This window comes from Vibrio penaeicida (assembly GCF_030689305.1).
Taxonomy (GTDB): domain Bacteria; phylum Pseudomonadota; class Gammaproteobacteria; order Enterobacterales; family Vibrionaceae; genus Vibrio; species Vibrio penaeicida_B.
In genome coordinates this window covers 115,343-173,013 of the sequence record NZ_JAUYVM010000006.1, presented here as the reverse complement: position 1 = coordinate 173,013, position 57,671 = coordinate 115,343, and the positions used below count along the sequence as shown (strand labels likewise).

Genomic DNA, 57,671 nt, shown 5'->3' with positions numbered 1-57,671 from the left:
CCATTTTTACTACCTCCCAACTAAGTTATTAGTTAGAAATCAAGCAGTTTCTGTATATCTCTTACTAATAGGGAAACGTGCTGCAATTATGGTTCCTGGAAATGATACATTCTTCATCTTCCTAACATATTTATGATCAGGCTTATCACTAAGGTCGTTACTTGAATTAAATGCAATTACATCCTTTCCGGTATCATCAACCTTAATGCGGTGAGTGCCATCAAAATAAATATGCGTATCACCAGAAATAATTGCCATTCTAGCCTTTTTACTAGAGTTAGGTAAACGTTCTTCTGAAACACTCTGGAAAAACTCTATGAGATCTACTGTGCCTTGACCTCTGTCTGTGTCCTCATTCTGGTTCTTGGAGCTGACGTACCCTTGCAAAGCAATCAATGTTAATAATGTACTTCGATCCCAGGTCTTACTAAAAAAATTACTCTTTTCGTGAGCATCAATATAGGGCTTTACTTGTTTCATAGTAAAAGAATCATGTGATAGCTCCATAAAAGTCTCTGCTATACTTTTTCCAAAATTATAGATAACAATCTCACAGAAGTGATAATTGTCATCATCATCATCACTTTCTTTGTTTTCGTCTACATGATCCAAGTAACCGCATACGTACCATTTATTTTCGCCACTGTGGTCTTCAGCGTTGCCTATAATCTCACCAAGGTAGTTAACGAGTTGACCTATCGACTCTTCAGTCAGTTGCTTATCTGAGTAACTAAGGCAGTTATTTAAATGATCAACAAATTTTGTCGTACATTGATTTTTTCTATCTTGATCTTGATATTTTACCGTAGAGCTTTTTTGACCTACAAAGTCAAAGAGCTCTAACTTATCCTCAACAAAGTTTTCATGTTCAATGTCTAGTTGTTTTATGACCCCCATTGATCGAATTAGTCTTTGCTTTCTTTCGGATTTAGGTAGACTCCCACGAACTAGGACTTTTCTGTTCCTTGTCATTGCTGTGCTTTTGACTGCCTTTACTGCTATTCCTAAAAGGACTTCAGCACCTAAATCATGGCAAGTAATCGAAGAATGATCTAGATGAATCTTTCTCAGCGAAGAGCTTCGTCCTAGTTGAGCGATATCTGAAATAAATTCTAGTGTTGTTTCTGGGTGCTCAATTAGTGAAAACAGCTTAGGGCAGTGTCGAACGCATGTTTTACTCGTAACTATAGATGAGTGCCTTTCTGACATATAGGAAAGGTTTCTCATATTTGTAGAACTGTAAGGCACGTTTTTGCTTCTTTTCTTTCTTTTTTTCTTCGAGTTTTCCTTATCAAGCTTTTTTGATCTTGTTGCTCTCAAGAATTCATTAGTACTATAGTTATTTTTCACTTAGGCAAGCCTTACGCAAAATGATGCGTAAGGTTACAAAAATAATTTTATCTAGGCAAGGAATATAAAAGAATTCAAATAGTTGATTGATTTTTGAATAATAAGAGTCAATCTCCTAAGAAAGGTGATCAAAGCTTTCTCATCTTCGATTATTTTCTTTCGCATTTCGCTCAAGTGGTGCACGAAATTTACTAAAGAAATATTTATTAATTTGTTCTGCTTTTGAGCTGAAGTTGTGATCTCAGTACTTGAAACTGAAATAGTAAAGAAATATTTCGGGAAATTGTTACAGCCATAAAATTGATTGTCTTTATTACGGCCTCGTTTGGCTGTTCTAATCACTAATACTTTATCGCTGTTAGGGCATTTTGACGGGGGGCGTTTTTCGCATTGTAATGTGTTTTGGGGCTGAGAGCTTGGGAGGCTGAAAACAGCTGTATTTGCCGCTTTCCACCATACTTATGAGTTCTGCACCGTTAATAAGTTAAAAGCGCTTACCTTTAGTAAACCGTTTGGCTTCATTAGTAAAGTTATCAGAAGTGACAATGCTCATGCGATCAGCGTACTTTTCTATCATTACACCATACATTTCTCGAAGTAATTGAACACTTACTTTACGAGCCTGCCAGTGTGTACATTGTACAAGGCTTTGCCCCCACTCTTTCTTTAACCAAATGACTACACAACTATCAGACACGCTTGACAGGCTTTGTTTAACCTCGTCGCCATGATGCTTGTAGTATTTTCCGATATAGCTCTCAAACTCTACCCTATATTTCCTTAAGTAGATTCGTCCCATCTCGCTGATTTTATAGTTGGTACGGTTGTATATAAGTACTGTGTGGTTTCTTTTCTTAAAGTAGATAATAGGGCTAGGAATCAAAAATACAGTGGCAGTATATGTAGCCATGATTTTTTAGATTGTGGACGACGGCATGAAACATTAAATTATCGTTATCTAATATTACCCACGGAGTAATATAGTCAATGCCAATACAGGACATGACGGCAAACATCACTTTTAAACATCAGTGGTTATTCGTCAAGTGTTACAGCAAACCGTCGTGTCGTTTAGCCATCTGTCAGTCATTGTTTTGGTATATGATGCTGATTTAATTAAATATGTATCGAGTTGATATGTGATGGTTATTATAGGTTTAAGCTTTGGAAGTCATTAGGGACAGAAGGTGCTACAGATTTTCTACACAGAAGCCAGAAAAGCAAAAAGCCTGAGAAGTGAAATCACTCTCAGGCTTTTCTTTATATGGTGGCCCCTCGCAGACTTGAACTGCGGACCAATCGATTATGAGTCGACTGCTCTAACCACTGAGCTAAGGGGCCAGTAGGTGGATGATTATAGGGGAAGCCTAAGGGTGTGTCTAGATAGTGAGGGGGTAATTTATGTCTAGTTTTTGCGCACTTAGAACACTAGAAACAAAAAAGGTGAGCAAGTGCTCACCTTTTATACATATTTGAGTTTTTATTACTCGTCCAAGAAGCTGCGAAGTGTTTCCGAGCGGCTTGGGTGTCGAAGCTTGCGAAGTGCTTTTGCTTCAATCTGACGAATACGCTCACGTGTTACGTCAAACTGCTTACCCACTTCTTCAAGTGTATGGTCGGTATTCATATCAATACCAAAACGCATACGAAGTACTTTTGCTTCACGAGGTGTTAACCCAGCTAGTACATCTTTTGTTGCAACACGCAAACTTGTTGATGTAGCAGAATCGAGCGGTAGCTCAAGGGTTGTATCCTCGATAAAGTCACCAAGATGCGAATCTTCATCATCACCGATAGGCGTTTCCATCGAGATTGGTTCTTTCGCGATCTTAAGTACTTTACGGATCTTGTCTTCAGGCATTTGCATACGCTCTGCCAATTCTTCAGGAAGAGGTTCACGACCCATTTCCTGTAGCATTTGACGAGAGATACGATTCAACTTGTTGATCGTTTCAATCATGTGAACAGGGATACGGATTGTACGTGCCTGGTCAGCGATTGAACGTGTAATTGCCTGACGAATCCACCATGTAGCGTAAGTAGAGAACTTATAACCACGGCGATATTCGAATTTATCTACCGCTTTCATCAGACCGATATTACCTTCTTGAATCAAATCCAAGAACTGTAAACCACGGTTGGTGTATTTCTTCGCGATAGAAATAACAAGACGCAAGTTTGCTTCAACCATCTCTTTTTTCGCACGGCGAGCTTTCGCTTCACCAATAGACATGCGACGGCTGATGTCTTTAATACTTTGAACCGGAAGAGACGTTTCCTCTTCTATGGTTTTTAGCTTCAAGATACTGCGGCGAATTTCTTCTTCGTTGCGTTTAATCTTCGCTGCGTAGGGTTTGTCTGAAGACAATACTTCATCCAACCACGCCTCTGAAGATTCATTACCTGTGAACAGAGCTACAAAAGATTTCTTTGGCATGTCACCGTATTCAACACACGAACGCATAATTAAGCGCTCTTGCGTGCGTACGCGATCCATAGAGGTGCGAAGCTCATTTACAAGGTAATCAAACTGTTTTGGAATCAAACGGAACTGACGGAAAATATCGAGTAGCTCTGTCGCAGTTTCACCCGCTAGAGCAACATCGCGACCTTGTTCGTTGATTTCAAGTTGAAGGTTTTGGTAAGCGTTGCGTAGCTCAGAGAATTTATCTGCGGCTAGCTCCGGGTCAATACCTGTATCTTCTTCTTCATCATCGTCGTCGTCAGAGTCAGCTTCGTCTTTGTCTTCGTCTTCCAGATCTTTTTCTGCAAGCTCTGAACCGATGTGCGTTGCAGTTGGAGCTGCAGTTTCTTCGTCGTTAGGATCAACAAAACCAGAAATGATGTCGGTCAGGCGCAGTTCTTCGGCTTGAACTTTGTCAAACTGCTCAAGCACATAAGAAATCGTGCCTGGGTACTCTGCAACTGAACACTGAACTTGGTTAATACCATCTTCAATGCGTTTTGCAATATCGATCTCGCCTTCACGAGTCAATAGTTCTACAGTACCCATTTCACGCATATACATACGGACTGGATCTGTGGTACGACCAATTTCACTTTCTACGCTAGAAAGTGCTGCAGCTGCAGCTTCAGCCGCATCTTCATCGGTGATGTTCGTGTCATCGTTCAGTGCTAGATCATCAGCATCAGGAGCAGTTTCAACTACTTTGATACCCATATCGTTGATCATCTGAATGATGTCTTCTACCTGTTCAGAATCGACAATCTCTTGAGGTAGGTGGTCATTTACTTCGGCGTAGGTCAGATAGCCTTTTTCCTTGCCTTTAATAACAAGTATTTTTAGCTGTGACTGCGGATTTTGATCCATAGACGATATCCAACTTCAGGTCTGGTGATGAGTTTAGTTTTGCGAAATGCAAACCGCCAATTTTATCAAAAAAAATAGCTGATGACTATGATAACTTAGCACATAATTTCACCGCTACATGGTGGTTATCTATGCCTTTAAGTCCAGCATTAGAGCGACGAGCTCTCTTTTTTCGTCGGGTGTTAGGCCGACACTTCTATCTTTCGCTTGTAGCGATTCAATTTGTTTTTCAACACACTGGGCAATAATGTTATCCAGTGAGTCGAGGAAAATGTCTTCCTGATTATCGTCTTCGAGTGGTACTTCCCAACCTGCGAGACGTGATAACAGTGATCCGTTTTTCTCGTTACGCCAATGCTCAAGTAGCTGGCCAGTGTTGATATTGGGATGAGAACGGCATTTATCAAGTACTTCCTCAAATAAACTTAACCCCGGCAAGTTAATATGCCGCACGCTGGTCAAATCTGGTACTAACTCCACGTAATGTGGGTTCTGTAGAAGTAAGGCAATGACTTCACGCATTGGAGTGCGTTTGATTTCTTTATGGGGGGCGGGGGGCTTTCCATCCTGTTTCGGTAAGGATGGTTTTTTGTAAATTCCCGTCTTTTGTCCCAACAGCTTTAATAGCTGATCTTGCATAGAGGTATCAGGTACTTTGTGTATTAAAGGCAGTGCCAATGCCTCTAATGCGGCTTTACCTTCGTTGTTGCCTACATCTACTTGCGAAAGTAAATTGCTAAAAAGGTAATTAGAGAGAGGCTCGGCATTTTTCATCTGCTCTTCAAAAGCTTCTTTACCGTGTGCTCTAATGTAGCTGTCTGGGTCTTCCCCATCAGGAAGAAAAAGAAACTTTAGAATATTGCCGCTTTTTAAAAAGCTAAGCGCATTTTCTAATGCTCTCCAAGCCGCTTCTCGACCTGCTCTGTCTCCATCGTAACAACAAACGACCGTATTGGTTTGTCGGAACAGGAGTTGCAGATGATCGCCAGTGGTGGATGTACCTAGCGATGCGACGGAATAGTCCACCCCATATTGTGCCAAGGCAACCACATCCATGTAGCCTTCAACTACAAGTATTTGAGGCGGTTCTCGATAGCCTTGGAGTACCTCATACAATCCATAGAGCTCTTTACCTTTATGGAATATGGGGGTTTCTGGTGAGTTGAGATACTTTGGTGTGCCATCACCAATGACTCGACCACCAAAACCAATGACACGCCCACGTCTGTCTCTAATCGGAAACATGACGCGCCCACGAAAACGGTCGTAGCGATTGCCCTTATCGTTTTCGATCAACATACCGCCGGAAACAAGCATGTCTTGATTCGTTTGAGATTGTCCGAAGTTTTTACGGACTAAATCCCACTCATCGGCGACATAACCGATTCCGAATTTCTGAACAACTTCTTTTGAAAGACCGCGGTCTTTTAAGTACTCAATGGCATGCTTGCTGCTTGATAGTTTTAATTGAGAACGATAAAACTGAGCAATGCTGCCCATCATGTCGTAAAGATTGCGCTTTTGCTCTGTATTGGCTTTTGGAGCTGAGCTGAAGCCACCTCCGCTTCGTTGTTCTCTTGGAACTTCTAATCCAAGGTAGGAAGCGAGTTCTTCAATGGTTTCAACAAACTCTAAGCGTTCGTACTCCATAAGGAAGTCGATGGCATTGCCATGCGCACCACAACCAAAACAGTGATAGAACTGTTTTTCTTGGCTTACGCTAAAAGATGGAGTCTTCTCGTTATGGAAGGGGCAGCAAGCACTGTAGTTTTTGCCTTTCTTTTTCAGCTTCACTCGAGCATCGACGATATCTACGATATCAAGTCGCGCGAGGAGGTCATCAATAAAAGAACGAGGGATCTGTCCTGCCATAAAAACCAGAGTATTGAATCAAAGAAAAGAAGAGGCTTGCAGATACAAACAAGCCGTGCACTCCAGAGGATAGCACGGCTTGTTGCAATTTGATTTGGATTTAAGCCAATTTAGAGCGAACGAGTCCGCTGACTTTACCCATATCTGCGCGCCCTTGAATTTGCGGTTTTAGAACACCCATCACTTTACCCATATCTTGCATGCCCGCTGGTTTTGATTCAGTAATAGCAGCATCAATCAGTGCAGCTACTTCTTCTTCGGTTAGCGGTTGAGGCATAAAGTCCTCTAGTACAGTGATTTCAGTTTTCTCCGCGTCTGCAAGATCTTGACGACCAGCAGATTCAAATTGAGCGACTGAATCGCGACGTTGTTTAACCATTTTGGTCAGCACAGCAAGAATATCGTCGTCTGACAGAGTAATCCGTTCATCGACTTCACGTTGCTTAATGGCTGACAAAGCTAAACGAATTGTGCCAAGGCGCGGTTTGTCCTTGGCTTTCATCGCTAATTTTTGCTCATCTTTGAGTTTATCAATTAGAGCCATAACTTAATCCTTTTGGAGCAAGTTATTAGTACAGGCGAACGCGACGTGCGTTTTCGCGAGCTAGCTTCTTAGCGTGACGCTTTTGAGCTGCTGCTTTAGCGCGTTTGCGAACTGTAGTTGGTTTCTCATAGTGCTCACGACGACGCACTTCAGAAAGAATACCTGCTTTTTCGCAAGAGCGCTTAAAACGACGTAGAGCTACGTCGAACGGTTCGTTTTCACGTACTTTAACTACTGGCATATGCCTTTCACCTCAGGGGTTATTCGTTAATGCTGGTACCTTACCAACCCATCAGTAGTCTGAAGGGTCTTTAACCAGCTTGATCAAAAATGGTGCGGAATTTTAATCTGATCAGTTACCCTTTGTAAAGTATTATCGCCGCCAGAACTGGTTAATTTTTTTTCGTAGCGGTAAACTTGCCGCAATTCTAGCTAATACTGAGAACGTAATGCGCATTTTAGGTATAGAGACGTCCTGCGACGAAACAGGCATCGCCATTTACGATGACCATAAAGGGCTTTTAAGTCATAAGCTATATAGCCAAGTTAAACTTCACGCCGATTACGGTGGGGTGGTACCAGAGCTTGCTTCCCGAGATCATGTAAAGAAAACCATTCCATTGATTAAAGAAGCATTAAAGGAAGCAGGGTTAACATCAAAAGACATTGATGGCGTCGCATACACCGCTGGACCTGGTTTGGTCGGGGCTCTATTAGTAGGCGCAACGATTGGTCGCAGTGTAGCCTATGCATGGGGAGTACCAGCCGTTCCAGTGCATCATATGGAAGGTCACTTGCTAGCCCCAATGCTGGAAGATAACCCACCTCCATTTCCTTTTGTTGCTTTGCTGGTTTCTGGCGGTCACACCATGATGGTGGAAGTGAAGAGCATTGGTGAGTACCAAATTCTGGGTGAATCGATTGATGACGCTGCAGGTGAAGCGTTTGATAAAACCGCCAAATTAATGGGGCTAGATTACCCAGGTGGTCCATTGCTTTCTCGTTTGGCGGAAAACGGAACTCCGGGGCGATTTAAATTCCCACGTCCGATGACTGATCGCCCAGGGTTGGATATGAGTTTCTCCGGTCTTAAAACATTCGCGGCCAATACGATAGCGGCGAACGATAACGATGACCAAACTCGCGCCGACATCGCGTATGCGTTTCAAGAAGCGGTATGCGCAACCTTAGTGATTAAGTGCAAGCGAGCACTAGAACAAACGGGCATGAAGCGCATTGTTATTGCGGGTGGAGTGAGTGCAAACAAACAACTGCGGACCGATCTCGAAACGTTAGCCAATAAAATTGGTGGGGAAGTGTATTACCCACGCACCGAATTCTGTACCGATAATGGTGCCATGATTGCTTATGCTGGTATGCAGCGTCTTAAGAATGATGAGGTGGCGGACTTAACGGTTTCAGCCAAGCCTCGTTGGCCAATTGATCAGCTAGATCCGATTCATTCATAATTACTAGGGTCTATAGACCCTAAGTGATTCACATACAGCGACCAGCTAATAACTGGTCGTTTCTGTAAGTTCCAAGTTGCATTTAATCGGTGTTACTTGGGTATGCATTTTCTAAAGGATTCCTATGCCTACTTTCACCCGTCATGGTCAAACCATGCATTATCAAGATGTGGGTCAAGGCCCGGTTTTACTGTTTGGACACAGTTACCTGTGGGACAGCAACATGTGGGCACCTCAAATCGAGGTGTTGAGTCAGCAATATCGTTGTATCGTACCGGACTTATGGGCGCACGGTAAGTCCGAAGCTTTGCCGCAGCAAACCTCCACGCTCCAAGATTACGCGTCAGATGTTTTGTCACTAATGGATAGCTTGGAGATTGAAGAGTTCAGTCTTATTGGGCTGTCTGTAGGCGGAATGTGGGGAACTGAAGTTGTCACATTAGCCCCATCTCGAGTGAAGGCTTTGGTGATTATGGACTCATTTGTTGGTCTGGAGCCGGAAATTACACACGCCAAATATTTCGGAATGCTGGATGGTATCGCGCTCGCCAAATCGATACCTGAACCTATCTTGGAAGCAATCGTACCTCTATTTTTCGCCAAAGATGCGGGAGTTGAGAACCCAGAGTTGGTCGTTAATTTCCGTCAGTCACTTTCTCGATTACAAGGTGAGGCGGCAGTTGATGTGACTCAAGTAGGGCAGGTTGTATTTGGACGTCGTGATCAGTTTGAAGATATTGAAAAGTTTGCTTTACCCACACTGATTATGGTGGGCGATCAAGATAAGCCAAGACCTGTCTTCGAGTCGTATTTGATGCAAGATGCTATTACGGGTAGTGAATTAACGGTTATCCCTAATGCCGGCCATATCAGTAATCTAGAGCAGCCAAGCTTCGTTAATGAAAAACTGATTAGCTTCTTAAATAGAGTCTATGGTTAAGCTTTAGATGAGGAGGTGCGGTCGCCAACTTTGGGTTCCGTACCTTCATATAAACGCTTAATGTTTTGATGATGACGTAAAATAATTAGGCAGCACAACATAGAGACAGGAAGTGTGTATTCCGGCCTAAACCACCATGTATAAAGCGGCGCAATGAGCGTAGTCAGAATAGATGCAACAGAAGAGTAGCGAGTAAAAAAGACAACTGTTACCCACGTTGCCATTAACATTCCCATTAAACCTAGCCCCATGGGTGCCATTGAACCCAGCGCCGTCGCCACGCCTTTTCCGCCTCTGAAATGAAAAAACAGCGGATACATATGACCTAAGCAAGCGGCAATTGCGACTATACCTAAAATGACATCTTCTACCCCAAGGTACCAACTTAGCCAAACAGGAACGGTGCCTTTGAGCATATCGATCAGCAATACTGATACCGCAGCAAATTTAGAACCACTTCTGAGTACATTGGTCGCACCAGGGTTATGAGAACCTGTTGTTCGAGGATCTGGGATTCGGAACAAGCGGCAAATTAAAACGGCACTAGAGATCGAACCTAACAAATAGGCGGAGATGATCATGATGAGTGCAGTGGGTGTCATGCTTGTCCTTAATTCACCAAAAGTAATGCTGATTAGGTTAGGAAAATCGAGTATATTCTACGGGTTTTTACCTCAAATGGGTATCCGACCTGTAAACGATAAAGGAAGAATAATGGCTTTAGACAAAGTATTCATCGAACAATTGGAAGTGATTACCACTATTGGGGTTTACGACTGGGAACAAGAAATAAAACAAAAATTGGTTCTGGATATTGAAATGGCGCACGATAATCAGCCTGCAGGAAAGAGTGACGATGTCTCTGATGCCCTTGATTACGCTCAAGTGAGCGGAGCGGTATTAGAGCATATCGAAAAAGGTCGATTTTTGTTGGTAGAACGTGTGGCTGAAGAAGTAGCAGAGTTAATTATGTCGCAATTCTCAGTGCCTTGGGTGAAAATTCGCCTAGCTAAGCCAGGTGCGGTTCCTCAAGCAAAAAGCGTTGGCGTTGTGATCGAACGAGGTCAGGCATGATCGTCACCTATATAGGTGTAGGGTCAAATATTGAACCGGTGAAGCATGTTCAAGCTGCTGTGTCAGAGTTACGTAAACTTGGCGAACAATTACGGGTTTCAACTGTCTATGAATGTGCTTCGGTTGGATTTGAAAGTCGTCCTTTCTATAACCTAGTCGTCGAGATGAAAACGCCGTTAAATCTTGACGATTTAGCGGCTAAGTTACGAGAAGCCGAAATTCGTTGGGGGCGAAACCCTGATGCACAAAAAATGCAAGATCGTACATTAGATCTGGACATTATTTTGTATGGCGACATTGTTTCGAGTACGCCATCTTTACCACGCGAAGACATTTATAAATACGCGTTTGTTATTCAGCCTATGTATGAGCTTTGCCCTCATTTAGTGATCCCAAATGATGGCAGAACCGTTACGCAGGTTTGGCAAACAATGGATAATTTAGATTCACTGACGCCAGTGAATCCTTTTGATAGCGATTTTAATCAATGAGTTATTTTGAAGCTTTTATGTTGGCCCTCATCCAAGGTCTAACAGAATTCCTTCCTATTTCCAGTTCTGCCCATTTAATTTTGCCTTCCGCCATTCTAGGTTGGGAAGATCAAGGCTTAGCATTTGACGTTGCCGTGCACGTGGGGACGTTACTTGCTGTTGTGATTTATTTTCGTAAAGAAGTCGTTACCCTTTTTGCTGCATTGTTTGCGTCCATTTTTAAAGGCGACAGAAGTAAAGAAGCTAAACTGGCGTGGATGATTGTTATTGCCACGATTCCGGCCTGCGTGTTTGGTTTGTTTATGAAAGACATCATTGAAATCTACTTACGTAGTGCTTGGGTCATCGCAACAACAACCATCGTGTTTGCCTTGCTGCTATGGTGGGTGGATAAAAATTCTCCACTTAAAGACGATGAATACGCTGCCGATTGGAAGAAATCTGTCTTCATTGGTGTATCACAAGCATTAGCAATGATTCCGGGGACATCGCGCTCAGGAGCAACGATCACCGCAGCACTGTATCTTGGTTTTACTCGTGAAGCAGCGGCGCGTTTTTCATTCTTAATGTCTATTCCAATCATCACATTGGCAGGCGGCTATCTTGGTATGAAATTGGTCACCAGTGGTGAGCCTGTTCATATGGGATTCCTGTTAACGGGTATTGTGACCTCGTTCATCAGCGCTTACATCTGTATTCATTTCTTTTTGAAACTGATTTCCAAAATGGGTATGACGCCATTTGTTATCTACCGTCTGATTCTTGGATTTGGACTGATAGCATTTTTGTTGTTGAACTAAAATATTTAGAAGTAAGCCAATAAAAAGCGGTCTAATTATCGACCGCTTTTTATTGGGAATTAGATAAGTGATTGGGTATTTATCAATCGTTATTTTTAGCTTCTACGTTTAATATTTTTGCGATAGACGCCTGATAAGATACTTCCAACGATTCTCTGCTGTGGCAGCGAACGCCTAAATCATTGAGCACCCCATCACCAATACCGTAAATCCAACCGTGAATTTGAACTTCCTGACCGCGCTCCCACGCTGAGTGCATGATGGTGGAATTGCCTAGGTTGTAGACTTGCTCGGCCACGTTAATTTCACACAGCTTGTTTGACCACTCTTCACGAGGAAGACTGCCTAACCAATTTCTGTGTTTTAGGTACAAATCTCGGATATGCAGCAACCAGTTATTGATAAGCCCTAACTGAGGGTTTTCTATTGCCGCATTAACGCCACCACAACCATAGTGCCCACATACAATAATATGTTTTACCTTGAGTACATCTACAGCGTATTGCACAACGGATAAACAGTTTAGGTCGGTGTGAATTACTTGGTTGGCGACATTGCGATGAACAAACAATTCACCAGAGGCTAAACCGGTCAGTTGTTCAGCGGGTACACGGCTATCAGAGCAGCCTATCCAAAGGTATTCGGGGTGCTGGGCTTCAGCTAGATTGGTAAAAAACTCAGGCTTTTCAGATTTGATGGTTTGGGCCCAAGAAGAGTTATTATTAAATAACTGTTTGATATCCGGCATGCGACATTTCCTTTTTATTTGCGCCACTATACACAAGCTTGACGTCTCATACCTCTTTCAAATCAATGTTCTTGATGATTTTGTGACTGGTCAGATTAGCATTTTGTTAATAACAGAAACGTTTTATTACTCTTTTTTCATATCTCGTATGCATTGATGCCAAACGTTTGCATTTGTTTTATAAATTATTCATAGCCAATTTCGTCATGACATTGTGAAATGGTCGTGTGATTTGCGTCACTCAATGGTAAAATTCGCCCGCATTTCTATTCATGCAGGAGCAATATTTTGACTGGAAATCGATTCGCGGATTGGAATCTGAAGGGTGATCTATTTGGTGGCGTCACCACGGCTATTATCTCATTGCCACTGGCGCTTGCATTTGGTGTTGCATCTGGAGCCGGTGCTGAAGCTGGGCTTTGGGGGGCGATACTGGTTGGCCTGTTTGCTGCTTTATTTGGTGGCTCATCTAGCCTGATCTCGGAACCTACGGGTCCTATGACCGTTATTATGACGGCAGTATTGACCACCATGACCGCGAAATACCCAGAAAGTGGGATGGCGATGACGTTTACCGTTGTCATGATGGCGGGCGCATTTCAAATCATGCTCGGAACGCTCAAACTGGGCAAATACGTCACCCTCATGCCTTACAGTGTTATATCCGGCTTTATGTCGGGAATTGGTGTGATACTTATCATTTTGCAGCTTTCGCCATTGTTAGGTCATCCAGCGCCATCGGGTGGAGTCACTGGTACGTTGAGTGCTCTGCCTGATATGGTTTCAGGGATGAAGTTCAGTGAGCTGTTCCTTGGGATACTGACCCTTGGTATCTTATTCTTCTTCCCTAAAAAGTATCGCCGATATGTTCCTGCTCAGCTCGTTGCTTTGGTGGCGGTAACGCTTCTTTCTGTAATCATTTTCGATTTCGATAGTATTCGTCGAATTGGTGAAATCCCTGCCGGTTTGCCTTCTTTTGTCATTCCGACCATCAATGCCGAAGTCTTTACCACCATGGTGATCGATGCATTAGTTCTGGGTACGCTTGGGTGTATTGATACTTTGTTGACCGCCGTTATTGGTGATTCATTGACTCGTAAAGAGCATGACTCCGACAAAGAGTTACGTGGTCAGGGACTAGCAAACATGATTTCTGGTCTGTTTGGTGCTTTGCCAGGTGCTGGTGCAACCATGGGGACCGTAACTAACATTCAAGTTGGCGCTCGTTCACCGCTCTCTGGCGTGATACGTGCGCTTGTTTTAGCGCTGGTGGTACTGGTTGCGAGCGGATTGACTGAACCGATTCCAATGGCGGTATTGGCAGGCATCGCAGTGTATGTCGGTTTTAATATCTTAGATTGGAGTTTCATTCAGCGGGCGCATAAAGTCAGTGTTCAAGGTATGGCTATTATGTACGGTGTTATGCTTCTCACCGTATTTGTTGACTTGATTGTTGCAGTAGGGCTCGGCGTATTCATTTCTAATATCATAATTATTGAAAGGCTGAGCCGTGAACAAGCGCGCCAAGTAAAGGCCATCAGTGATGCCGATGAAGATGATGTGCCACTTACCGACAGCGAGAGAAAGTTGCTTGATAGTGCAAACAGCAAGGTTTTGTTCTTCTATCTGTCTGGTCCTATGATTTTCAGTGTATCGAAGGCGATATCACGCCAGCACAGCAGTATTTCCGATTATGAAGTGATGATTTTGGATTTAACCGACGTTCCAATGATCGATGTTACGGTTGGCTTAGCGTTGGAAAATGCCATTAAAGATGCCAAAGATGCTGACTGTGAAGTGTATTTGTTATGTCCAAATGAACGTACTCGTCAGCAGCTTGAAAAGTTCCACGTTCTTGAGTTGGTGGACGATGGAAATACCTTCTCGTTCCGCTATGAGGCATTAAAATCAGCCGTGAAATACGTTCGAAAAGCGGATTTTGAATAACAGAGTTTGAAGCAATAAAGAAAAGCGCAGCCAACGAGCTGCGCTTTTTATTTGAGCAATAGACTTGAAAAGTTGACACATCGTCAGCATTTCCTTTTGGTTATCTTCGAAAAGAGCGCGGCAAGCATGTACGCATTAGAAATAGAACAACTTAGAAAAACCTATGCGGGTGGGTTTGAAGCTTTAAAAGGCATCAGTTTGAATGTCGAAAAAGGCGATTTTTACGCACTGCTCGGTCCTAATGGGGCGGGGAAGTCGACAACCATTGGAATTATCACCTCTCTCGTTAACAAAAGCTCAGGGAACGTGAAAGTCTTTGGTCACGATATTGATTCACACCTAGAGCTGGCCAAACAAAATTTAGGTCTAGTACCGCAAGAATTTAACTTCAACCAGTTTGAAACGGTTGAGCAAATCGTATTGCAACAAGCAGGTTACTATGGTGTCAGCAAAGGGTTGGCCAAAGAACGTGCGCAGAAGTACCTGACGAAACTCGATTTGTGGGAAAAGCGCGAAGAGCGAGCTCGAAACCTTTCTGGAGGGATGAAGCGCCGTTTAATGATTGCAAGGGCATTGATGCATGAGCCGCAACTATTGATATTGGATGAGCCAACAGCGGGGGTCGATATTGAGCTGCGACGCTCGATGTGGGATTTCCTGAAAGAAATCAACGAGCAAGGTATTACCATTATTTTGACAACGCATTATTTAGAAGAAGCTGAAATGCTGTGTCGCAATATTGGCATTATCAATCGCGGTGAGTTGATTGAAAACGCCACGATGAAAGATCTACTCAATAAGCTTCATGTTGAAACCTTTATTTTGGATTTAGAGCATGGTGCTAAAGTGCCTGAGCTTACTGGTGTTAATTCTCAGAGCTTGGTGAATGACTCCTTGGAGATTGAATTAGAAAAAACGGAAGGGTTGAATCATGTATTCACTCAACTGACAGAAAGTGGTGTTCATGTGCTCTCAATGCGCAATAAAGCCAACCGACTGGAAGAGCTGTTTGTGACCATTGTAAGAGAGCAGGGGTAAAGACATGTATCAACTGTATTGGACAGCGTTCCAAAGCCTACTTGCGAAAGAAGTGAATCGTTTCATGCGGATCTGGGTACAAACCCTGGTTCCGCCAGCAATCACTATGACGCTCTACTTCATTATATTTGGTAGCCTGATTGGCTCAAGAATTGGTGAAATGGGCGGATTCTCCTATATGGAATACATTGTCCCCGGTCTTATCATGATGTCGGTGATCACTAACTCCTATTCTAATGTCGCCTCCTCCTTTTTTAGTGCGAAATTCCAGAAAAATATCGAAGAGCTGTTGGTCGCACCGGTACCCAATTATGTGATTATTGCAGGCTTTGTGATGGGAGGCGTGGTACGTGGCTTATTGGTTGGCGCAATTGTTACCTTGGTTTCACTGTTTTTTGTCGATCTTCAAGTGGAGCATTGGGGTATTATTATTGCCACCGTTTTTCTCACGTCGGTTGTATTTTCGTTAGGTGGGCTCATCAACGCGGTATTTGCGGGTACATTTGATGATATCTCCATTATTCCTACATTTGTTCTAACACCACTAACCTATTTAGGTGGTGTGTTTTATTCCATCAGCTTGCTTCCAGAGTTTTGGCAGGGCGTGTCGAAAATTAACCCAATTGTTTACATGGTGAATGCCTTTCGTTATGGCTTTTTAGGTGTGTCGGATGTTGGCATTGCGACTTCTTTTGGAGTCTTAGGCGTGTTCATTATTGGCTTGTACGCCGTTGCGCATTATTTGGTTGCTAAAGGGATAGGGCTGCGAAGCTAGTCTATACCCAAGTCACCTCAAGATGCGGGATTCAGAGCCTCATATTCTGTTTCAGTTCAAGGAAAAGAACGCAGCGGAATGATGAATCCTTTCCAAGATCTTTGACGAAGAAATGGGACAGAATATGGGCTCCCAAGGGCGAGTTTAACTGACTTTCATACTGCGTTACCGATTTTTGATTTAGAACCACTAAATCATCAAATCGGTGCCTTGTCTTAAAGACAGTTAAATCTGGCTGAATCAAGTATCTTGAGGTCACTTGGGTATATCAATGACGTTTGCTCAAGTGAGCGTGTTTTAGAGCATGATAGCTTCTAGAAGTATTAAATATAAAACGGGTCGCCTGAGCGACCCGTTTTTGTCATTTATGTAATTGAACCAGAAGACTTTTGCTTACGCCTTAAGATATAAAGTGATTACTCACCTTTATCTCTTATTACTCGCTTTTGTCTTCACTGTTCTCTTTTACATCGTTTGTCAGTTCAAATACTTGATTGTCAATCAAGCGAGCTTTTCCTAAGTATGCGGAAATTAGGATGACAGCTTGAGACGATTCACTCGTAATGGGTTGAAGCGATTGAGCATCCCGAATAAATATTTCATCAGGCTGCAAGTCGGCAGCGCGCAACTGATCATTGGCATCTTCAATGATGGAAGCGTAATCATCTCGCCCGCCACGAATTTGGCTGCTGATCCAGCGCATGGTACGAGCAACGACAGGCGCTCTCTGGCGTTCGTCAATGGTAAGTAAAGAGTTGCGAGAACTCATTGCCAAACCATCCATTTCACGGACGGTAGGTATACCAATAATCTCAATATCCATGGCGAGATCGATGACCATTTGACGGATAATGCCCAGTTGTTGAAAGTCTTTTTCGCCAAAGCATGCGATATCTGGCTGAACAATGTTGAACAACTTAGCAACGATGGTTGATACGCCTTTGAAATGTCCTGGACGCGATGCGCCTTCAAGCATATGAGACAGCCCTGGAACTTCCACATATGTTTGTTTATCGAGACCTTCCGGATACATGATTTCCGGTATTGGCGTAAACACAAACTCGACCGATTCACCGTTCAGCTTGCTCAAATCTTCTTCAAGCGTGCGCGGATAGTTATTTAAGTCGTCCGTCCGTTCAAATTGCATCGGGTTAACAAAAATACTCGCCACCACAATGTCGGCGTGCTCACGAGCCTTTCGCACGAGCGTAAGATGCCCTTCGTGCAAGTTGCCCATGGTTGGAACAAGTGCAATACGACGACCATCGCGCTTACACTGTTTGATTTGCTCTCTAAGGGATGCAATATCAGTGAAAGTTTGCATTATGTTTCCTTACTCAAAGGTGTGCTCGACACCTGGGAAAATCTGATTTTGTACATCATCCTTGTACTTCGTAATGGCTTTACGAATATCACCAGTTTCAGCTAGGAAGTTCTTGGAGAATTTTGGCATGTAGTTGGCTGCAATACCAAATATATCATGCATCACTAATATTTGACCGTCAGTATCCGGACCCGCACCAATACCAATCACTGGAATCGTCAGGCTTTCGGTAATACGCTTCGCAAGAGAGGCTGGAACGCATTCCAGTACGAGAAGTTGTGCGCCAGCGTTTTGGAGAGCAATAGCATCTTGTACCATTTGCTCTGCACGCTCGGCATCACGACCTTGAATTTTAAAGCCACCAAAAATATTGACAGATTGCGGAGTCAAACCGAGGTGGGCACACACAGGTACAGAGCGTTCTGTCAACATGCTGATGGTATCAGCAAGCCAAGTTCCGCCCTCAACTTTGACCATGTTTGCTCCCGCTTGCATGAGCTTAGCGGCGTTTTCACAAGCTTGCTCTGGGGTTGCATAAGTCATGAACGGCATGTCAGCCAGCAAAAGACTGCTTGGGCTTCCAGCACGTACACATCGAGTATGGTAAGCAATGTCATCAATGGTAACGGGCAATGTCGAGCTTTCACCTTGGAGTACCATTCCCAATGAATCACCAACCAAAAGCAGTGGCATTTCTTGCTCTTCAAACAATTGGGCGAAGCTGGCATCGTACGCAGTCGATGTCGCGAATTTTTGACCTTCTTGCTTCCAGGTCATGAGCATATTAATAGTGACGTTTTTCATTTTATATCCTTATTAGGGGCAACTTATGACGACCAGATGTTGAGACCATTACGGTCAGTTTGCTCCAACAATGTCTGCAGCTGCGTCCCGTCAGGGAGAGTTAAACGTGGTGCGATTTCAGCGAGTGGGTAGAGAACAAATTCTCTTACCTTCATTCCATAATGTGGAACGGTGAGACGCTCTGAATCGATCACCTCATTGCCGTATAAGATGATATCCAAATCGAGGGTTCTTGGTCCCCATCGCTCATCTTTACGGACACGCCCTTGCTCAAGCTCGATTGTTTGAGTGCAATCGAGAAGTTCAAGTGGCGTCAAACTGGTTTTTAATTCAACCACGGCATTGATGTAGTCGGGTTGATTCTGTGGCCCCATTGGCGTACTGCTATACAGGGAAGAAGTGCAAACAAATTCTGAATTTGGAATGTCTTTAAGCGCTTCGATTCCCTGTTTTGCCTGAGTGACGGGATCAGATAAATTGCTGCCAACAGCTATGTATACGGTAATCATTCCTGTGGCTTTCTTTTTTTGTTTCTGTACGTCTTACGTCGGCGCTGCCCAGTACTTGAACCGCCTAATTCGTTCACCATAGCTTGGCGCATATTGCGACCTGCATTTTGGTAAGTTTGCCACCATTTCGCCAACTCTTTGGTGTCACCTTGCTCGACTTCACCACGCATTTCAAGGAAATCAAAACCCGCACGGAACTTGTTCAACTCAAGTAGGCGAGTTGCTCGTTTACCATTACGTCTTGGCAATCGTAGCTGGAGTTGCCATATCTCTCGAATGGTGGCTGTGTGGCGTCTTGGTATCGCAAGGCTTCTAACTTGTTCATCTAAAATCATATTACTGGCTTCCATGATGGCGTCGTAGTAAGCGAAATTTCGCTTTTCCATCAATCGTTCAGCAAGTTGATTCAGTGGGTACCAAAGTAACGCTGCAAACATGAAGGCAGGGTTGATTCGTTTGCCATCTTGGATGCGCTTGTCTGTAGATTCCAATACTAGCTCAATCATTTTTTCGGTTGGGCTTTCTTGTTCTTCAGTAAACTCGCGAGCAATTTCAGGGAACAATGGTTGGAAAAGATCGTACTCACGTAACAAGTGGTAGGTTTCCAATCCATAGCCTGACTGCAGCAGTTTTAGTGACTCTTCAAACAATCGCGCTGCTGGGATGTCTTGCAGTAAGTGCGCCAGCTCTTTGATTGGAGCTGCTGTGCCTTCACAGATATCCATGTCCAACTTCGCGGCAAAACGAACAGCACGAAGCATTCGAACCGGATCTTCTCGGTAGCGTGTTTCTGGATCGCCGATGAGGCGGATTAGCCCATCATCAAGATCATCAATGCCGCCGGCATAATCATGGATACTGTAATCGGCAATGTTGTAATACATTGCATTGACAGTGAAATCACGTCGTTCAGCGTCTTCATCTATGGTGCCATACACATTATCACGAAGCAGCATGCCTTCTTTAGACTGCGCAGCAACGTTTTTAGTCGGTTCTTGATGATGACCACGGAAAGTGGCAACTTCTATGATATCGCGCCCAAACATAATGTGCGCAAGGCGGAATCTACGACCAATTAAACGGCAGTTTCTGAACAGGCTTTTTATCTGTTCTGGAGTGGCGTTAGTCGCGATATCAAAATCTTTTGGCTGTTCGCCTAATAAAAGGTCACGTACACCACCACCTACCAGAAACGCGTCGTATCCAGCATTATGCAGGCGGTAGAGCACCTTCAGTGCATTGTCGCTTATCTGTTTGCGAGAAATGTTGTGATCTTCTCGTGTAATAATATTCAGAGTAATTTCTCCGTTTGAGCGACTATTTTGTTGGCCCTTGCTGGTAAGGATTTTACGGCAAAAGCGAGTAACTTGACTAAAAATAGCCCACCTCTATTACGTTTGTGCTCAAAAATTGCGGCTAATAATAGCTTAGCTGTCCTTGTTTGAGAATGGGGACGTGATTTTGATCTTGTCTGGTAACTGTTTCAAGTGCCAGTTTTCGATGCCCCATTGCAGTATTTCTTCTTGAGTAGCTTGCTCTAATTCTTTTGTAAGATCAAAGCCTAAGAAGCTCATTGCTAGCAATGTTTCAGGTTTGGGATCGTCTTGGCGAATACCCTCAGCACGATTCTGCTTTGAGAGCTTATTTCCTCGATCATCAACGGCTAACGGCAGGTGTAAGTATTGAACCGGTGTTTTTTTAAGCATTTGATATAAGCTGATTTGGCGACCTGTAGGTTCGATTAAGTCGGCGCCGCGAACCACTTCCGTTACGCCCTGATGAATATCATCTAAAACAACCGCAAGGTTATAAGCAAATAAACCATCTCGTCGCTTAATAATAAAGTCCTCTTGTGCCAAAGAGGCTGGAATGGGTGTTGAACCGTGTCGCAAATCGTTGAACTCGGTCACAGGGTGCGTCATGGTAAGTCGCACGGCACAGGGTTGATCGTTGATTAATTTTTTTGTTCTGCAAGTACCAGGATAAAAACCACCTGCTTCTTTTATCTGCTTTCGGCTACACTCGCAGTAATATGCTACCCCATCTTTTAACCACTGATCTATTTGTGCTTGGTAGGCGTTGTGGCGCTGGCTTTGATAAATAACTTCGTCATCCCAAAATAGGTGATATTTTTCTAGAGTTGATAGAATCAAACCAGCCGCGCCAACCATTTCTCTAGGCGGATCGAGATCTTCCATTCGAACCAACCACTTTCCATGTTTAGACTTAGCTTGGAAGTAGCTGCCCAAAGCGGCAATAAGTGAGCCAAAATGAAGAGGGCCAGATGGGGATGGGGCAAAGCGCCCTATGTAATTGGATTTACTCATGGTATTCATCAAAAAAGGGAGCGAATCGGCTCCCTTTTATCCTTGCTTTAGCGCAGCTGATATTAGCCTTGCATTTGTCTTTCTTTCATTTCAGCAAGCGTTTTACAATCGATACATAAATCAGCAGTTGGGCGAGCTTCTAAGCGACGGATGCCAATTTCAACACCACAAGATTCACAATAACCAAAGTCACCATCTTCTATTTTATCAAGCGTCTTCTCGATTTTTTTAATCAAGCGGCGCTCACGATCTCGGTTACGTAGCTCTAAACTAAATTCTTCTTCTTGCGAAGCACGATCAACAGGATCTGGAAAGTTTGATGCTTCGTCTTGCATGTGATGCACAGTGCGATCAACTTCTTCCCTGAGCTGATTGCGCCAAGCGTCTAAAATCTTTGTAAAGTGAGCTAACTGGTCAGGTGACATGTACTCTTCACCTGGCTTTTCTTGGTAAGGCTCAACCCCTGCAATTGCTAGGATGCCTAGCGTTTTTCTTTTGTTACTTTCTGGCATACAGCATCTCCTACTTACACCTTTTTGACTGACCAGCAGACAAATTAAGGCGGGTATCTATAGCAGAAAGAAAAGCTGGTGGCAACGACTCGTAATTGTGGGCCCTTGCCATTGTGAAGTTCGCATCATTTTTCATGGTTGTTGATAAATTCAACATTTTGAATCAGTTGCATTTCACGTTCAGAGAGCTTGGCTTTGTAGCACAATATCTCCACGCCACTTTCTTTCGCTTGATTTAACAGTTGTGAATATTTCGCATCTATATGGTGTGCTGAAGACACTTTTTCAATACCAGTATGTAAAACAGTAAAAAAAAGTACGGCTCTGCTTCCATTTTTTGAGACTTCCATCAACTCGCGAAGGTGCTTTTGTCCTCGCGTTGTGACTGCATCAGGAAAATAGCCTTGTCCATTTTCCTCTAATAAAGTCACACTTTTCACTTCAATATAGCACTTCGGGCGATCTTCGCTTTCTAGAAGGACATCAATGCGGCTGTTTTCACTACCGTATTTCACCTCTGTTCTTAAAGAGTCGTACCCAATTAACTCTGGAATGCGACCCTGTTTGATCGCTTCAACCACTAAAGCATTGGGTTTGGCTGTATTGATGCATATCATGTCGCCCTGAGCATTTTGTGAAAGCTCCCAGCTGTATGGGTATTTTCTTTTCGGGTTATCGGATACGGAATACCAAATCGTATTGCCGGGATCGGCGCAACCGGTCATTGCTCCTGTATTGGCGCAATGGATGGTGGTAACGGAGCCGTCTTCCAGTTCTATATCCGCCAGAAAGCGTTTGTATCTTTTGATCAACGTTGCACGTTGTAACGGTGAAGTAAATTCCATAAGTCGTCGTTTGGGGTTTGATACTGTTATTATGTACAATGCTTTGGTGAGAACTCACTGTATTTAAAAACGAATGATTTTAACGTGTGTCATTTAAAAATACGTTATTAAAGAGCACGTGAGTATCATGTCTCACCTTGCATCAAGAATACGGTTTGTAAACCAAACCCATTACAGCACAAGGATCTCTCATTGTCACAATCCCCTAAGTTACCGCTCCCGATAGAAGCCGTTCTTCCTGAATTGTTGGTTGCGTTAAGAACACAACACCAAGTGGTGCTTAAAGCTGAGCCAGGGGCTGGGAAATCAACCCACTTGCCTTTACAACTGCTTAAGCAAGATGTGGTGGAAGGCAAAATTATCATGCTGGAACCTCGGCGATTGGCTGCGCGAAACATTGCCACTTATCTTGCTAAGCAATTAGGAGAGAAGGTGGGGGAGACGGTTGGATACCGTGTTCGTGGAGAAAAGAGAGCAAGCAAAAATACGCGTTTAGAAGTGGTTACTGAAGGAATTTTGACACGGATGCTTCAGTCTGATCCTGAGCTGAATGGTGTAGCTATGGTCATTTTTGATGAGTTCCATGAGCGCAGTATCCACGCGGACACCAGTTTGGCATTTTGCTTGGAGATCCAAGAAGTATTTAGAGAAGACCTAACATTGCTTGTTATGTCTGCGACACTTGATGAAATGGCGTTAAAGGGATTGTTGCCTTCGGCTTCTTATATTGAATCTGACGGACGAGGCTACCCTATTGAATACCGGTATGCACCGCTGATGCCCAATGACAGGCTGACAACGGCTGTGGCAAAACAAGTTCGCTCTCTTCTTAGTAGTGAAGAAGGGTCTATCTTGGTTTTTTTGCCAGGGGCAGGTGCTATCAACCAAGTTATGGAGTCGCTGAGCGAACTTGATTCTGACGTTGATGTGTTCCCGTTGTTCGGTCAATTAACGTTTGCTGAGCAGCAACTGGCTATTTCTCCTTCTGAGCAGGGAAAAAGAAAGGTTGTCTTAGCGACGAATATTGCGGAAACCAGTTTGACCATTGAGGGAGTTCGCATTGTTATTGACAGTGGGTTGGAGCGTTTTGCTAGTTTTCAGTTAAAAACAGGCATCACTCGATTAGAACAACAAAGGATTGCACAGTCCTCTGCTCATCAACGTGCTGGCCGTGCTGGTAGGCTAGAACCCGGTATTTGTGTGCGTATGTACAGCGAGCAGCAATTCAAGCAACAACCTAAAGTACCAGAGCCAGAAATCCTTCGGAGCGACTTGTCTTCTGTGTTGCTCGAAATGCTTCAATGGGGGAGTGACGCATTTTCTTACTCGCATTGGCTTAATGTGCCAACAAAAGCTGCCATTGATACAGCAAAAGATCTGCTCAATCAGCTCGACTTAATGAGTGATTCTGGCACGTTGTCTGAGCTAGGAAAACAGGCGCAGGCGTTGGGAACCGCCCCAAGGACTGCTGCCATGTTATTAAAAGCCCAATCGAAAGGGGCAGCCTATTTGCAGTGTGCGGTAACGTTAACGGCTTTGATAGAAGAGCCAGAGCGGCAAGGTGATAACTTGATGCATGCCTTGCAGCGTTTTAAAGACGGTCATCATCAAAAACAAAAGAAAGTACGAACCAGAATGTCGAGTTTAGCTGCTAGGTTTAGCTCGGTTTTAAAAGGGAGTGCTGATGAATCACTTGCTGGTGAATGTCTTTGCTGGGCTTACCCCGACAGAATCGCTAGGCAAAGAAAAACAGAAAGTGAGAATTACCTATTGGCGAATGGGCATGGCGCACAAGTCGATTCATTATCTTCGTTAGTGAAAAGTGAGTACTTGGTTGTTGTGGATCTGATGAAAAGCCACCGTAGTGATAGCCAAGTGTATCTTGCTTGCCCGTTGGATGTTGTACCTAGAAATAAAGTGAATCAAGCCACTTATGTGTACTGGGATGACAAAAAAGGAGAGCTTTTAGCAGAGGAAAGGCTGCAAATAGGTGCTATTGTGCTAGAAAGCAAACCAACCCAAGACATCAGTGAGCAACAAAAATCCAACGCATTGTTGGATTACATCCGTGAAAGCGGCATTCATACTCTCCCTTGGTCGGACAAATCTGAGCGTTTACTTCAACGTATTCGATGCGGTCAGGCATGGATTGAGGAAGAAACATGGCCAGACGTCTCAGATTCGGGCTTGCTTGATAATCTGACAGAGTGGTTGTTGCCATTTATGAACGGTGTTTCTAACATGAAGACCCTAAAAAAGGTCGATATACATCAAGCACTCACTTCCTATTTAGGGTGGCCATTGAACCAGAAAATCAATGAGTGGTTGCCGGAGCGTTATACGTTGCCTACAGGGCAAAGTCGGCAAATTGATTATCAAGAAGGAAAGCCACCAATGCTTTCAGTCAGAGTACAGGAGGTCTTTGGTGAACAAGCTTCTCCAACAGTGGCGAGTGGGCGGGTTTCGGTGGTGTTAGAACTGCTTTCTCCAGCTCGAAGACCGATTCAAATAACGCAAGATTTAGCCGCGTTTTGGCAGGGCTCGTATCACGAAGTAAAAAAAGAAATGAAAGGGCGTTACCCTAAACATCCTTGGCCCGATGATCCGGCTAACCATGTGGCGACAACGAAAACCAAACGACAGTTGAATTCATGACAGATAAAAAGAAAACGTCAGGGCGAACGACAAGAAAAACGACGGCTAAAAAGAGCACTCAAAAGAAACGCCCTCGTCAAAATAAAACAAAAAAGAAAACGTCAAAAGGTTGGTTAGGCACTCTTTGGGGGTTAGCGTGGAAAACAACCATTACCGTATTTGCGGTGTTGGTTTTTGTTGGTATCTACCTTGATAGCGTGGTTCGCCAGAAATTTGAAGGCCAGCTATTTGACCTACCAACAGTCGTTTATGGACGAGTATTGACGCTTAGCCCCGGAAGCCCTGTGACATTACCACAGCTTCGTAAAGAACTGGATGTACTTAATTATCGCAAAGTCCGCGCTCCTCGACACCCTGGGGAGTACTCATCTTCATCGACAAAAATTGAACTTATTCGGCGTGATTTCGAATTTGAAGATGGTCCGGAAGCTTCGCGCCATGTGATGCTGTATTTCAACGCTCAAGGTTTGGAAAGGATAAAGTCGCTCGAATCTGAGCGAGATATGGGCTATCTACGTATTGACCCTAAAATGCTTGGAATGTTGGAAAAAAATACGGAAGAAAACCGTCTTTTCTTAAAGCGAGAGCAATTCCCTGAAGTGCTTGTCGATGCCTTGTTGGTTACAGAAGACAGAGATTTTTATCAACATGAAGGGGTTTCTCCATTTGCGATTCTTAGAGCATTGGTGGCAAATGTAAAAGCGGGGCGTACTGTTCAAGGGGGGAGCACCTTGACCCAGCAGCTAGCGAAAAACTTGTTTTTATCTCGTGAACGAACACTCTGGAGAAAAGTCCGAGAAGCGTATATCGCCCTGATATTGGATTATCGTTACAGCAAAGATGAAATATTAGAAGCCTATTTGAATGAAGTGTACTTAGGTCAAAGCCGTGGTGAAGCCATTCATGGATTTGGTTTGGCGTCTAGGTTGTATTTTGGTCAACCTTTGCAAGAGCTTCGTATCGACCAAATTGCCCTATTGGTGGGGATGGTAAAAGGCCCTTCTTATTACAATCCAGTCCGGAAACCTGAGCGAGCAAAAGCGCGTCGAGATTTGGTATTACGCTTGATGATGCAGCACGACATTCTAACTTCCCATCAGTTTGAAATGGCGGCCAGCCGCGATTTAGATACGCAAGATAAACCGCAAATAGCCAGCCGCCAGCCAGCGTACTTTCAGCAGGTTAGCCGAGAGTTAAAGCAGAAAGTGGGTGAGGCTTTCCAAAGGCAAACTGGGTTGAAAGTCTTTACCTCTCTGGATCCCGTTTCGCAATTTGAGCTGGAAAAAGCGGTGAAATCCAAAATTCCTCAATTGGAATTGAGGTCCGGGAAAGGGTTGGAAGCGGCTGGCATTGCGGTGGATAGACGCAGCGGAGAAATTCGCGCCATGGTAGGTGGAAAACGAACCGGATATGACGGCTTTAATCGGGCATTGAATGCCTCAAGACCGATCGGTTCTTTGGCTAAGCCTGCTGTGTATCTCACGGCATTACAGAATCCGTCGGAATACACGTTAGCATCTACGTTAGATGATACGCCATTCTCCCTCAAAGGCAGCAAGGGGAGCGTGTGGTCGCCCAAGAATTACGATCGAAAATTCCGCGGTGATGTGTCTTTGTATCAAGCCTTTGCGAAATCATTAAATGTGCCCACAGTAAGACTCGGTCTGAAATTGGGTATTCCTCAAGTGATGGACACATTTGAAAAGCTTGGTGTCGATCGGCAGGAAATTCGCCCCGTACCGTCGATGTTTCTTGGGTCGTTTTCTTTGACACCTTATCAAGTCGCGCAGATGTACCAAACACTGACCAACTCAGGTAAGAAAGCGCCATTGAGCGCGCTTCGAAGTGTAAAGGATTTAGATGGAAACGTCCTGTATCGTTCCATTCCCAAAGTCTCTCAGCGAATCTCGCAACAAGCGGCTTGGTTAACAACCTATGCAATGAAGAAAGCGGTTGCCGAGGGAACCGGACGTTATTTGCAAGGTCAATTTAGCCGTATGACACTCGCGGGAAAGACTGGAACCAGTAATGATACTCGTGACAGTTGGTTTGTTGGGGTGGATGGGCGCGAAGTGGTAACACTTTGGCTTGGTCGTGATGATAACAAGCCTACCAAGTTAACAGGTGCAAGTGGCGCATTGCGGGTGTACCACCAATATTTGCAAAACCGAATTCCAGAGCAATTAATTCTTCCGTGGCCGGCGCAAATTACAACTTTAGGGTTTGCGCTTAAACCAGGTGGCGGATTAAAAGTCGATTGCGATAAAGCATTTACGCTTCCTGTTTGGGATAAAAAAGGTAATGCACGTGAGGCGTGCAAAAGTGAGCCCGCCAAATGGTTGAGCAGTTTATTTGACTAAAGCCGTTGATGTAGACCCCAACACCATGAAACTGCGTTGGGGGCATAAGGATATAGATAAAGGAGTGCTTTTGTTTTTCTCTAAGTTTAATGGAATAACAACTTTCACTGTGATGGTGGCAACTGTAAGTGTTGCGGCTTTACTGAGCCCTTTTGTTGAGGCTCAGGAACAACTCCGTGAGGCAGAACGCCAAGAGAAAGAACGACCTGTTGTCGCCGTTGTACTCGCTGGCGGTGGAGCAAAAGGTGCGGCTCATATTGGTGTATTAAAAGCGCTGGAAGAGATGCATATTCCCGTTGATATCATTACAGGCACTAGCATGGGAGCTTTTGTTGGCGGGTTGTACTCTACAGGCATGTCGGCGGATGAAATCGAATCGTTTATTCATACGATTGATTGGAATAGTGGCTATCGCGATCGAGTTGAGCGAGAGCATTTACCCGTCCGTGAAAAAGAATATTTTGACCGATACCAGATCAGAACCGATTTAGGGCTGCGCTGGATTGAAGTTACTGCGCCGCGCGGAGTTGTGCAGGGGCAAAACATGTATAAGATCCTGCGAGAGACTGCAGGAAACATTCCGCCTATGGAATCATTCGATGATTTAGCTGTGAAGTATCGTGCAGTAGCAACAGACATTGTTGAGCTAGAGCCTATCGTATTGGAGAGCGGCTATTTAACCGATGCCATGATGGCCAGTATGTCTGTGCCCGGAGCGCTACCGCCATTTCCTTTGGGGGACAAATTGCTCGTGGATGGAGGGGTAACCAACAATATGCCCGTCCAGCTTGCTCGTTCTATGGGGGCTGACTTGGTTATTGCTGTGGATATCAGTACGAATTATCAGTCCAAACAAGAGCTAAAAACGTTCCTCAATGTGGGAGACCAGCTCTCCAATTACATGGTACAACGTAGCACTCAGCGACAAGCAACCCATTTACAAGCTAAAGATGTATTGCTCACGCCCAAGGTTGGCAATATGTCGACAACAGAATTTTCCCGCATGCCAGATGCGTATGAATTGGGCTATCTAGCGACCATTGAATCTAAAGGTGCACTAGAGTCCTTTGTGGTTACGCCTGCACTTTACCAAAAGTATATTTACCGAAAACAAGAAGCTCGAAAAGCCATCGATTACGGCGATGAGCTATTAATCGACGATATTGTTATCCACAATAACAGCCACTATAACGAAAACGTGCTAAAGCAGTTTCTTGGTTTAGAAGCAGGTCGCCGATATGACTTGGAAGAACTGGAAGAACATGTTCAACAGTTATACTCACTCAATCGCTTTGAACAGGTTCTATATCGCTATCAGCAAGAAGATGGAAAAACCACTCTGCATATTGAAGTCAATGAGAAAGATTGGGGACCCAATTACGTTAACTTTCGTTTCTTCCTTGAAGATGATTTTCAAACAGCAAGTCAGTACTCCATTGGTGTAAGTACCAACTTCACCGCTCTGAATGATAAAGGTGCCGAAATTCGAACCAATCTCGAAATGGGCTCTGAAAAACTGATTGAAGCAGAATTATTTAGCCCGATATTCAATGAGCAGAACGTGTTTACCAGCGCAAAAATGACGTATAGGAATGAAAATAAGAAAGCGCCATTTGGGTCTGACGGATTGGAAGACATTTCTCTAGGCGGAGTAAAAGATTACATTCCGATTAACTATGTTCAGTTTTCATCAGAGCTTGCGTTAGGGGTAAACCCCGTATTTGATCAGGAATTTAAGGCAGGTATTCGGTATACTGTTGGCGAAATTTCGATATCGACTTTGCCGACGTTAGGGCAAGGGCTGTTTAATCGTAAAGGCGTATTTGCGCGGTATCGGTATGACACGTTTGATGATATGAATTTTCCGTCTCGAGGTAGCCTAGCGCATTTTGAGCTGCTGGCATCGGAAGACAATATTCAGGAAGATCAGAATAACGAGTACACCAGTGATCGTGTTAATGAAGTTGCTATAAAGCTAGGGCATGCAGGAAGCTATGAACGTCATACTTTGGTAGGGATGGCTGAATATGAAGTCACACGAAGCCGCAATGCTTCTGTTCCTATCATGCCCAAGTCACTTGGTGGCTTTCTAAATTTATCAGGTATCCCAGGTAAAAGTCTTATCGGTCAAAACAAGATATTCGGCAGCTTGGTCTATCGATACCGTTGGTTTGACAATAACTTTGGCTTGTTTCAGTCACCAGTTTATATAGGTGCATCTGCGGAATATGGTGGAGTATGGTCTGATCCGAACATTAAAATCAGCGAAGCTCCGATGTACGTCGCAGGCTCGATTTTTGCGGGTGTAAAATCGCCAATAGGGCCTATAATTCTAGCGTATGGACAAACAGAGCAAAATTTCAATTCAGTATATCTGATCGTGGGAACTGCATTTTAATTCAAAATAATTCAACCATATTCATAGAACTTTAGTCTCAAGTTGCTATGTTGGTCAAAATGATAAGATTTTAATTTTAAGTTAAATTTGCTATTCTCCACCCCACAGTTTGGCCCTATGCCGCTGTTGATTATTAAGAATCAGAATAAGACTATTCATAATAAAAGCGGCAAGGCAGCCAAGTTTTTCCAAGGATGTTTGTACTTCTTGATCACAAGGGAGGTCAAACCGCAATGAGAGGAATGAGTCGTGCTTGAAGCCTACCGTAAACACGTCGAAGAGCGTGCCGCAGAAGGAGTTGTACCTAGACCCCTTGATGCTGAACAAGTCGCGGGACTTGTAGAATTATTAAAAAATCCGCCAGCAGGCGAAGAAGCTTTCCTTATTAACCTTCTAGAAAATCGTATTCCGCCAGGTGTAGACGAAGCTGCATACGTTAAAGCAGGCTTCCTAACCGCAATCACTAAAAGTGAAGTAACGTCCCCGTTAGTCAGTCGTGAAAAAGCGGCAGAACTTCTGGGTACAATGCAGGGTGGATACAACATTGAATCACTGGTTTCTTTACTAGAAGATGCCGATTTAGCCCCAATCGCTGTAAAAGCACTTTCTCATACATTATTAATGTTTGATGCATTCTATGACGTTGAAGAGAAAGCGAAAGCAGGCAATACTTCTGCTCAGCAAGTTCTTCAAGCATGGGCTGATGCTGACTGGTTTACGTCGAAAGAAAAAGTCGCGGAAAAAATTACCGTTAAAGTGTTTAAAGTCTCGGGTGAAACGAACACCGATGACTTGTCTCCGGCCCCTGATGCATGGTCTCGTCCCGATATTCCTGTGCACGCTAAAGCGATGCTGAAGATGGAGCGAGACGGTATCAAACCTGATGATCAGGGTAACGTTGGTCCGCTCAAGCAAATCGAAGAGCTGCAAAAAGATGGTATTCAGTTAGCTTATGTCGGTGACGTTGTTGGTACTGGTTCATCTCGTAAATCGGCGACTAACTCTGTTCTTTGGTTCATGGGTGAAGACATTCCTTTTGTTCCAAACAAGCGCACCGGAGGTGTTTGTTTAGGTGGCAAAATTGCTCCAATCTTCTACAACACAATGGAAGATTCAGGTGCATTACCAATTGAACTCGACGTACAAGAAATGAACATGGGCGATATCATCGATATCTTCCCATACGAAGGTGTTGTACACAAAAACGGCGCTGAAATCTCAAGCTTTGAATTGAGTAAAGTTCTACTGGATGAAGTGCGTGCTGGTGGTCGTATTCCATTAATCATTGGTCGTGGCTTAACAAGCCGTGCTCGTGCATCTCTTGGTCTTGCAGACACCGATTTGTTCGCGAAGCCAATTGATCCTTCTGCTTCTGATAAAGGCTATACGTTAGCTCAGAAGATGGTGGGTAAGGCATGTGGCGTAGAAGGTGTACGTGCAGGTCAATACTGTGAGCCTAAGATGACAACGGTTGGCTCTCAAGATACAACCGGTCCTATGACTCGTGATGAATTGAAAGACTTGGCGTGTCTTGGCTTCTCGGCTGACTTGGTTATGCAGTCATTCTGTCACACTTCGGCATACCCGAAACCTGTTGATGTGAATACGCACCATACATTGCCAGACTTCATCATGAACCGAGCTGGTGTATCACTGCGTCCTGGTGATGGTGTTATCCACTCATGGTTAAACCGTATGCTTCTACCTGATACTGTTGGTACAGGTGGTGATTCACATACGCGTTTCCCTCTTGGTATTTCATTCCCTGCGGGTTCTGGTTTGGTTGCATTTGCAGCCGCTACAGGGGTAATGCCTCTGGATATGCCAGAGTCTATTTTGGTACGCTTTAAAGGCGACATGCAACCAGGTATTACGCTTCGTGACCTAGTACATGCGATTCCTTACTACGCAATTCAACAAGGTCTTTTGACAGTTGAAAAAGCGGGTAAGATCAACGAATTCTCAGGTCGTGTGCTTGAAATTGAAGGTGTTGAACATCTAACCGTAGAGCAAGCGTTTGAGTTATCAGATGCCTCAGCAGAGCGCTCTGCGGCTGGTTGTGCAGTTAAACTGTCTCAAGAATCCATCGAAGAGTACTTAAACTCTAACATCACCATGCTTAAATGGATGATTTCTGAAGGATACGGCGATGTACGTACGATCGAACGCCGTGTTACTGCAATGGAAGAGTGGCTAGCGAAACCTGAGTTGATGGAAGCTGATGATGATGCGGAATACGCACATGTTATCGAAATCGACTTAGCGGATATCAGTGAGCCAATCCTTTGTGCACCAAATGACCCAGATGACGCTCGTTTGTTGTCCGAAGTTCAGGGTACCAATATTGATGAAGTATTCATTGGTTCGTGCATGACGAACATCGGACACTTCCGTGCTGCGGGTAAATTGCTTGATAAGCATAATGGTCAGTTGGATACACGTTTGTGGATTGCACCACCAACGAAAATGGACCGTGATCAGCTAACGGAAGAAGGGTACTACGGTATTTATGGTCGTGCTGGGGTTCGTATTGAAACACCAGGCTGTTCTTTGTGTATGGGTAACCAAGCACGTGTAGCAGATAAAGCGACTGTTATGTCTACATCTACTCGTAACTTCCCGAACCGTTTAGGTACAGGTGCTGATGTATACCTAGCGTCTGCAGAGCTTGCTGCGGTAGGTGCGATACTTGGACATATTCCTTCAAAAGAGGAATACCTAGAGTACGCTAAGCAAATCGATGCGACTGCTGCGGACACTTACCGTTACCTAAACTTCCACAAGATGGGACAGTACACGGAAAAAGCAGACACAGTTATCTTCCAAGAGCCTGCATAAGCTTACTGAAGTAAAACCTTAAATTAAGAACGCCCCGAAAGGGGTGTTTTTTTGTTTCTTCTTACTTATCTCACTATCGATTCACCTATCTTTGGCATTTTTTCTAAAATTACTACTAGGCGAGCTTCGATTCGTCGTTGGCATAGTGGTACACTCCGCTCCCTCAAGATTTTGCGAGTAAAGCGCCATGGAATATCAATTCACAAAGAACAGTCTGACTGGAGACTATTTAGTTAAATGCAGTATGGGACATGAGATCGTAGGACGTTGGCTTCAAGAAGAGGTGAACGCTCAAATCAGTGTGATTGACGGTATTTTGCAAAGGCTTGAGTGGATGATTGATGGTCAGCATCATGAAGACAAAATCGAAGGGCGAGAGATCAGCGTCTTGATCACCCGTGAAGAAGTGACTATTCAAGAAAACGGTTTTGCTTATCAACCTGAATGCGATGAGCCAGATATGCACCTTTACGAAAGTGAGAGTAGTGCGAGTTGTGGCTTTGAAGATTTTGTTGATTTGGTCAAGGCGTGGAAGGATTTCGTGAAGTCTTACTAACACTCCAAATTTCAGCTTTTCATTACCCTGTCCCCAAAATGGGGAAATGATTGAGCTCTGCTTCAAATTCGGGAAGAGGATGCACTAATGTTGTGCATCCTCTTTTTTGTTTGATCATTGAAAGTATTTTAATTCTTTATAATCAGCCTGTTAGATTTTTGGCATGCTCCTTGATTGTTATCTAGGTGTTAACGGATTACACCAAATCAGAGAGGACGTGATGAAAATAATCAATGCCATTATTAAGCCATTCAAACTTGACGACGTAAGGGAAGCTTTGTCGGACGTGGGTATCGAGGGTATGACCGTCAGCGAAGTAAAGGGCTTCGGTCGTCAAAAAGGGCATACCGAACTGTACCGAGGAGCGGAATACCAAGTGGATTTTCTGCCAAAAGTAAAATTAGAAATCGCCACCCAATCAGACAATGTTGATCGTGTTGTAGAAGCGATTACGAATGCAGCACATACGGGAAAAATTGGTGACGGTAAGATTTTTGTTTATGACCTTCACCAAGCGATTCGAATTCGTACAGGTGAAATGGATTCAGAAGCACTTTAAGGAATTGAGGACTTTATTATGGAATTATCAGTAACTGTAGCCGAACTCAGATATGCACTGGACACCTTTTTCTTTCTCATTTCAGGTGCGTTGGTTATGTGGATGGCCGCTGGCTTTGCCATGTTAGAAGCGGGATTGGTTCGCTCAAAAAATACCACCGAGATTTTGACCAAAAATATCTGCTTGTACGCGATTGCCTGTACAACATTCTTGTTGGTTGGTTATCACGTTATGTACATAGACAATGCTGAAGGTGGTTGGTTGCCATCATTTGGCGCATTGATTGGCACTCAAGGTGAAGGTGCAGATCACTCTCTTGAGTCTGATTTCTTTTTCCAAGTGGTGTTCGTTGCTACCGCCATGTCGGTTGTGTCAGGGGCGGTGGCTGAGCGAATGAAGCTTTGGTCATTCTTGATTTTCTCCGTTGTATTAACTGCGTTTATTTACCCAATGGAAGGTTACTGGACTTGGGGAGGTGGTTTCTTGTCAGAAGCAGGCTTCAGTGATTTTGCAGGCTCTGGCATCGTGCACATGGCGGGTGCAGCTGCAGCTTTAGCTGGCGTAGTATTGCTTGGTGCGCGTAAAGGTAAATATGGTAAAAATGGTGAAATCTACCCAATTCCAGGTTCAAACATGCCTCTTGCTACATTGGGTACATTTATCTTATGGTTCGGCTGGTTTGGATTTAACGGTGGCTCTCAATTGATGGTGTCGGACTTTGAAAATGCGACCGCGGTAGGTCAAATCTTCCTGAACACCAATGCAGCCGCAGCAGCTGGAGCAATCGCAGCACTGCTTGTGTGTAAAACGACTTGGGGCAAAGCAGACTTAACCATGGTGTTAAACGGTGCGTTAGCGGGTCTAGTCGCTATCACAGCGGATCCATTGTCTCCTTCTCCACTGGTTGCTGTTGGAATCGGCGTAGCTGCCGGTGCATTAGTGGTGTTCAGTATTGTTGCGATGGACAAAGTGAAAATAGATGACCCTGTAGGCGCAATTTCAGTGCATGGCGTTTGTGGTCTGTTTGGTTTGATGATGGTACCAGTGAGTAACGCAGATGCCGCTTTTTCAACCCAGCTACTTGGTGCTGCGGTTATCTTTGCTTGGGTATTCGGAGCAAGCTTAGTGGTTTGGTATGTTCTGAAAGTAACAATGGGCATCCGAGTGACGGAAGAAGAAGAGCTTGAAGGTATGGACATGCACGACTGTGGAGTAGGGGCATATCCTGAGTTTGTCTCTGTAAAATAAAAGTGTTTGTATCAGTGAAATAAAATTGAGACGAAACATATCGTTACCAAATTAATGATAAACCTGTCAGAAATGACAGGTTTTTTTGATCTAGATACAGAATGGATGATTGTCAATGAGATTCGTTTGAATATAATAAGGCGACTGATAAACATTATCATTATGCTTTCACAAAGGACGAATACGATGAAAAAATTGCTAACCCTTTCCGCCATTGCGTGTGGTGTGGTTGCTCCTTCTGCAATGGCCGCTGAAGAAGTTAACGTATACTCTTACCGTCAGCCTTTCTTGGTTGAACCTATGTTCAAAGAGTTCACTAAAGAAACCGGTATTAAAGTCAACGTTAAGTTTGCAAAGAAAGGTTTGGCTGAAAAGCTAGCTCAAGAAGGTGAGTACAGCCCAGCAGACGTTATTCTGACTGTAGACATCAGCCGCCTTGCTGAATTGTCTAAAAAAGGTCTTGTACAATCTGTAAACAGCGACGTGATTGAAGCGAACATTCCAGCTCAGTATCAAGATAACAACAATGAGTGGTTTGGTATCACAACACGTACTCGTAATGTTTACTCTTCTCGTGAGCGCGTTGGCAAACTAGGTGAAGACTTCACTTACGAAGATCTTGCTAAGCCACAATTTAAAGGCAAGATTTGTACTCGTAGCGGTAAGCACCCTTACAACGTATCTCTTATCTCTTCTATGATTGCTCATAAAGGTGAAGCGGCAACGAAAACTTGGTTGGAAGGCGTTAAAGCTAACCTAGCACGTAAACCTCAAGGTAACGACCGTGCACAAGTTAAAGCAATCAAAGAAGGTCTATGTGACGTATCTTTGGGTAACAGCTACTACCTTGGCAAGATGGTAAACAACAAAGATCAACTTGCTTGGGCTGAAGCGGTTTACATTAACTTCCCTAACCAAAAAGCAGCGGGTACTCACGTAAACATCAGTGGTATGGCTATGGCTAAGCACTCGCCAAATAAAGCGAATGCTAAGAAGTTGATGGAATTCCTAACAGAAAACAAAGCTCAGGCTATGTACGCGGAAGTAAACTTTGAATACCCAGTTAAAGAAGGTGTTAAGCGTTCTGAGCTAGTTGCATCTTGGGGTGACTTCAAAGCAGATACTATCTCTCTTGAAGAAATCGCAGGCAACCACTCTAAAGCGATCAAACTTCTAGACGAAGTTAAATTCGACCTGTAATTCGAAACTTTTGCTCAATCTGTTAGGTTTTATTAACTTTTCTTGATTGAGTAAATGCTTTTTAAAGCCATCATAAACAGTGCAGATAGTAGTAACTCTAAGATGTTGCTGACTCATTTCATTGTTAATGATGGCTTTGTTAGTTTTTAGGGATTAAAAAGCAAAATGAGAGTCGTTTTGATATACTTTCCTAATTACCGCATTTTTTAAAAGGGATATGAAGTGAAAAGAGCTTTATATTGCTTTGAAGTCGTTAGGCAATGAAAGAAAATCATACTACTTGGAAAATCAGCAGCTGGAGTGTTGCTGGGCTGTTGGCACTACCAATAATTGCCATTTTTTATATGTCCATCGGTCCATCGGAAATCTTTCCGCATCTGATGAGCACCGTTCTGCCAATCTATATAGCAAACACTATAAAACTTGTTGCTTTTGTTATGCTGCTTTCGATTTTACTCGGTGTTCCCAGCGCATGGCTCATGGCCATGTGTAAGCTTCCGACTGAAAAAATTCTGCAATGGGCATTGGTACTTCCATTAGCAATGCCAAGTTACATTGTTGCCTACGTCTATACGGACTGGTTTGATTTTCCAGGACCCATTCAGATGTTACTAAGGGATCTGACGGGGTGGGGACCGGGGGAGTATTGGTTTCCCGATATTCGAACTCTGACTGGCGCTGTTATTATTCTTGCTTTGGTTTTATACCCTTACGTATACCTTTTGGGGCGCGCTGCTTTTATGGAGCAGAATGTTTCGTTGCTTCAATCTGCTCGCTTGCTTAAATGCTCGCCTATTACTAGCTTCTTTCGAATTTCTATGCCGTTGGCAAGACCTTCCATTGCGGTGGGGCTTTCACTTGTTGCGATGGAAACCATCGGCGATTTTGGTACCGTAAACTACTTTGCTGTTCATACGTTAACAACCGCTGTCTATGATACGTGGCTAGATCATTCAGAATTGCCCGCAGCCGCTAAGATATCTTCTATCATGCTAATGGTTGTGATCTTATTGATCAGTGCAGAGCGCTACAGTCGCCGCAGACAAAAGTTGTTTCAAACCCATTTTAATAGCCATGAAGATGTTAGGTACGAACTTCAAGGTTGGAAGAAATGGGCAGCTTTAGTGTGGTGCTGGGGATTGGTCTCAGCCGCATTTATTTTACCGCTTCTTCAATTGTGTTCTTACGCGTATACCTATTTTGCACAAAGTTGGACAGATGAATTTCGCCAATATTCATTGAATAGCCTACAGGTGTCATTGACTGCGGCTGTGTTTGGTGTGGCTGTCGCCCTAATTGTGAACTTCTGCCAGCGAGTCAACCCAGGAAGAAACAGTGTTATGTCGATGCGCTTTTCTTCAATGGGTTATGCAGTGCCCGGAACAGTCCTTGCCATTGGTGTTATGACCTTTGTTAACACGGTAGAGCATGGCATCAACGACTTTGCAAAATGGATGGAATTTACCCCACCGGGGTTATTGCTTTCTGGTTCTATGTTTGCGCTCATTTTTGCCATGGTAGTTCGATTCTCGGCTGTTGCGATAGGTAGCGTTGAAAGCAGTATGAACAAGATATCGCCTTCTTTGGATATGGCGACACGCACGATGGGTTGCAATGCCAACGAAATGCTTAGAAAAATCCATCTGCCATTAGTTAGACGTGGTGCATTGATTGCGGGGTTGCTTGTCTTTATTGAGTGTATGAAAGAGCTCAATGCCTCCTTGCTTTTACGTCCTTTTAATTTTGAAACACTGGCAACGTACGTTTTTAACTACGCGTCAGACGAACAGCTAGAGCTGGCGGCAATGCCGGCTGTTCTTTTGGTGCTTGTGGGACTTATCCCCTTGATTATGGTTAACCGTTCACTGGAGCAAAATCACTGATGAGTTGTGCATTAACAATTGAAAATCTGACGTGTCAGTACCAAACCCAGACAGTGCTGGAATCATTATCTTTGACCGTTGAACATGGTGAAATTGTGTGTTTGCTTGGGGCGAGTGGTTGTGGCAAAACAACACTGCTAAAAGCAATCGCAGGTTTACTTCCATTGGCGAGTGGGACGATGACCCTTAACTGCCAAACCATTGATAATGGTAAAGATTGGGTACCACCAGAAAAGCGTAATATTGGCATGATTTTCCAAGATTACGCCTTATTCCCTCATTTGACTGTGGAACAAAATGTAGGATTTGGACTGCGTACAAGCAATGAAGCCGATAAAACGAGCAAGGTAGCGGAAATGCTTAAACTCGTTAAATTGGACGAATATGGCGATCGTTTTCCTCATCAGTTGTCTGGTGGTCAGCAGCAGCGTGTTGCTATCGCTCGTTCATTGGCGTACAAGCCCGATCTTTTGTTGCTAGACGAACCATTTTCAAATATCGATACGCAAGTGCGTCATGAATTGATCCGAGAAATACGTAAGATCTTTAAAGCTCAAGGCGTAACCGCGATCTTTGTAACGCATAGCCGTGAAGAAGCGTTTGCCTTCTCGGATAAAATGGCGGTGATGAATAATGGCGTAATTGAGCAGTTTGGCAGCGCATCTGAGTTGTATTATCAACCTTCCAGTAAATTCGTAGCGGACTTCCTTGGTGGAGGAAGTTATCTGCCTGCGAAGCGCCTGTCGAGCGATCAATTTGATACCGCATTTGGCGTATTAGGGGCTTTAGCTCAGTCGGAGATTCACATGGATCAAGAGTGTGAGTTACTGCTGCGTCCTCAACACGTTAAGGTGAGTGCTGATAGTGAAAGCAGTATTCATATTCTTGAGCAGCAATTTATGGGTGATCACTGCCGCTACATCATTGAAGCCAATGGCACACGTTTGATTGCCAGTTCCTCTGAAGCGTTAGATATCAACCAAAAAGTGAATGTTCAGATAGAATCTGATGGTGTTTTAGCGTTTTGACGAAAACTCAATTTAGAAACAGAAAGAATAAAGCCCAGCAATCGCTGGGCTTTGTTTTTGGACCTATAGGGGTATATCACCATCAATTGATAGGTGAACACCGAGCTGTGACTAGCAACTCGGTGCGTCCAAAGTATCGTAAAGAATAATTGTGACAATTGTTCTTTAGGATCAGAGTGACAAGAACTCTTTGACCAAAGCAACGGTCGCTTCAGCAGTTTCTTTGTCTTTCATTTCAGAGAAGATACGAAGCAAAGGTTCAGTACCTGAGAATCTTGCAATCACCCAGCCACCATTTTTAAAGTAAACTTTTGCGCCATCTTCATAGCTGACTTTTTCAACATCAAAGCCAAATTCAGGGAGCTGCTTTTCAACATAGATCTTGTTGTAAAGTGCTTCTTTCTGGCTTGGTTTAAAGGTGCAATCACCTTCAGCAGTATAGGCATAGCCATATTGGCTGTAGATCTCATCCAGTAGTTCAGAGAGTTTCTTACCCGTTACACTGATCATTTCAACCAAAAGGCTGGATGCAAACACACCGTCTTTGCCTTTGATGTGACCACGAATGGTCAAACCGCCTGAGCTTTCACCACCAATCAAGGAATCATCTGCTTCCATTTGCGAGCTGATATGCTTAAAGCCAACCGGTACTTCAAAAGACTTCTCGCCGTTATCTTCTGCAATTTTATCTAGGAGATGAGTCGTTGCGATGTTACGTACAACCGACCCTTTCCAACCTTTGTACTTCAGTAAATAGTAGTACAGCAGAATTAGAACTTCATTGGGGTGAATGAAGTCACCTTTTTCATCAATAATGCCCAAGCGGTCAGCATCGCCATCAGTACCGATACCAATGTCATACCCTTCAGCGGCAACCAAATGCTTTAGTCGGTAAAGTGTCGCTGCACTAGGAGAAGGCATCAGCCCGCCAAAATCTGGATTCTTTCCATCATTGATCACATCGACATCACAACGACCATTGATCAGCACCGTTTGCAGTGCGTTCTTTGCAACACCGAACATAGGATCGATCAGCACACGCAAGTTGGCTTTTTTGATCGCTTCGATATCAATAAAGTTAATGATCGAGTCAACGAACTCGTTCATTGGGTTGATTTCGATGATGGTCTTGTCGGCTACAGCTTGCTCAAAGTCGGTACTTTTAACTTGATCAAGTGTAAGTGTTGAGATTTGATCTTCAATCTTCTGCGTGATGATCTCGTCTGCGTCACGGCCGCCTTCAATGAAGACTTTTATGCCATTGTAATCGGCAGGGTTGTGCGATGCAGTAATACAAGCTGAGTAGGCACAGCCCATCTCTTTTGCTTTAAACATCACGATTGGTGTAGGAACAAACTTGTTGATAAAGCTGACGGTGATACCGTTAGCGGCAAGTACTTCTGCAAACCAGCTGCCTGCTTTATCAGAAAGGAAGCGTCTGTCGTAACCGACAATGAAACCTTTGTCCTCTACTTTTTCGTTTAACATGATATTGGCTACGGCTTGAGCCACCAGACGAACGTTGTCTTTGGTGAACTCTTCGCCGATAAAGGCGCGCCAGCCACCTGTACCGAACTTAATCATATTAAAATCCTATTTCTCTCCGTGGTTCACAATGAACCAAAAAATAAATGGGTGGGAGAAAGCTCTCCCACCAAAAAATTGTCCAAGAACCGTTAGGTTATCTAAGACCAACTAAGAGCTAGCCAAGAACAACGACAACGTCGTTGATGCTGCCTTCAGCTTGTACTGGAACTACGCCGCTTACCGCTTCGCCATTCACAGTGATAGATTTCACGCCCTTGCTGACGGAATCTGGGTTTTGCACTTTAATGTTGTACGTTGCTCCACGCCATTGACGCGTCACTTCAAATCCAGGCCATTCGGTTGGGATACAAGGATCAATACTTAAGCCTTCAAATCCAGCACTCACACCAAGAATAAAGTTGGTCACAGCGAAATATGCCCAGCCAGAGGTACCCGTCAACCAAGGGTGGTTTGCACGGCCATGATCTTGGTGGTCGCGACCCATGATGAACTGAACGTAGGAGTAAGGTTCAGCAACACGCTTTTCGATGTTCTCGTTTTGGTTGTATGGGTTCAATGCATCGAAGAACTTCATTGCACGGTCGCCACGGCCCAATTTCGCTTCTGCAACCCATGCCCAAGGGTTCGGGTGAGAGAAGATTGCGCCGTTTTCTTTTACGCCTTGATAAACACGAGTAACAAAACCGATATCATCGTTTGGTGTAGCAAAAGAAGGCGCGTTTAGGTGCAGACCGTATTCAGAGAATAGGTTCTCATCAACCGCGTCCATTGCTTTTTCGCCGCGCTCTTGAGATACCGCTCCAGACAGTACCGCCAGAGTATTGGACTCTAGGTGTACACGCCCTTCTTTTTGCTGCGCAGTACCAATTTTTTCGCCATTCTTTGTAAGACCACGAATGTACCAGCCACCTTCGTCGTCCCAAAGGTGCGTTTCACAAGCTTCACGAACGTTTGCTGCCATTTCAGTGTACTTAGCAACATCTTCATCGTTGCCGCGGTATTTCGCGAGGTCGATAAATTCTTGCAGTGCCCAGAAATGAAGGAATGACACCATAGAAGACTCACCGCCACCTAGGTTCAGACAGTCGTTCCAGTCTGCACGTAGACCTTTACAAATACCTGTTTGTCCAACGTATTTAGCCGAGAAGTCTAGGGCTGCTTTCATGTGATCATAAACGGACGCATCGCCACCGTCTGCGTAAGGAATACTTTCGTCGAAGAAGCTTTCTTCACCCGTTTCCATAACGTACTTACAGATAGTAGGAACCAACCATAAGTGATCATCTGAACATGTATCTTCAATGCCGTGGATCTTGTCTTCGTCTGAAGGCGTTGGAACCACTGTTGGCGATTTCGAAGGCTCAACGTCAGCTTTTTCAGGATCAAACCAATCAGGATCAAATAGGTGCAAGCCGTAGCCCGCTTTAACTTGACCACGTAGAAGATCGACGAGACGCTTACGTGTCATTTCAGCATTGGAGTGAGGCACCGAAATGGCATCTTGCGCGGTATCGCGGTAACCCAAACCAGTACGACCACCTACTTCAATGAAAGAGGCAAAGCGAGACCAAACCACACATGTTTCTGCTTGGTATAGCGTCCATGTGTTGATCATGGTATCCAAGCCTTCGTTTGGTGACTTCACTTGGAACTTGGCACAACGCTCGTCCCAGTGGGCTTTAATGCCATCAAATGCTGCATCCACTTCATTGAGATCTTGGTATTTTTCACGCAGGCGCTCGCCATTGCCTTTACCAATACCTAAGATGTAAGCAAAACGCACTTCTTCACCCGGTTGGATAGTGAATTGCTTGTGCAATGATCCACAGTGGTTGTAACAAGTTTGTGCAGTGTTAGAACACTTGCCGTTTTCAACTGCGATCGGGTTTGCTTCGTCGCGGTAAGCACCTAGGAAGCTGTCGCGCTGGCCATCGTATGAGTCTGGGCTGAACGTAGAAGCTAGGTAGTAGAAACCTTCAAAGTCATTTGTGTTGTAGTAAAGGTCATACTCAATCACACCCTCTTTGTATTCCGTACCTGCAGAGTACAAAGACATTTGGTGGTTTTGGTTGTCCGATTGGATATGGCTGAACGAGAATTCAACAAATGAAAACGCACTGATGGTACGAGGCTTATCTGATGTGTTTTTAAGAACAACATCCCAGATTTCTGCATCTTCGCCTTTTGGTACAAACAACGTTTTGGTCGCAGTAATACCCGCATATTCACATTTGAATTTTGAGTAAGAAAGACCATGACGAACTTCGTAGTTCGCTTCATCTAGGCTTTTTGCCACTGGTTGCCATGAAATTGACCAGTAATCACCTGTTTCATCGTCACGCAGGTAAACGTAATGTCCTGGGCGATCAAGAGTCGCATTTGGACGAAACTTAGTGACACGGTTGTATTCTGGAGAGTTATAGAATGAGTAACCGCCTGCGTTATGAGAAATCACAGTACAGAACTTTTCCGTGCCTAAGTAGTTTGTCCATGGCGCTGGTGCATCTGGACGCGTAATGACATATTCACGATTATCGTTATCGAAATAGCCGTATTTCATGGTTCTTTCCTTTTAAACAAACTGCGAAGGGTTGCAGTAAAAAACGAGTAATTTCTTCGTCTAAGCCGTTGCTTGACGCAATGTTAATCTTGCCAAGGCGAGCGGTAATTCACGCCCAAGCGTTGCCAGTGAGGCAGATGTCCTTTCAATCTGGACAAATAGTCCAGCCAATCTCGTTGTTTGGTTTGGCTCCAACTGACTTCCGCTAATGCAGAAATTCGAGGGAATACCATATATTCAAGACGAGATGGGTCTGATATTTTTTCACACCATAAGGCGCACTGAATGCCCCAGATTCTTTGGCGAACTGGGTCATCATTTGAAACTTCACTCAATGGTTCATAGTGGTAGGCCAGTTCAAGAGGGATTGGGTTGGCCCAGTCTACGCCCGGTTCTTCTGGCGCGTAGTCTTGTGTCATGTCGAGGTACGTGGTTTGTGCGGGTTGAAGCACTACGTCAAACCCATCTTTGGCACATTCCAATGCGGCTTCTTCGTTTAACCAAGAATAAATCACCGTCTCTTTAGAGACTTTATTGCCGTGTTTCGCTTCTTCCCAGCCCAACATGCGTTTACCGAGAGACTTAAGCTTTTTCTCCGCGTGGCGCAATAGATGCCCTTGCAGTTCTTTGGCATCGTCATAACCGAATTCTTCCATCATTGCTTGGCAACGAGGGCTTTTGGTCCAAACGTTCTTGGGAACCTCATCCGCACCAATGTGAACGTAAGGGGAAGGGAACAAATCTGAAACTTCGGTGAGCACGGTATCCAAAAACTGGTAAGTGCCATCAATGGCTGGAGAGAGCACATTGTCGGAGTAGTTTTGGATACTTAAATATTCGGATTGATCTTCTTTATCGACCAACAAGTCGGGCAAAGCTTTAATCGCTGCGCGGCAGTGACCAGGAATATCAATTTCAGGTATTACTGTAATGGCGCGTTGCGCAGCGTATTCGATGACTTCCTTTATATCTTCTTGCGTATAGAAACCATCGTAAGGTGTGGCTAAATGGCTGTATTGGGAATCGTTTTCCATTCCCGGTCCACGTTTCGCGCCAATGTTGGTTAACTCTGGAAATGCTTTGATTTCAATGCGCCAGCCTTCGTCATCGGTTAGGTGCCAATGGAAGTAGTTAAACTTGTAGTAAGCAAGATGGTTAATCATCTTCTTAACTTCTTCAACACTGTGAAAATGCCTTGCGCAATCGAGCATCATGCCACGGTAGCTGTATCTCGGGTTGTCTTTAATGGCTACACACGGAACGTGAGTATTGACCTGCTTAGCCGAGATAAGCTGCATCAAGGTTGCACATGCATGCATAAAACCAGAACGAGAGCCGGATTCTAATGTCATTGACTGCTCTTGAACGGTAAGGTTGTAATGACCTTTGTCGAGCGTAGGATTGCTCCTAAAGATGACATTTCCATTTTCGTTGCGTGTCAGGTTGATACTAGTTGTATGGGCTAATTCTTCTATCAGCCATTCCGTTGCTTCTTCCGCTAACGATGTCGAAATTGAAACGCCGGTCAACTGAGTGAGCGCAAATGTTCCACCCTGCTGCGTAATGCTGCTTGGTTTGGGAATTAATGCGATATCTGCTGCTTCTACTTGTGGAATGCTTTCGCGTTTCTTGTATGGGGACAAGAGAGCAATGGGCGTAATATCTACTGATAGATTTTTCGATTCTTCGCCTTGTTTGATTTCAAGGTAGGCATCATCAATACCGTCAGCAAGATAGCGAAATGGGAATGTATTCGTCGAAAACTCGATAAAATAATGATGGTTAGCAGCAAGAGCTTCACTATTCTGAGGCGTGAGAATGCAATGGCTACCGACTTGCTCTACATTGCCTTGCGTTAAGGTATCCGTAAGGATGTATCGATCCAATGAAAAATGCAGTGCCCAAGAAGAGATATCCTGATCACTCAAATTATGCAGAGTAAGACCAAAGCGAGCGACGCCATTTTGCTCTGAAAGTACGGCAAGATCGACACGATAATTCATAGATATTGTTACCTTAGAGTAAATAGATTGTGCTCTGGTTTGCCCGCCATCATGATGCCGCCTTCAATGGCATCGTGTTTAGGTGTCACAATCCAGTTTTGTACAGGAGGAGATAGCCATTGGACAATACGTTCGCCAATGCTGCCCATTAGAGCGATGCGTTCTGCCCCTCTTTTGTTCAATGCCACTAAGAACATTTCAACATCGGAAGCAGTTTGCTTAAGCATTTTTACACCCAGTTCATCACCTTGGTAGGCGTGCTCGAAAATAGCGGGAGAGAACTGTCCATAGTCACGAGGTTTTGCTGTTTTAGACCAAGTCACGATATTGTCTATATTATTGTCGAAATGGCTCATGACATGTTGAGATAGCGGTGTTTTTGCTACGATCCCATCTTCAGCTAATAGCACCTGTTGAATGAGGTGTAACCCCATAACTGCACCGCCACCTTGATCTGAGATAGGAAACTCTCGTCCACCGACAACATGCTGTTCGCCGTCTTTCAGCAAAATACCGCAAGACCCAGTTCCGGCGATCATAATGGCGCCATTTTCACCATTGTGAGCGCCCAAACATGCACCATAGGCGTCTGTATTCAGCACGATGCTGGCAAAAGGGTGTGGCAGAGCCATAAAATCTTGCCAGAAGGATTCTTGCTCAGCCCCAGCCAATGCCATGCCAAGATGCATGTTATTTAACTCGGCATCAGATAAACCACCTTGCATAGCGGCTTCTGTTACTGCCGTAATAACGGAATCCATTGCGAACTGGACGCCTAACATGATATTGGCACTTCCACTTTTGGCTTCGCCTAGTGTTTCGCCTTGTTCATTTCTTATGCGAGCTCGACACGAGGTGCCGCCGCCGTCGATACCGACAAAATACTGAGTCATTCGTTTGAATCCTGAGGTTGACCTAAGTCTTGTGTTTGAACAGAAAACTGCGCCATGATGGCAAGTAAATACCAAGCGCCATGTGGGATCCATTGTTCACCCCAGCGCCAGTTTTGAAGCATGTCGTCTTTCTGATCTTCTGGGTTGAAAGCGATGTCTTCCTCGTCGTCAAAACCACCCGTTATCCCGTTGCAAATACCACCTTTAGCGTTGTAAAAACCATATTGTGGTAAGTAATCTGGGTTGTTTTTGCCGTATCCATCTAGCATGCACATGTCGTAGGGATTGAGACCAACGATCCAGTCGAGACAGCGCTGAGCATAAGCTTGAGCTTTAGTTTGCAACGATTCTGTGAGATATGGCTTCGCAAGGTAAATCATGCTTGAAAGGGAACCCAAGCGAGCATTTTCGCCTTGCCACCAATACCCAGATTCGTTTTCGTGTGCGACGAAGAACGCATCTCGTTTTACGCCATTAACCGATTTAACGTATTGGCGAGGATACCCAAATGGGTTATCTACGTGATGAGTGATATTAAGTTCGAACTCAACCGCTTGATTGATGACTTCTTGGATTTTTTCTTTTTGCGATTCGCGTCTTTCAACGGACAAATATTCACAAAGGGCAATAACGGGTAACCCCGCTTCTGCTGCGTGATAATAAGGGCGGCTGCCATCGTCTGTAGCAGCCCAGTAATGTTCAAAACGTGCGTCGGTCAGCTGGCGCAGCGATAGGCGATTCGCCCACATTTGCGCCTCCGACAGGTAGCATTGTTCGCCAGTGGAGCGGTACAGCTCAACACAGGCCATCAACGCGCAATACTCATCAATAATGTTCTCTTCACCATCATTGAGGTAGCGAGTATTGCACTCCTTTAAGTGCCAATAGCCTTTTTCCGCCGCTTCTAGGTAATACTCTTGCGAAAATTCGCCACATACATCAAGTCGAGAAGCAGAAGCTAGAGCTGCGATTGCCATTCCACCACCTTGACGAAAACCTGCTTGGTAGTCGTCTTTTTTGTGGCCGTCCTGCGTTTCGTAGGCACAAATCTCCCGTTGCTTTATGTCTTTGCTCCATTTGTCAAAGACCGTCATGTAAAAGAAACCCTCCGGGTGTTGCATACGGGCTAAGAAGTCGGCACCAAACAGTGCTTCTTCTGTTAGCCTCACCCGAGAATATGCTGCAAAGTCAGAGCGTTCCTCCACTAACTCTAAGCCTTTCAACATATTCCATACGACCATTGGAGTTTGTTGAGGGTTTAAAAAATTGGCATAAGACAGGTGGCTCATATATTTACTGACGTCACCTGATGCATCGTACCAACCACCGCGAACGTCGACAGTTTTGTCTGAGTTCAGCAGAGGGATGGTGCGATCTTGTTTCTCGTAAATCCCACCACAACGTTGGGATTTAAAATAATGAAGGACATCAGAGAAGGTGGTGTTCATCAACACACCCTCACGAATATCGAAGGGAGAAGATTGCAACTCATTAACTCGCAGCAAGAAACGACCGGATTCCGAAAATTCTGAAAAGTCGATCTCGCAAAACAGCCCTTGATGCCAGTGAGCAACTTGAGTGGCTTCACTAATCTGGAACGAAGCAACAATTTCTTCAGAACCAGTATCCTTAGAAGCGATGCCTTCCGAACCAATGCTTCCAGAAACGGTGTCTTTAGAGTCTGCTCTTACCAGTAGAGCCAGGCTGCCTTTTGCGAGCGCTTCGTCAACACAAAGCACCGCGTGCTTAGCGCCTGAAGCCTCATAGCCTATCTGGTTAGTTAAGAGTTGCATTGGGTTCTCCCGTAAATTAAATCAGTGAGGCACAAATCGGTGCCTCAATATCTTTTATAGCTTGCTTCTTGCGAAGCCTAGTTTTCTAACAATTTAGTTTTCTAGCAATTTAGTCTTCGTACAGATAGCAACGGACAAAGTGATTGTCTGATAGCTGAGTAACGCCCGGTAGCTGCTCTTTGCATTTATCGGAAACGTGAGTACAGCGACCAGCAAACGGACAACCTGCCGACTCTGGCGTCCAAAGAGGGATATCCCCTTTGTTGCCTTTCAATTTTTCATGGATCGATTTCTTTGGATCCGGCACTGCTGATACCAAAAGCTGAGTGTAAGGATGTTGCGGATCGTGAATGATCTCTTCAGTGTCTCCCCACTCAACCATATGACCTACGTACATAACGGCTAAGTCTTCAGCGATGTAACGTGCAGTTGCGATGTCGTGAGTGATGTAAAGCAAAGACATCTGCTTTTCAAACTTCATCTCTTCCATCAGGTTTAATACGCCTGCACGGATAGAAACATCTAACATCGAGGTTGGTTCATCAGCCAAAACGACCTCAGCTCCAACGGCAATATTTCTTGCTAAATTTACGCGCTGGCGTTGTCCACCAGAAAGCTGGTGAGGGAACTTTTCGGCCGTTTCTTTTGGCGGAATGAGCCCCACTTGCTCAAGAAGATCGTATACGCGTTCTTCGAGCTCTTTTTTATTGCCAGATGTGATTTTCTTATGAATCAACAATGGGCGCGCAATATGGTGGAAGATATTATGCGTAGGGTTCAATGATCCAAACGGGTCTTGCCATACCATTTGAACACCTTCGCGATAATGCATCATGTCTTTACGACTACTAATGCCTTGAATGTCACGACCTTTATATTCGATAACGCCTTCAGTTGGGGCGTACATTTTCGCGATCATTTTTGCCGTTGTGGATTTGCCTGAACCAGACTCTCCAACCACTGACAGACCGCGGCTTTTATACATTTTGAATGACACGTCGTTAATGGCACGCATCATAGGTTGGTTTAAGGAATTACTGTTGATAGGGAAGTCTTTTACGACATTCTTGCCTTCAACCAGTAGTTCGCCAAAATCTTTGCTCATAATTGTCTCCAGTTTCTCTTTTCGCTTTTTTATTTTTTGTTGGCTCTATGCTTTGGCCGTCGCGATTGGTTGTCCATATAAATGGCAGTTAGAGAAGCGGTTTGGTTCTATTTGACGCAGTGTTGTTGCATTAGTCGTACATGCTTCGTGTACGCGGTCGCAACGTGATTGGAATCGACAGCCCTGCGGAATTTCCAGTAAGTTCAGCGGGTTGCCAGGAATGCCAGTTAACTTGGTTTTTGGACCTGTTAATGGAGGGAAAGAACTTCCCAGCCCTTTAGTATATGGATGGTATGGGCTTTCCAATATTTCCTTAGAAGGGGCAACTTCAATCAATTCACCTGAGTACATGATGCCGATGCGGTCTGAGAATTCGACCATCAACGATATATCATGAGTGATGAATAGAATGGAGAAACCAAATTCCTCTTTTAATGCGTAGATCTTTTGTAGGATTTCTCGCTGTACAACCACATCTAGTGCGGTAGTTGGCTCATCCATAATGATCATCTTAGGGTTTAGCGCTAACGCGATAGCGATAACCAGCCTTTGACGCATACCACCAGAGAATTGGTGCGGGAAGTCATTTAGGCGGCTAGGGTGGATATCAACAATTTCCAGTAGCCCTTCTGCACGACGGACAGCTTGCTCACGTGTCATATTGGTATGACGCATAATGACATCGCAGAATTGCTCCTCCATCGTGAGGACAGGGTTGAGCGCATTCATCGCGCTCTGGAATACCATCGACATTTCACTCCAGCGGAACGATTGCATACGCTCGTCACCGTACTGAAGGATATCTTCGCCATTGAAGATAACCTGACCACCTGTAATGAATGCTGGTGGCTTATGAAGACGCATCAGTGAGAAAGCAACGGTGGATTTCCCGCAGCCTGACTCTCCAGCCAGCCCGAAAACTTCCCCTTTACCTATGTCAAAACTTACGTGGTTACAAGCGCGGACATCGCCCGCGTCTGTAATGTAGTCCACGCACAAATCTTTTACAGAAATGAGTGGCTCAGTCATGATTACTTGTCTCCGCTCCAAAGTGCATTTTGTGGTGGAAGTTCTGGTTGACGTTCTTTTTGGTCTTGAGCGTTGAGTTTTTTCCAACGCTTCATGCCTTTGTGAGAACGCAGTTGCGGGTTAGCAATTTCATCTACTGCGAAGTTAAGCAGTGCAAGACCTGTAACAAGCAGCGTCAGTGCCATACATGGAGCAACGAGTTCCCACCAAGCGCCAATTAGCATTGATGAAGAGGTTTGCACGTTGTAAAGCATGATGCCCCAGCTGATAGTGCTTGGGTCGCCAAGACCTAGGAACGAGATTGTCGCTTCCATCATGATGGCGTACATAACTGAACCGATGAAGCTTGCACCTACAATTGGGATAAGGTTTGGCAAGATTTCAACGAAGATGATTCTCCAAGAAGACTCACCCAATACTTCTGCCGCTTTAACAAACTCTTTCTCACGCAACGCCAGTGTTTGCGAGCGAATAACCCTTGCGCCCCAAGCCCAGGATGTACACCCAACTATGATGGCAATGGTTAACGGTCCTGCCTCCCCAATAAATGCCGCCAGTACAAACAGGAGCGGATATTGTGGAATAACAAGCATGATATTCATTGCGGCTGTCAGAATGTCATCGACTCGACCGCCGAAGTAACCGGCTGAGATACCTATGATAGTGGCTAGGAAACACACGGTAATACCAGCACCGAAGCCGACTGAAAGCGATACGCGTGCACCGTAAGCTAGCTGAGACCATACGTCACGACCCATACGAGTTGTTCCGAAAATATGGTCTGCTTTTTTCGACATAAGCAGAGTACGGCGGTCTGTAGCTAGCTTTTCAGCAATAAAGCCATCCGGGTTGTTCTGAGCGGCTTTTACAACAAAGCCAGGGTATTCGTGTGGCTTACCAGTACGCTTATCCGGCGCATGTTTCGTAATAATAGGTGCAGCCAAAGCCATGAATAAGAATAGGCTCAGAATAACGACACCAATCATAGCAACGGGGTTGCTCCAAACTAATTTAGCGAAACCTTTCATGATTATTTGCCTCCCTTACGTAGGCGTGGGTCAAGAACCACATACAACATGTCTGCAACCAGGTTAAAGAACAGCATAAACAGGGTCATAATGAGTAGTTGTCCCTGAAGAACTTGGTAATCACGAGCGTGAATAGCGTTAAATAGCACCGAGCCAAGACCAGGGTAGTTAAAGATGATTTCGATGATAAGCTGACCACCGATCGCCATGCCAAGAGACATAGACAACGCTGTCACACTTGGAAGTAAGGCGTTACGGGCTGCGTAGTTGAATACCACACGGTTTTCGCTCAGACCCTTACCTTTCGCCATGGTGATGTAATCTTCAGCCAATAGGTTGATCATGTTGTTACGCATGTTCACCAAGAAGCCACCGATTTGTACGACTGAAGCACAGAATAATGGAAGAACAGCGTGGTAAGCGGCGTCTTTGTAAAACTCCCAGCTTGTCCATTCAGGTAATGTACCCGCCGTGTAAGCGTAACCCGTAGGGAACCACTTAAGGCCAATCGCAAAGGTAAACAGGGCTAGCATCGCGATAACAACCTGCGGTACCGCTTGAATGATCAGCATACCTGGAGTGATAAAGGTGTCGTAACGGCTACCACGTTTCCACGCAGCGAAAATACCTAAGATAGAACCGATTGAAAATGATAGAACAACGGCAGTACCGGCTAGGAAAAGAGACCAGCCAAACGCGCTACCAAGTAGTTCGTTTACGCTAAGAGGGTAGAACTGAATTGAAGTGCCCAGTTCCCAGCTTAGGATGTTTTTCATGTAGGCAAAATACTGTACCCAAATTGGACCATCCACAAAGCCCAGAAGTTGTTTCATTGCTTCAATACGCTCAGGTGTTACCTGAACAGAAGCGTTAGCGAACATCATGGTAACTGGGTCACCTGGCATTGCTCGCGGAATGATGAAGTTCAAAGTGGCTGCAACTAACAGCGCAATAAAGTAAAACGACAAACGTCTTAAAAAATATCCCATAACTTATACCTTACTCACCCAGATTTTTTACCTGATCCTGGATTCAGGACGCTCTTTTTGGAACGAAAAACCCCCTGACGACGAGCGCCATACCTTAAACAACTAGGGAGAGGGTTTAGAGAGCGGTGCACGGAATGCGCACCGCAAAGGTTATTGCTTACTTAACTGGTTTCAGGTCCAGTACGTGAAGCAGACGCTCAGGGATACCAGCCCAAACATTTGGACGTCCCTTAGGATTCTTCTCACTCCACCAACCTGTGAAACGAGCTGTGTTGTATTGGTACATGTAAGCACCAGACATTACAGGAATCGTTACTTGGTTAGACGCGATGATTTGCTGAATACCATGAGCGATTTCAAGCTGCTCGTTTTTGTTTGCAGTCTTGTAGAAGCTGTCTAGAAGTGAATCTAGCTTGCTGTCTTTGAAGTAGTGCATTGCAAAACGAGGCATACCTTTACCTTCTTGAAGGTTTGAGTTGTATGCACTGTTCCAGTATAGGTACGGGTCAGCACCGTGGAAGTAGTTTGTGTATGCAACGTCGTAAGTACCTTCAAGCATCGCTTGGTTGTACACAGAGAAGTCTGGTGTACGAGCACGTGCTTTGATACCAACTTCTTGAAGTTGCTCAACCGCTAGCTGTACTGTGTTGTTGAAGTCAGTCCAACCGTTTGGAGACTGAACCAACAGCTCAAAAGACTTACCAGATGGCGTGTCAACGAAACCATCGTTGTTTACGTCTTTGAATCCAGCTTTCTTCAGAAGTGCTTTAGCACCATCGACATTGTACGTGTTGTAGCCTTTGTACTTGTTGTGAGTCTTTTCATCAGACCATGCTTCAAACGCATAACCTAGACCAGATGCGAAGTCATTCACTGTACCGCCACCGTAGAACGCGATGTCGATGATAGTTTGACGGTCTAGAGCCATTGAGAACGCACGACGGAATTCTACATTGTTAAGTGCTTCGTTCTTCGCTGCATCAGGGTGCTTGAAGTTTACAACAAACGCCTGAGTACCTGCTGGCGGGTACCAGTAGTTGTGTTTAGGGCTTGCTGCTGCGTAAGTACGGTCAATGTCAGGAATGAATGAAGAAGTCCAGTCCATTTCGCTGTTTACAACTTTGCCTAGGAACTGGTCGTTGTTTGCGATTTGTGGAACACGCAGACAATCAACTTCTAGGTTATCGTTGTCCCAGTATTGTGGGTTACGACATTGAACGTAAAGTTGAGGTGTGAAAGTAGCAATTTCTGTGAACGGACCTGAACCAACAGGGTTCTCGTTCATAAATGTTGTTGGATCTTCAACTTTAGACCAAACGTGCTCAGGTACGATAGAAACTTTAGCAATTTCGTAAGGTACATTTGAGTTAGCTTCAGTCAAACGGAAACGTACTTTGTACTCGTCGATTTTTTCAACGTTTGCAACCCAGTTGTTTGTACCGTGTTGGTCAAGAGCCGGTGTTTTCTTTACAAGATCGAAAGAGAATACAACGTCGTCTGCAGTGAACTTTTCGCCATCCGACCATTTCACACCCTTACGGATGTCAAAGGTTACGCTCATTAGGTCGTCAGACATTTTGAAGTCTTCAGCCAAACGCATAACTGGCGTGTTGCCGTGCATTTCGTTAAACACAACTAAAGGCTCGTATAGGAAGTCCCAAGTTGTGTGAAGGTGAGTTGCGCCCAAGAATGGGTTGAAGTTACGAACGAACGTGGTGAACTCTTTAGGGTGAATAGTCAGTTCACTACGCTCTGCAGCTGAAACTACAGGAGCGACGGCAGTTGCTGCAGCAACTACTGCGACTGCTAGCGCTGTCTTCTTAATATTGGCAAGCATAGCTGTTCCTTACTCATTGCTTTTATTTCACTAAATGGATGTGAATGTCATCAATTGATAAACACTCGCCGCGGCTATCCCAACATCCTCCAACTTCGAAATTTGAGAGAAGTTGGGTGGCCTATAGCCCTCGGTCAAGGCTAAGAAAACACCTTGCAGAGTAAATGGTCAAATAGGGTGTACGTTAAATACGTTAAAACCACGTTTAACTACGTCATAAACGTCAAAATAAGCTTCGGTGTGTGTTTTTTAGTCAGTTTTATTGGTGTGATCAATGTCTAGTAAAGTGCTGTTTCATAGTATCTTGGTTAGTGATTGCTAACTGTTTGTTCATTATTTTTTATAGTGTGTTTCAGGTTTGTCTTTTTAAAGAGATCTTACTCACTATGCGGTTCTTACGTTAATTTACATCGATAAAATTATTCTGACAATTTGTTGTGACTGGCTTCTCAAAGACGTAACAAAACGGGGTGTTTACCTGATAAATTCGTAAAAATAACGAAATTAGAGGTGATTTAGGTGTGCGATTTTAAGGTTAATTTAAACGGTAAAATAACCCAGTTGTTCGTGAAAACAAGCGAAAGATAACAGTGAAAATATCCCTTTTTTCTGTAGAGGATTTCCTTAATAAAAATACTGAGCGTTGAATAGAAAATCACTCAATTATCATACCTTTCTAGAGGTGCAAAGGAGGCTTGAAGGTTTGTGGCTTCTTATTTAAATCAAGCTGGGTAGGTCAGAATACGTTACAGGTATATGGTTGAATGTGATTGGAGTAAGGCATTTTGTTGAGTAGAAAGAGCAACGGAAACTAGCAATAAAAAAGGCTTCATAATCGAAGCCTCCGTTTGCTTTAATGACTTTTACTTTAATAAGCCTGCGTGTGAGCTACGAAGTCAAAAGTTTTTGCAGCTTGTCTCTTAGCGTAATCAACTTCTCACGCTGACCACTAGGAGTGTGACAATGTTCTAGTATGAACTCGATAGAGTTAATGACGGTCCGCCATCGAGGCGTTTTTGGTAGTGTTTCTACTCTTAAATACTTATCAAGAGTTCGAGTTTGAAGTGTGCTTCTGTCTAGGTATACACGCCATAGGCCACTTTGCTCGGCAAAAGAGAATTTAGTCTGACCCGTTTCAGATTCCCAGTAATCGATGGCTGTCGTCATTGAATCGACGAGAATTTCTCTCATTAGTTCCTGTTTATCACCACCGCGTCCAGATACTTTGTCGGCGATACGTGTAAACTCGCCGCCTAATTCTTTGAGCTGTTGGAGCTTACCTTTATCCCCTTCAAATGCGTAGCTTGATAGCGCCTCTACGGCGGTTTCTAGGTTGTTAATTCTGGCTGCGTTCAAGCCGCCACCAACATTGAAGATATACATATAGTGGATATCAGAGCCTTCTGGGAGCTTAAGCACATCCGCAGAAATGTGGTCGCGTCGATCGTCGACGTATACGTCAATACCACCGCAGAAGTGATCTTCCTGAAGGTTGAGGTATTTAGGGGCGATAACTTCATCGCCATTAGAGCGTTTAAGTTGCTCTTGCGTCCGCTTAAACAGTTTTGCTGCTGCTTCATTTGCGAAACGGATTCGACCATCATCCCGCAGACAGAGAATAGCTTCGGGAGCAGATTCTAATTGTTCAAGCAACCTACCTTGGGTTTCAAGCAAGTTTGCCTCTACAAGTGCACGCTGCTTTAATTCGGCTTGCAGTTTGTCATTTTCAATCCGCCTTAGCTCTGCTTTACCTGCAGCGAGGTGAGCTTTAATACGCGATGCTAGCTCTAATTTGTTGAATGGCTTAGTGAGATAGTCATTGGCACCGCTATCAAAGCCTTTGATTCTGTCGTTAGTTTGACTTAAAGCGGTAAGCATGATGACAGGTAACTCAGAGTGGTCATAACTCAACCTGACTTGCTCACATACTTGATACCCGCTTAAGCCTGGCATCATAACGTCTAAAAGGAGTAGGTCAGGCTTTTCTAGCTGAACCAATTCTAATGCTTCTGTTCCGTCTTTCGCCGTTTTTACTCTGTAGCCTTCCATTTTCAGGAAGCTATCCAGAATCTGTAGATTTACGGGTTCGTCATCAGCGACGACAATCAGTGGACCATCTGGGTTTTCAGGTAGTGAATTCTCATCCAGTTTGGCACTGTCTGAACTATCGGGTGCCTGAAAGTGGCTTTGTGTTGTCCCCAATTGTTTGGATATCGAAATCTCTTCCTCGGAGGCTAAAGGTAGCGAGAAACTGAATGTGGTACCCACTAAAGGTTGGCTACTGACATACAGTGTCCCACCCATCAGTTCAATTAACTGGCGGCTAATCGATAGCCCTAGCCCTGCGCCTTGTCGATAGCGACTAGAGTCTTGTCCTGCTTGAATCAAGGGCTCGAATATATGTTCAAGTTGTTCTGCCGGTATACCTTGACCGGTATCGACAACTTGTACCCTAAGTTTTTCGTCGAGTACGGTAGCGGAAATAACGATTTTACCCTCCGACGTGTACTTAATAGCATTACCGATTAGGTTGTAAAGTACTTGCTCAATGCGCTGAGGATCTGCGGAAACCAAAGGAAGATCCATTGGGACTTGATTAATGATGCGAATGGATTTGTTCCCCAACAAATGCTGAGACAACTCCAAAACAAGTCGAGTCGATGAGGACAAGTTTACCGCGGATACTTGAATATCTAAGCTGCCATAACGCATCTTATGGTAATCAAGCAAGTCATCAACCAAAGTCGCCAGCCGCTGACCGCTGTTAATGATGATGTCGAGTTGGTGTTTCTGATTGGCTGGAATAGGACCGTTTGCGCCACTGATGAGAGCCTCGGCAATGCCTACCATTCCGTGTAGTGGGGTTCTCAATTCATGTGAAGTTGTTGCGAGAAATTCATCTTTTAACTTATTGGCAAGTTGCAGTTCATCATTTTGGGTCTGAATCACCTTCAAGTGCGCTTCAAGCTCTTCATTCTGAGATTTGATCGTTAGAATTTTCTCACGTATTGAGCGCTGCATTCGCTGGAAGCTGACACCTAATCTGCCGATTTCATCTTTACGTTTTGTTTCAAACATCACTTCATCAAGATCACCTGCCGACACTCGTTCCGCAGACCAAGTGAGCTTGAGAAGAGGGGAGGTAATAAAATTAGACAAATAATGCGAACAAATCACCACCAAGATAATGGCGATAAACATGGCGACCACAAACACTTTTTCAAGCTGTTGAATTCGCGCAAAAGCTTCTGCTTCTGTACGCTCTGCGACCAATGCCCATTCAATGTTTTGAATTTGAATATTCGTATACGCGGCAATAATGTTTTCACCAGAAGTGTTCACAAACGTTTTTACCGAAGTTTGATCGCTCAATGCGAGATCGATAATCTCGGCACTTTCGTCAATTTCTTCTTGAGATACGTTAAAAATACGAGCTGCTTTATCTTCACCAACTAAGAAAG

45 protein-coding genes and 1 tRNA gene (2 of these 46 running past the window's edge) are annotated in these 57,671 nt (G+C 44.3%); 18 read left to right on the top strand and 28 right to left on the bottom strand.

Annotation, left to right across the window (positions count from 1 at the left end; all coding sequences use genetic code 11):
- The 8 genes from Q8W40_RS11900 to rpsU all read right to left on the bottom strand — a co-directional run.
- Nucleotides 1-4: the start of a hypothetical protein gene (locus Q8W40_RS11900; protein ID WP_305397333.1), read on the bottom strand. 332 nt of this gene lie to the left of the window's left edge; 4 of the gene's 336 nt are visible here — the first part of the coding sequence; its start codon is at nucleotides 2-4; the stop codon falls past the left edge of the window.
- 35 nt (nucleotides 5-39) lie between these two features.
- Nucleotides 40-1,350: a hypothetical protein gene (locus tag Q8W40_RS11895; RefSeq protein ID WP_305397332.1), complete on the bottom strand. Its 1,311-nt coding sequence runs from the start codon at nucleotides 1,348-1,350 to the stop codon at nucleotides 40-42.
- Between the two features lie 484 nt (nucleotides 1,351-1,834).
- Nucleotides 1,835-2,260 (bottom strand): restriction endonuclease, encoded by a 426-nt coding sequence (locus tag Q8W40_RS11890; RefSeq protein WP_305397331.1) that lies wholly within the window; start codon nucleotides 2,258-2,260, stop codon nucleotides 1,835-1,837.
- Nucleotides 2,261-2,615: 355 nt separating this feature from the next.
- Nucleotides 2,616-2,691: transfer RNA gene (locus Q8W40_RS11885), tRNA-Ile, on the bottom strand.
- A gap of 142 nt (nucleotides 2,692-2,833) precedes the next feature.
- Nucleotides 2,834-4,681 (bottom strand): RNA polymerase sigma factor RpoD, encoded by a 1,848-nt coding sequence (gene rpoD, locus Q8W40_RS11880; RefSeq protein WP_101113303.1) that lies wholly within the window; start codon nucleotides 4,679-4,681, stop codon nucleotides 2,834-2,836.
- A gap of 129 nt (nucleotides 4,682-4,810) precedes the next feature.
- Entirely contained in the window at nucleotides 4,811-6,553 is a 1,743-nt protein-coding gene (dnaG, locus tag Q8W40_RS11875; RefSeq protein WP_305397330.1) for a DNA primase, read from the bottom strand.
- A gap of 100 nt (nucleotides 6,554-6,653) precedes the next feature.
- Nucleotides 6,654-7,097 carry a GatB/YqeY domain-containing protein gene (locus tag Q8W40_RS11870; RefSeq protein WP_305397329.1) on the bottom strand — a complete coding sequence of 148 codons (444 nt, stop codon included), beginning with the start codon at nucleotides 7,095-7,097 and terminating at the stop codon, nucleotides 6,654-6,656.
- Between the two features lie 25 nt (nucleotides 7,098-7,122).
- On the bottom strand, nucleotides 7,123-7,338 hold the full coding sequence (rpsU, locus tag Q8W40_RS11865) for a 30S ribosomal protein S21 (protein WP_001145625.1): 216 nt from the start codon (nucleotides 7,336-7,338) through the stop codon (nucleotides 7,123-7,125).
- Between the two features lie 208 nt (nucleotides 7,339-7,546).
- On the opposite strand from rpsU, the gene tsaD reads away from it, so the two are divergent.
- On the top strand, nucleotides 7,547-8,566 hold the full coding sequence (gene tsaD, locus Q8W40_RS11860; protein ID WP_305397328.1) for a tRNA (adenosine(37)-N6)-threonylcarbamoyltransferase complex transferase subunit TsaD: 1,020 nt from the start codon (nucleotides 7,547-7,549) through the stop codon (nucleotides 8,564-8,566).
- Between the two features lie 124 nt (nucleotides 8,567-8,690).
- Nucleotides 8,691-9,506 (top strand): alpha/beta fold hydrolase, encoded by an 816-nt coding sequence (locus tag Q8W40_RS11855; protein ID WP_305397327.1) that lies wholly within the window; start codon nucleotides 8,691-8,693, stop codon nucleotides 9,504-9,506.
- Here Q8W40_RS11855 and plsY read toward each other — a convergent pair.
- The gene (gene plsY / locus Q8W40_RS11850) at nucleotides 9,503-10,108 is read right to left on the bottom strand and encodes a glycerol-3-phosphate 1-O-acyltransferase PlsY (protein WP_104399954.1); all 606 of its coding nucleotides are present in this window, start codon (nucleotides 10,106-10,108) and stop codon (nucleotides 9,503-9,505) included. The two genes, Q8W40_RS11855 and plsY, sit on opposite strands and share 4 nt — an antisense overlap.
- 112 nt (nucleotides 10,109-10,220) lie before the next feature.
- Between plsY and folB the strand changes: the two genes are divergently transcribed.
- Genes folB through Q8W40_RS11835 form a run of 3 tightly spaced genes read left to right on the top strand, consistent with a single transcriptional unit; the run spans nucleotide 10,221 to nucleotide 11,871 of the window.
- Complete coding sequence (folB, locus tag Q8W40_RS11845; RefSeq protein ID WP_305397480.1) at nucleotides 10,221-10,580, top strand: bifunctional dihydroneopterin aldolase/7,8-dihydroneopterin epimerase; 360 nt, start codon at nucleotides 10,221-10,223, stop codon at nucleotides 10,578-10,580.
- Nucleotides 10,577-11,071: a 2-amino-4-hydroxy-6-hydroxymethyldihydropteridine diphosphokinase gene (gene folK / locus Q8W40_RS11840; RefSeq protein WP_305397326.1), complete on the top strand. Its 495-nt coding sequence runs from the start codon at nucleotides 10,577-10,579 to the stop codon at nucleotides 11,069-11,071. The genes folB and folK (Q8W40_RS11840) overlap by 4 nt, the downstream gene beginning before the upstream one ends.
- Nucleotides 11,068-11,871 (top strand): undecaprenyl-diphosphate phosphatase, encoded by an 804-nt coding sequence (locus tag Q8W40_RS11835; protein WP_305397325.1) that lies wholly within the window; start codon nucleotides 11,068-11,070, stop codon nucleotides 11,869-11,871. The genes folK (Q8W40_RS11840) and Q8W40_RS11835 overlap by 4 nt, the downstream gene beginning before the upstream one ends.
- Before the next feature lie 82 nt (nucleotides 11,872-11,953).
- On the opposite strand, the gene can is transcribed toward Q8W40_RS11835, so the two are convergent.
- Nucleotides 11,954-12,619: a carbonate dehydratase gene (gene can / locus Q8W40_RS11830; RefSeq protein ID WP_101113294.1), complete on the bottom strand. Its 666-nt coding sequence runs from the start codon at nucleotides 12,617-12,619 to the stop codon at nucleotides 11,954-11,956.
- 288 nt (nucleotides 12,620-12,907) lie between these two features.
- On the opposite strand from can, the gene Q8W40_RS11825 reads away from it, so the two are divergent.
- The 3 genes from Q8W40_RS11825 to Q8W40_RS11815 all read left to right on the top strand — a co-directional run bounded on the left by Q8W40_RS11825 (nucleotide 12,908) and on the right by Q8W40_RS11815 (nucleotide 16,379).
- Nucleotides 12,908-14,566: a SulP family inorganic anion transporter gene (locus Q8W40_RS11825; RefSeq protein ID WP_101113293.1), complete on the top strand. Its 1,659-nt coding sequence runs from the start codon at nucleotides 12,908-12,910 to the stop codon at nucleotides 14,564-14,566.
- A 126-nt stretch (nucleotides 14,567-14,692) separates the two neighbouring features.
- Nucleotides 14,693-15,604 (top strand): ABC transporter ATP-binding protein, encoded by a 912-nt coding sequence (locus Q8W40_RS11820; RefSeq protein ID WP_305397324.1) that lies wholly within the window; start codon nucleotides 14,693-14,695, stop codon nucleotides 15,602-15,604.
- Nucleotides 15,605-15,608: 4 nt separating this feature from the next.
- On the top strand, nucleotides 15,609-16,379 hold the full coding sequence (locus Q8W40_RS11815; protein WP_101113291.1) for an ABC transporter permease: 771 nt from the start codon (nucleotides 15,609-15,611) through the stop codon (nucleotides 16,377-16,379).
- 436 nt (nucleotides 16,380-16,815) lie between these two features.
- Here the strand turns inward: Q8W40_RS11815 and panC are convergent, their stop codons facing one another.
- The 7 genes from panC to sfsA all read right to left on the bottom strand — a co-directional run bounded on the left by panC (nucleotide 16,816) and on the right by sfsA (nucleotide 22,700).
- Nucleotides 16,816-17,703: a pantoate--beta-alanine ligase gene (gene panC / locus Q8W40_RS11810; protein ID WP_305397323.1), complete on the bottom strand. Its 888-nt coding sequence runs from the start codon at nucleotides 17,701-17,703 to the stop codon at nucleotides 16,816-16,818.
- 9 nt (nucleotides 17,704-17,712) lie between these two features.
- Nucleotides 17,713-18,507, bottom strand: a complete 795-nt coding sequence (panB, locus tag Q8W40_RS11805; protein WP_305397322.1) for a 3-methyl-2-oxobutanoate hydroxymethyltransferase — start codon at nucleotides 18,505-18,507, stop codon at nucleotides 17,713-17,715.
- Nucleotides 18,508-18,530: 23 nt separating this feature from the next.
- Nucleotides 18,531-19,016, bottom strand: a complete 486-nt coding sequence (gene folK / locus Q8W40_RS11800; RefSeq protein ID WP_126608849.1) for a 2-amino-4-hydroxy-6-hydroxymethyldihydropteridine diphosphokinase — start codon at nucleotides 19,014-19,016, stop codon at nucleotides 18,531-18,533.
- A complete protein-coding gene (gene pcnB / locus Q8W40_RS11795) occupies nucleotides 19,013-20,362 on the bottom strand; it encodes a polynucleotide adenylyltransferase PcnB (RefSeq protein ID WP_221768564.1) in 1,350 nt (449 codons plus the stop codon). Before pcnB ends, folK (Q8W40_RS11800) begins: the two co-directional genes overlap by 4 nt.
- A gap of 81 nt (nucleotides 20,363-20,443) precedes the next feature.
- Complete coding sequence (gluQRS, locus tag Q8W40_RS11790; RefSeq protein ID WP_305397321.1) at nucleotides 20,444-21,352, bottom strand: tRNA glutamyl-Q(34) synthetase GluQRS; 909 nt, start codon at nucleotides 21,350-21,352, stop codon at nucleotides 20,444-20,446.
- A gap of 53 nt (nucleotides 21,353-21,405) precedes the next feature.
- The gene (dksA, locus tag Q8W40_RS11785; protein WP_305397320.1) at nucleotides 21,406-21,855 is read right to left on the bottom strand and encodes an RNA polymerase-binding protein DksA; all 450 of its coding nucleotides are present in this window, start codon (nucleotides 21,853-21,855) and stop codon (nucleotides 21,406-21,408) included.
- Nucleotides 21,856-21,980: 125 nt separating this feature from the next.
- Nucleotides 21,981-22,700 carry a DNA/RNA nuclease SfsA gene (sfsA, locus tag Q8W40_RS11780; RefSeq protein WP_305397319.1) on the bottom strand — a complete coding sequence of 240 codons (720 nt, stop codon included), beginning with the start codon at nucleotides 22,698-22,700 and terminating at the stop codon, nucleotides 21,981-21,983.
- A 192-nt stretch (nucleotides 22,701-22,892) separates the two neighbouring features.
- On the opposite strand from sfsA, the gene hrpB reads away from it, so the two are divergent.
- The 10 genes from hrpB (at nucleotide 22,893) to Q8W40_RS11730 (ending at nucleotide 39,425) form a co-directional block, all read left to right on the top strand.
- Nucleotides 22,893-25,355, top strand: a complete 2,463-nt coding sequence (gene hrpB / locus Q8W40_RS11775; RefSeq protein WP_305397318.1) for an ATP-dependent helicase HrpB — start codon at nucleotides 22,893-22,895, stop codon at nucleotides 25,353-25,355.
- A complete protein-coding gene (mrcB, locus tag Q8W40_RS11770; RefSeq protein ID WP_305397317.1) occupies nucleotides 25,352-27,715 on the top strand; it encodes a penicillin-binding protein 1B in 2,364 nt (787 codons plus the stop codon). Before hrpB ends, mrcB begins: the two co-directional genes overlap by 4 nt.
- Nucleotides 27,716-27,827: 112 nt before the next feature.
- Nucleotides 27,828-30,113, top strand: coding sequence for a patatin-like phospholipase family protein (locus tag Q8W40_RS11765; protein ID WP_305397476.1), 2,286 nt, complete (start codon nucleotides 27,828-27,830; stop codon nucleotides 30,111-30,113).
- Between the two features lie 249 nt (nucleotides 30,114-30,362).
- Nucleotides 30,363-32,951: a bifunctional aconitate hydratase 2/2-methylisocitrate dehydratase gene (acnB, locus tag Q8W40_RS11760; protein WP_305397316.1), complete on the top strand. Its 2,589-nt coding sequence runs from the start codon at nucleotides 30,363-30,365 to the stop codon at nucleotides 32,949-32,951.
- A gap of 187 nt (nucleotides 32,952-33,138) precedes the next feature.
- Nucleotides 33,139-33,507, top strand: coding sequence for a YacL family protein (locus Q8W40_RS11755; RefSeq protein WP_305397315.1), 369 nt, complete (start codon nucleotides 33,139-33,141; stop codon nucleotides 33,505-33,507).
- A gap of 220 nt (nucleotides 33,508-33,727) precedes the next feature.
- Nucleotides 33,728-34,066: a P-II family nitrogen regulator gene (glnK, locus tag Q8W40_RS11750; protein WP_126607046.1), complete on the top strand. Its 339-nt coding sequence runs from the start codon at nucleotides 33,728-33,730 to the stop codon at nucleotides 34,064-34,066.
- A gap of 18 nt (nucleotides 34,067-34,084) precedes the next feature.
- Nucleotides 34,085-35,314 carry an ammonium transporter gene (locus Q8W40_RS11745; protein ID WP_305397314.1) on the top strand — a complete coding sequence of 410 codons (1,230 nt, stop codon included), beginning with the start codon at nucleotides 34,085-34,087 and terminating at the stop codon, nucleotides 35,312-35,314.
- Nucleotides 35,315-35,500: 186 nt separating this feature from the next.
- A complete protein-coding gene (locus Q8W40_RS11740; protein ID WP_101113276.1) occupies nucleotides 35,501-36,514 on the top strand; it encodes a Fe(3+) ABC transporter substrate-binding protein in 1,014 nt (337 codons plus the stop codon).
- Nucleotides 36,515-36,774: 260 nt separating this feature from the next.
- Complete coding sequence (locus tag Q8W40_RS11735) at nucleotides 36,775-38,397, top strand: ABC transporter permease (protein WP_305397313.1); 1,623 nt, start codon at nucleotides 36,775-36,777, stop codon at nucleotides 38,395-38,397.
- Nucleotides 38,397-39,425 (top strand): ABC transporter ATP-binding protein, encoded by a 1,029-nt coding sequence (locus tag Q8W40_RS11730; protein WP_305397312.1) that lies wholly within the window; start codon nucleotides 38,397-38,399, stop codon nucleotides 39,423-39,425. The genes Q8W40_RS11735 and Q8W40_RS11730 overlap by 1 nt, the downstream gene beginning before the upstream one ends.
- 171 nt (nucleotides 39,426-39,596) lie before the next feature.
- Here the strand turns inward: Q8W40_RS11730 and Q8W40_RS11725 are convergent, their stop codons facing one another.
- From Q8W40_RS11725 to Q8W40_RS11675, 11 genes are all read right to left on the bottom strand, one after another.
- Nucleotides 39,597-41,009, bottom strand: coding sequence for a phosphoglucomutase/phosphomannomutase family protein (locus tag Q8W40_RS11725; RefSeq protein WP_305397311.1), 1,413 nt, complete (start codon nucleotides 41,007-41,009; stop codon nucleotides 39,597-39,599).
- 118 nt (nucleotides 41,010-41,127) lie between these two features.
- On the bottom strand, nucleotides 41,128-43,533 hold the full coding sequence (locus tag Q8W40_RS11720) for a GH36-type glycosyl hydrolase domain-containing protein (protein ID WP_101113272.1): 2,406 nt from the start codon (nucleotides 43,531-43,533) through the stop codon (nucleotides 41,128-41,130).
- Between the two features lie 83 nt (nucleotides 43,534-43,616).
- Nucleotides 43,617-45,536, bottom strand: a complete 1,920-nt coding sequence (locus Q8W40_RS11715; RefSeq protein WP_305397310.1) for a beta-N-acetylhexosaminidase — start codon at nucleotides 45,534-45,536, stop codon at nucleotides 43,617-43,619.
- Nucleotides 45,537-45,544: 8 nt separating this feature from the next.
- Nucleotides 45,545-46,429, bottom strand: a complete 885-nt coding sequence (locus tag Q8W40_RS11710; RefSeq protein WP_305397309.1) for an N-acetylglucosamine kinase — start codon at nucleotides 46,427-46,429, stop codon at nucleotides 45,545-45,547.
- Nucleotides 46,426-48,222 carry a glycoside hydrolase family 9 protein gene (locus tag Q8W40_RS11705; protein ID WP_305397308.1) on the bottom strand — a complete coding sequence of 599 codons (1,797 nt, stop codon included), beginning with the start codon at nucleotides 48,220-48,222 and terminating at the stop codon, nucleotides 46,426-46,428. Before Q8W40_RS11705 ends, Q8W40_RS11710 begins: the two co-directional genes overlap by 4 nt.
- A gap of 109 nt (nucleotides 48,223-48,331) precedes the next feature.
- Nucleotides 48,332-49,327 (bottom strand): ABC transporter ATP-binding protein, encoded by a 996-nt coding sequence (locus Q8W40_RS11700; RefSeq protein ID WP_305397307.1) that lies wholly within the window; start codon nucleotides 49,325-49,327, stop codon nucleotides 48,332-48,334.
- 45 nt (nucleotides 49,328-49,372) lie between these two features.
- Nucleotides 49,373-50,356 carry an ABC transporter ATP-binding protein gene (locus Q8W40_RS11695; protein ID WP_305397306.1) on the bottom strand — a complete coding sequence of 328 codons (984 nt, stop codon included), beginning with the start codon at nucleotides 50,354-50,356 and terminating at the stop codon, nucleotides 49,373-49,375.
- A 2-nt stretch (nucleotides 50,357-50,358) separates the two neighbouring features.
- Nucleotides 50,359-51,384, bottom strand: a complete 1,026-nt coding sequence (locus Q8W40_RS11690; RefSeq protein ID WP_305397305.1) for an ABC transporter permease — start codon at nucleotides 51,382-51,384, stop codon at nucleotides 50,359-50,361.
- 2 nt (nucleotides 51,385-51,386) lie between these two features.
- Nucleotides 51,387-52,373, bottom strand: a complete 987-nt coding sequence (locus tag Q8W40_RS11685) for an ABC transporter permease (RefSeq protein ID WP_101113265.1) — start codon at nucleotides 52,371-52,373, stop codon at nucleotides 51,387-51,389.
- Nucleotides 52,374-52,530: 157 nt separating this feature from the next.
- Nucleotides 52,531-54,210, bottom strand: coding sequence for an ABC transporter substrate-binding protein (locus Q8W40_RS11680; RefSeq protein ID WP_305397304.1), 1,680 nt, complete (start codon nucleotides 54,208-54,210; stop codon nucleotides 52,531-52,533).
- Between the two features lie 888 nt (nucleotides 54,211-55,098).
- Nucleotides 55,099-57,671: the 3' portion of an ATP-binding protein gene (locus tag Q8W40_RS11675; protein ID WP_305397303.1), read on the bottom strand. The gene runs 817 nt beyond the window's last position; the window shows 2,573 of its 3,390 coding nt (coding positions 818-3,390); the start codon falls outside the window, past its right edge; the stop codon is at nucleotides 55,099-55,101.

What these genes read in the sequence shown, in the direction of transcription:
- Q8W40_RS11890 (WP_305397331.1), bottom strand. Translation starts at nt 2,260, where the DNA reads ATGGCTACATATACTGCCACTGTATTTTTGATTCCTAGCCCTATTATC.
- rpoD (WP_101113303.1), bottom strand. Translation starts at nt 4,681, where the DNA reads ATGGATCAAAATCCGCAGTCACAGCTAAAAATACTTGTTATTAAAGGC.
- dnaG (WP_305397330.1), bottom strand. Translation starts at nt 6,553, where the DNA reads ATGGCAGGACAGATCCCTCGTTCTTTTATTGATGACCTCCTCGCGCGA.
- Q8W40_RS11870 (WP_305397329.1), bottom strand. Translation starts at nt 7,097, where the DNA reads ATGGCTCTAATTGATAAACTCAAAGATGAGCAAAAATTAGCGATGAAA.
- rpsU (WP_001145625.1), bottom strand. Translation starts at nt 7,338, where the DNA reads ATGCCAGTAGTTAAAGTACGTGAAAACGAACCGTTCGACGTAGCTCTA.
- tsaD (WP_305397328.1), top strand. Translation starts at nt 7,547, where the DNA reads ATGCGCATTTTAGGTATAGAGACGTCCTGCGACGAAACAGGCATCGCC.
- Q8W40_RS11855 (WP_305397327.1), top strand. Translation starts at nt 8,691, where the DNA reads ATGCCTACTTTCACCCGTCATGGTCAAACCATGCATTATCAAGATGTG.
- plsY (WP_104399954.1), bottom strand. Translation starts at nt 10,108, where the DNA reads ATGACACCCACTGCACTCATCATGATCATCTCCGCCTATTTGTTAGGT.
- folB (WP_305397480.1), top strand. Translation starts at nt 10,221, where the DNA reads ATGGCTTTAGACAAAGTATTCATCGAACAATTGGAAGTGATTACCACT.
- folK (WP_305397326.1), top strand. Translation starts at nt 10,577, where the DNA reads ATGATCGTCACCTATATAGGTGTAGGGTCAAATATTGAACCGGTGAAG.
- Q8W40_RS11835 (WP_305397325.1), top strand. Translation starts at nt 11,068, where the DNA reads ATGAGTTATTTTGAAGCTTTTATGTTGGCCCTCATCCAAGGTCTAACA.
- can (WP_101113294.1), bottom strand. Translation starts at nt 12,619, where the DNA reads ATGCCGGATATCAAACAGTTATTTAATAATAACTCTTCTTGGGCCCAA.
- Q8W40_RS11820 (WP_305397324.1), top strand. Translation starts at nt 14,693, where the DNA reads ATGTACGCATTAGAAATAGAACAACTTAGAAAAACCTATGCGGGTGGG.
- Q8W40_RS11815 (WP_101113291.1), top strand. Translation starts at nt 15,609, where the DNA reads ATGTATCAACTGTATTGGACAGCGTTCCAAAGCCTACTTGCGAAAGAA.
- panC (WP_305397323.1), bottom strand. Translation starts at nt 17,703, where the DNA reads ATGCAAACTTTCACTGATATTGCATCCCTTAGAGAGCAAATCAAACAG.
- panB (WP_305397322.1), bottom strand. Translation starts at nt 18,507, where the DNA reads ATGAAAAACGTCACTATTAATATGCTCATGACCTGGAAGCAAGAAGGT.
- folK (WP_126608849.1), bottom strand. Translation starts at nt 19,016, where the DNA reads ATGATTACCGTATACATAGCTGTTGGCAGCAATTTATCTGATCCCGTC.
- gluQRS (WP_305397321.1), bottom strand. Translation starts at nt 21,352, where the DNA reads ATGAATACCATGAGTAAATCCAATTACATAGGGCGCTTTGCCCCATCC.
- dksA (WP_305397320.1), bottom strand. Translation starts at nt 21,855, where the DNA reads ATGCCAGAAAGTAACAAAAGAAAAACGCTAGGCATCCTAGCAATTGCA.
- sfsA (WP_305397319.1), bottom strand. Translation starts at nt 22,700, where the DNA reads ATGGAATTTACTTCACCGTTACAACGTGCAACGTTGATCAAAAGATAC.
- mrcB (WP_305397317.1), top strand. Translation starts at nt 25,352, where the DNA reads ATGACAGATAAAAAGAAAACGTCAGGGCGAACGACAAGAAAAACGACG.
- Q8W40_RS11765 (WP_305397476.1), top strand. Translation starts at nt 27,828, where the DNA reads ATGGTGGCAACTGTAAGTGTTGCGGCTTTACTGAGCCCTTTTGTTGAG.
- Q8W40_RS11755 (WP_305397315.1), top strand. Translation starts at nt 33,139, where the DNA reads ATGGAATATCAATTCACAAAGAACAGTCTGACTGGAGACTATTTAGTT.
- glnK (WP_126607046.1), top strand. Translation starts at nt 33,728, where the DNA reads ATGAAAATAATCAATGCCATTATTAAGCCATTCAAACTTGACGACGTA.
- Q8W40_RS11745 (WP_305397314.1), top strand. Translation starts at nt 34,085, where the DNA reads ATGGAATTATCAGTAACTGTAGCCGAACTCAGATATGCACTGGACACC.
- Q8W40_RS11740 (WP_101113276.1), top strand. Translation starts at nt 35,501, where the DNA reads ATGAAAAAATTGCTAACCCTTTCCGCCATTGCGTGTGGTGTGGTTGCT.
- Q8W40_RS11735 (WP_305397313.1), top strand. Translation starts at nt 36,775, where the DNA reads ATGAAAGAAAATCATACTACTTGGAAAATCAGCAGCTGGAGTGTTGCT.
- Q8W40_RS11730 (WP_305397312.1), top strand. Translation starts at nt 38,397, where the DNA reads ATGAGTTGTGCATTAACAATTGAAAATCTGACGTGTCAGTACCAAACC.
- Q8W40_RS11725 (WP_305397311.1), bottom strand. Translation starts at nt 41,009, where the DNA reads ATGATTAAGTTCGGTACAGGTGGCTGGCGCGCCTTTATCGGCGAAGAG.
- Q8W40_RS11720 (WP_101113272.1), bottom strand. Translation starts at nt 43,533, where the DNA reads ATGAAATACGGCTATTTCGATAACGATAATCGTGAATATGTCATTACG.
- Q8W40_RS11715 (WP_305397310.1), bottom strand. Translation starts at nt 45,536, where the DNA reads ATGAATTATCGTGTCGATCTTGCCGTACTTTCAGAGCAAAATGGCGTC.
- Q8W40_RS11710 (WP_305397309.1), bottom strand. Translation starts at nt 46,429, where the DNA reads ATGACTCAGTATTTTGTCGGTATCGACGGCGGCGGCACCTCGTGTCGA.
- Q8W40_RS11705 (WP_305397308.1), bottom strand. Translation starts at nt 48,222, where the DNA reads ATGCAACTCTTAACTAACCAGATAGGCTATGAGGCTTCAGGCGCTAAG.
- Q8W40_RS11700 (WP_305397307.1), bottom strand. Translation starts at nt 49,327, where the DNA reads ATGAGCAAAGATTTTGGCGAACTACTGGTTGAAGGCAAGAATGTCGTA.
- Q8W40_RS11695 (WP_305397306.1), bottom strand. Translation starts at nt 50,356, where the DNA reads ATGACTGAGCCACTCATTTCTGTAAAAGATTTGTGCGTGGACTACATT.
- Q8W40_RS11690 (WP_305397305.1), bottom strand. Translation starts at nt 51,384, where the DNA reads ATGAAAGGTTTCGCTAAATTAGTTTGGAGCAACCCCGTTGCTATGATT.
- Q8W40_RS11685 (WP_101113265.1), bottom strand. Translation starts at nt 52,373, where the DNA reads ATGGGATATTTTTTAAGACGTTTGTCGTTTTACTTTATTGCGCTGTTA.
- Q8W40_RS11680 (WP_305397304.1), bottom strand. Translation starts at nt 54,210, where the DNA reads ATGCTTGCCAATATTAAGAAGACAGCGCTAGCAGTCGCAGTAGTTGCT.